The organism is Paraburkholderia phytofirmans PsJN (genome assembly GCF_000020125.1).
In the GTDB taxonomy this organism is placed as follows: domain Bacteria; phylum Pseudomonadota; class Gammaproteobacteria; order Burkholderiales; family Burkholderiaceae; genus Paraburkholderia; species Paraburkholderia phytofirmans.
Genome location: NC_010681.1, coordinates 627,630 through 683,997 on the forward strand (window position 1 = coordinate 627,630; position 56,368 = coordinate 683,997).

At 63.0% G+C, this 56,368-nt stretch carries 55 protein-coding genes and 1 tRNA gene (2 of these 56 only partly in view); 24 read left to right on the plus strand and 32 right to left on the minus strand.

From position 1 onward, the window contains the following. Positions 1-614, minus strand: partial view of a DNA-binding protein YbiB gene (gene ybiB / locus BPHYT_RS02795; protein ID WP_012431638.1) — the 5' portion only. 358 nt of this gene lie to the left of the window's left edge; the window shows 614 of its 972 coding nt (coding positions 1-614); it begins with the start codon at positions 612-614; its stop codon lies off the left edge, out of view. A gap of 228 nt (positions 615-842) precedes the next feature. Here ybiB and BPHYT_RS02800 point away from each other — a divergent pair, with 228 nt between their 5' ends. Then, a complete protein-coding gene (locus BPHYT_RS02800) occupies positions 843-1,541 on the plus strand; it encodes a fumarylacetoacetate hydrolase family protein (protein ID WP_012431639.1) in 699 nt (232 codons plus the stop codon). A gap of 25 nt (positions 1,542-1,566) precedes the next feature. Further along, positions 1,567-2,211, plus strand: coding sequence for a maleylacetoacetate isomerase (gene maiA, locus BPHYT_RS02805; RefSeq protein WP_012431640.1), 645 nt, complete (start codon positions 1,567-1,569; stop codon positions 2,209-2,211). A gap of 98 nt (positions 2,212-2,309) precedes the next feature. Here maiA and ftsY read toward each other — a convergent pair whose 3' ends face one another. Next, positions 2,310-3,470, minus strand: a complete 1,161-nt coding sequence (gene ftsY, locus BPHYT_RS02810; protein ID WP_012431641.1) for a signal recognition particle-docking protein FtsY — start codon at positions 3,468-3,470, stop codon at positions 2,310-2,312. A 240-nt stretch (positions 3,471-3,710) separates the two neighbouring features. Between ftsY and rsmD the strand changes: the two genes are divergently transcribed. From rsmD to BPHYT_RS02825, 3 genes are all read left to right on the plus strand, one after another. After that, entirely contained in the window at positions 3,711-4,325 is a 615-nt protein-coding gene (rsmD, locus tag BPHYT_RS02815) for a 16S rRNA (guanine(966)-N(2))-methyltransferase RsmD (RefSeq protein ID WP_012431642.1), read from the plus strand. Positions 4,326-4,437: 112 nt separating this feature from the next. Continuing rightward, positions 4,438-4,953, plus strand: a complete 516-nt coding sequence (gene coaD, locus BPHYT_RS02820; RefSeq protein WP_012431643.1) for a pantetheine-phosphate adenylyltransferase — start codon at positions 4,438-4,440, stop codon at positions 4,951-4,953. A 63-nt stretch (positions 4,954-5,016) separates the two neighbouring features. Further along, entirely contained in the window at positions 5,017-5,274 is a 258-nt protein-coding gene (locus BPHYT_RS02825; protein ID WP_012431644.1) for a YfhL family 4Fe-4S dicluster ferredoxin, read from the plus strand. A 77-nt stretch (positions 5,275-5,351) separates the two neighbouring features. Here BPHYT_RS02825 and hisC read toward each other — a convergent pair whose 3' ends face one another. From hisC to BPHYT_RS02865, 8 genes are all read right to left on the minus strand, one after another. Further along, positions 5,352-6,431, minus strand: coding sequence for a histidinol-phosphate transaminase (hisC, locus tag BPHYT_RS02830; protein WP_012431645.1), 1,080 nt, complete (start codon positions 6,429-6,431; stop codon positions 5,352-5,354). A 68-nt stretch (positions 6,432-6,499) separates the two neighbouring features. Beyond that, a complete protein-coding gene (gene pth / locus BPHYT_RS02835) occupies positions 6,500-7,102 on the minus strand; it encodes an aminoacyl-tRNA hydrolase (protein WP_012431646.1) in 603 nt (200 codons plus the stop codon). A gap of 150 nt (positions 7,103-7,252) precedes the next feature. Next, positions 7,253-7,873 (minus strand): 50S ribosomal protein L25/general stress protein Ctc, encoded by a 621-nt coding sequence (locus BPHYT_RS02840; protein WP_012431647.1) that lies wholly within the window; start codon positions 7,871-7,873, stop codon positions 7,253-7,255. Between the two features lie 163 nt (positions 7,874-8,036). Continuing rightward, positions 8,037-8,993 carry a ribose-phosphate pyrophosphokinase gene (locus BPHYT_RS02845; RefSeq protein ID WP_012431648.1) on the minus strand — a complete coding sequence of 319 codons (957 nt, stop codon included), beginning with the start codon at positions 8,991-8,993 and terminating at the stop codon, positions 8,037-8,039. A gap of 45 nt (positions 8,994-9,038) precedes the next feature. After that, a tRNA-Gln gene (locus BPHYT_RS02850) sits at positions 9,039-9,115 on the minus strand. 49 nt (positions 9,116-9,164) lie between these two features. Then, the gene (ispE, locus tag BPHYT_RS02855; RefSeq protein WP_012431649.1) at positions 9,165-10,046 is read right to left on the minus strand and encodes a 4-(cytidine 5'-diphospho)-2-C-methyl-D-erythritol kinase; all 882 of its coding nucleotides are present in this window, start codon (positions 10,044-10,046) and stop codon (positions 9,165-9,167) included. Between the two features lie 78 nt (positions 10,047-10,124). Continuing rightward, positions 10,125-10,757 carry a lipoprotein insertase outer membrane protein LolB gene (lolB, locus tag BPHYT_RS02860; RefSeq protein ID WP_012431650.1) on the minus strand — a complete coding sequence of 211 codons (633 nt, stop codon included), beginning with the start codon at positions 10,755-10,757 and terminating at the stop codon, positions 10,125-10,127. Beyond that, positions 10,757-12,598: a tetratricopeptide repeat protein gene (locus BPHYT_RS02865; RefSeq protein WP_012431651.1), complete on the minus strand. Its 1,842-nt coding sequence runs from the start codon at positions 12,596-12,598 to the stop codon at positions 10,757-10,759. Before BPHYT_RS02865 ends, lolB begins: the two co-directional genes overlap by 1 nt. 87 nt (positions 12,599-12,685) lie before the next feature. Between BPHYT_RS02865 and mutM the strand changes: the two genes are divergently transcribed. Both mutM and mutY read left to right on the plus strand, forming a co-directional pair. Then, positions 12,686-13,516, plus strand: coding sequence for a bifunctional DNA-formamidopyrimidine glycosylase/DNA-(apurinic or apyrimidinic site) lyase (gene mutM, locus BPHYT_RS02870; protein ID WP_012431652.1), 831 nt, complete (start codon positions 12,686-12,688; stop codon positions 13,514-13,516). A 7-nt stretch (positions 13,517-13,523) separates the two neighbouring features. Beyond that, a complete protein-coding gene (mutY, locus tag BPHYT_RS02875) occupies positions 13,524-14,651 on the plus strand; it encodes an A/G-specific adenine glycosylase (protein ID WP_193372814.1) in 1,128 nt (375 codons plus the stop codon). 29 nt (positions 14,652-14,680) lie between these two features. Here mutY and BPHYT_RS02880 read toward each other — a convergent pair whose 3' ends face one another. The 11 genes from BPHYT_RS02880 to kdsD all read right to left on the minus strand — a co-directional run bounded on the left by BPHYT_RS02880 (position 14,681) and on the right by kdsD (position 24,084). After that, positions 14,681-15,316, minus strand: coding sequence for an LON peptidase substrate-binding domain-containing protein (locus BPHYT_RS02880; protein WP_012431654.1), 636 nt, complete (start codon positions 15,314-15,316; stop codon positions 14,681-14,683). Positions 15,317-15,355: 39 nt separating this feature from the next. Beyond that, positions 15,356-16,249 carry an RNase adapter RapZ gene (rapZ, locus tag BPHYT_RS02885; RefSeq protein ID WP_012431655.1) on the minus strand — a complete coding sequence of 298 codons (894 nt, stop codon included), beginning with the start codon at positions 16,247-16,249 and terminating at the stop codon, positions 15,356-15,358. Between the two features lie 97 nt (positions 16,250-16,346). Then, positions 16,347-17,315: an HPr(Ser) kinase/phosphatase gene (hprK, locus tag BPHYT_RS02890; RefSeq protein WP_012431656.1), complete on the minus strand. Its 969-nt coding sequence runs from the start codon at positions 17,313-17,315 to the stop codon at positions 16,347-16,349. A gap of 127 nt (positions 17,316-17,442) precedes the next feature. Continuing rightward, positions 17,443-17,958 carry a PTS sugar transporter subunit IIA gene (locus tag BPHYT_RS02895; protein WP_012431657.1) on the minus strand — a complete coding sequence of 172 codons (516 nt, stop codon included), beginning with the start codon at positions 17,956-17,958 and terminating at the stop codon, positions 17,443-17,445. 277 nt (positions 17,959-18,235) lie between these two features. Continuing rightward, positions 18,236-18,592: a ribosome hibernation-promoting factor, HPF/YfiA family gene (gene hpf, locus BPHYT_RS02900; RefSeq protein ID WP_012431658.1), complete on the minus strand. Its 357-nt coding sequence runs from the start codon at positions 18,590-18,592 to the stop codon at positions 18,236-18,238. Positions 18,593-18,762: 170 nt separating this feature from the next. Further along, entirely contained in the window at positions 18,763-20,274 is a 1,512-nt protein-coding gene (locus BPHYT_RS02905) for an RNA polymerase factor sigma-54 (RefSeq protein WP_012431659.1), read from the minus strand. A gap of 187 nt (positions 20,275-20,461) precedes the next feature. Beyond that, positions 20,462-21,247 (minus strand): LPS export ABC transporter ATP-binding protein, encoded by a 786-nt coding sequence (gene lptB / locus BPHYT_RS02910; protein WP_012431660.1) that lies wholly within the window; start codon positions 21,245-21,247, stop codon positions 20,462-20,464. Further along, entirely contained in the window at positions 21,244-21,915 is a 672-nt protein-coding gene (gene lptA / locus BPHYT_RS02915) for a lipopolysaccharide transport periplasmic protein LptA (RefSeq protein WP_012431661.1), read from the minus strand. Before lptA ends, lptB begins: the two co-directional genes overlap by 4 nt. 20 nt (positions 21,916-21,935) lie before the next feature. Next, positions 21,936-22,544, minus strand: a complete 609-nt coding sequence (gene lptC / locus BPHYT_RS02920) for an LPS export ABC transporter periplasmic protein LptC (protein WP_012431662.1) — start codon at positions 22,542-22,544, stop codon at positions 21,936-21,938. Beyond that, on the minus strand, positions 22,541-23,101 hold the full coding sequence (locus tag BPHYT_RS02925) for a KdsC family phosphatase (RefSeq protein WP_012431663.1): 561 nt from the start codon (positions 23,099-23,101) through the stop codon (positions 22,541-22,543). Before BPHYT_RS02925 ends, lptC begins: the two co-directional genes overlap by 4 nt. Continuing rightward, positions 23,101-24,084: an arabinose 5-phosphate isomerase KdsD gene (gene kdsD / locus BPHYT_RS02930; RefSeq protein WP_012431664.1), complete on the minus strand. Its 984-nt coding sequence runs from the start codon at positions 24,082-24,084 to the stop codon at positions 23,101-23,103. The genes BPHYT_RS02925 and kdsD overlap by 1 nt, the downstream gene beginning before the upstream one ends. Before the next feature lie 161 nt (positions 24,085-24,245). On the opposite strand from kdsD, the gene BPHYT_RS02935 reads away from it, so the two are divergent. The 5 genes from BPHYT_RS02935 to purU all read left to right on the plus strand — a co-directional run bounded on the left by BPHYT_RS02935 (position 24,246) and on the right by purU (position 29,457). After that, positions 24,246-26,249 carry a monovalent cation:proton antiporter family protein gene (locus BPHYT_RS02935; RefSeq protein ID WP_012431665.1) on the plus strand — a complete coding sequence of 668 codons (2,004 nt, stop codon included), beginning with the start codon at positions 24,246-24,248 and terminating at the stop codon, positions 26,247-26,249. A 91-nt stretch (positions 26,250-26,340) separates the two neighbouring features. Then, on the plus strand, positions 26,341-26,907 hold the full coding sequence (locus tag BPHYT_RS02940) for an adenine phosphoribosyltransferase (RefSeq protein ID WP_012431666.1): 567 nt from the start codon (positions 26,341-26,343) through the stop codon (positions 26,905-26,907). 58 nt (positions 26,908-26,965) lie between these two features. Continuing rightward, positions 26,966-27,580: a LysE family translocator gene (locus BPHYT_RS02945; RefSeq protein WP_012431667.1), complete on the plus strand. Its 615-nt coding sequence runs from the start codon at positions 26,966-26,968 to the stop codon at positions 27,578-27,580. A 43-nt stretch (positions 27,581-27,623) separates the two neighbouring features. Then, the gene (locus BPHYT_RS02950; RefSeq protein WP_012431668.1) at positions 27,624-28,487 is read left to right on the plus strand and encodes an NUDIX hydrolase; all 864 of its coding nucleotides are present in this window, start codon (positions 27,624-27,626) and stop codon (positions 28,485-28,487) included. A gap of 100 nt (positions 28,488-28,587) precedes the next feature. After that, the gene (gene purU, locus BPHYT_RS02955) at positions 28,588-29,457 is read left to right on the plus strand and encodes a formyltetrahydrofolate deformylase (RefSeq protein WP_012431669.1); all 870 of its coding nucleotides are present in this window, start codon (positions 28,588-28,590) and stop codon (positions 29,455-29,457) included. Positions 29,458-29,534: 77 nt separating this feature from the next. Here purU and BPHYT_RS02960 read toward each other — a convergent pair whose 3' ends face one another. The 3 genes from BPHYT_RS02960 to uvrA all read right to left on the minus strand — a co-directional run bounded on the left by BPHYT_RS02960 (position 29,535) and on the right by uvrA (position 34,942). Next, a complete protein-coding gene (locus BPHYT_RS02960; RefSeq protein ID WP_012431670.1) occupies positions 29,535-30,761 on the minus strand; it encodes a PepSY-associated TM helix domain-containing protein in 1,227 nt (408 codons plus the stop codon). A 184-nt stretch (positions 30,762-30,945) separates the two neighbouring features. After that, entirely contained in the window at positions 30,946-32,031 is a 1,086-nt protein-coding gene (locus tag BPHYT_RS02965) for an AI-2E family transporter (protein WP_012431671.1), read from the minus strand. Between the two features lie 37 nt (positions 32,032-32,068). Beyond that, entirely contained in the window at positions 32,069-34,942 is a 2,874-nt protein-coding gene (uvrA, locus tag BPHYT_RS02970; protein ID WP_012431672.1) for an excinuclease ABC subunit UvrA, read from the minus strand. A 356-nt stretch (positions 34,943-35,298) separates the two neighbouring features. On the opposite strand from uvrA, the gene BPHYT_RS02975 reads away from it, so the two are divergent. The 9 genes from BPHYT_RS02975 (at position 35,299) to BPHYT_RS03015 (ending at position 44,970) form a co-directional block, all read left to right on the plus strand. Next, positions 35,299-36,486 (plus strand): MFS transporter, encoded by a 1,188-nt coding sequence (locus BPHYT_RS02975; protein WP_012431673.1) that lies wholly within the window; start codon positions 35,299-35,301, stop codon positions 36,484-36,486. A 135-nt stretch (positions 36,487-36,621) separates the two neighbouring features. Next, positions 36,622-37,161, plus strand: coding sequence for a single-stranded DNA-binding protein (locus tag BPHYT_RS02980; protein ID WP_012431674.1), 540 nt, complete (start codon positions 36,622-36,624; stop codon positions 37,159-37,161). A 296-nt stretch (positions 37,162-37,457) separates the two neighbouring features. Continuing rightward, positions 37,458-37,958: a MaoC family dehydratase gene (locus BPHYT_RS02985; RefSeq protein ID WP_012431675.1), complete on the plus strand. Its 501-nt coding sequence runs from the start codon at positions 37,458-37,460 to the stop codon at positions 37,956-37,958. A gap of 181 nt (positions 37,959-38,139) precedes the next feature. Beyond that, positions 38,140-39,546, plus strand: a complete 1,407-nt coding sequence (locus BPHYT_RS02990; RefSeq protein ID WP_049869127.1) for an MFS transporter — start codon at positions 38,140-38,142, stop codon at positions 39,544-39,546. 5 nt (positions 39,547-39,551) lie between these two features. Continuing rightward, positions 39,552-40,964: an MmgE/PrpD family protein gene (locus tag BPHYT_RS02995; RefSeq protein ID WP_012431677.1), complete on the plus strand. Its 1,413-nt coding sequence runs from the start codon at positions 39,552-39,554 to the stop codon at positions 40,962-40,964. A gap of 10 nt (positions 40,965-40,974) precedes the next feature. After that, positions 40,975-42,138, plus strand: a complete 1,164-nt coding sequence (locus BPHYT_RS03000; protein ID WP_012431678.1) for an acyl-CoA dehydrogenase family protein — start codon at positions 40,975-40,977, stop codon at positions 42,136-42,138. Next, on the plus strand, positions 42,135-43,325 hold the full coding sequence (locus tag BPHYT_RS03005; protein ID WP_012431679.1) for a CaiB/BaiF CoA transferase family protein: 1,191 nt from the start codon (positions 42,135-42,137) through the stop codon (positions 43,323-43,325). The genes BPHYT_RS03000 and BPHYT_RS03005 overlap by 4 nt, the downstream gene beginning before the upstream one ends. A 45-nt stretch (positions 43,326-43,370) precedes the next feature. Next, the gene (locus tag BPHYT_RS03010; protein ID WP_012431680.1) at positions 43,371-44,123 is read left to right on the plus strand and encodes a GntR family transcriptional regulator; all 753 of its coding nucleotides are present in this window, start codon (positions 43,371-43,373) and stop codon (positions 44,121-44,123) included. Positions 44,124-44,157: 34 nt separating this feature from the next. Further along, positions 44,158-44,970, plus strand: a complete 813-nt coding sequence (locus BPHYT_RS03015) for an HpcH/HpaI aldolase/citrate lyase family protein (protein WP_012431681.1) — start codon at positions 44,158-44,160, stop codon at positions 44,968-44,970. A 14-nt stretch (positions 44,971-44,984) separates the two neighbouring features. On the opposite strand, the gene BPHYT_RS03020 is transcribed toward BPHYT_RS03015, so the two are convergent. Beyond that, positions 44,985-45,785 (minus strand): bestrophin-like domain, encoded by an 801-nt coding sequence (locus BPHYT_RS03020; RefSeq protein ID WP_012431682.1) that lies wholly within the window; start codon positions 45,783-45,785, stop codon positions 44,985-44,987. A 299-nt stretch (positions 45,786-46,084) separates the two neighbouring features. Here BPHYT_RS03020 and BPHYT_RS03025 point away from each other — a divergent pair, with 299 nt between their 5' ends. Beyond that, on the plus strand, positions 46,085-47,734 hold the full coding sequence (locus tag BPHYT_RS03025; protein ID WP_012431683.1) for a methyl-accepting chemotaxis protein: 1,650 nt from the start codon (positions 46,085-46,087) through the stop codon (positions 47,732-47,734). A 71-nt stretch (positions 47,735-47,805) separates the two neighbouring features. Here BPHYT_RS03025 and BPHYT_RS03030 read toward each other — a convergent pair whose 3' ends face one another. From BPHYT_RS03030 to BPHYT_RS03055, 7 genes are all read right to left on the minus strand, one after another. Then, a complete protein-coding gene (locus BPHYT_RS03030; RefSeq protein WP_012431684.1) occupies positions 47,806-48,615 on the minus strand; it encodes a c-type cytochrome in 810 nt (269 codons plus the stop codon). Then, entirely contained in the window at positions 48,612-50,237 is a 1,626-nt protein-coding gene (locus BPHYT_RS03035) for a b(o/a)3-type cytochrome-c oxidase subunit 1 (protein WP_012431685.1), read from the minus strand. Before BPHYT_RS03035 ends, BPHYT_RS03030 begins: the two co-directional genes overlap by 4 nt. Beyond that, entirely contained in the window at positions 50,224-50,796 is a 573-nt protein-coding gene (locus BPHYT_RS03040; RefSeq protein ID WP_012431686.1) for a cupredoxin domain-containing protein, read from the minus strand. Before BPHYT_RS03040 ends, BPHYT_RS03035 begins: the two co-directional genes overlap by 14 nt. A 2-nt stretch (positions 50,797-50,798) precedes the next feature. Further along, positions 50,799-50,972 (minus strand): hypothetical protein, encoded by a 174-nt coding sequence (locus BPHYT_RS38565; RefSeq protein WP_012431687.1) that lies wholly within the window; start codon positions 50,970-50,972, stop codon positions 50,799-50,801. Between the two features lie 24 nt (positions 50,973-50,996). Further along, on the minus strand, positions 50,997-52,382 hold the full coding sequence (locus BPHYT_RS03045) for a c-type cytochrome (RefSeq protein ID WP_012431688.1): 1,386 nt from the start codon (positions 52,380-52,382) through the stop codon (positions 50,997-50,999). Next, the gene (locus BPHYT_RS03050) at positions 52,379-53,092 is read right to left on the minus strand and encodes a c-type cytochrome (RefSeq protein WP_012431689.1); all 714 of its coding nucleotides are present in this window, start codon (positions 53,090-53,092) and stop codon (positions 52,379-52,381) included. The genes BPHYT_RS03045 and BPHYT_RS03050 overlap by 4 nt, the downstream gene beginning before the upstream one ends. Positions 53,093-53,580: 488 nt before the next feature. Beyond that, positions 53,581-54,468 (minus strand): LysR family transcriptional regulator, encoded by an 888-nt coding sequence (locus BPHYT_RS03055; protein ID WP_012431690.1) that lies wholly within the window; start codon positions 54,466-54,468, stop codon positions 53,581-53,583. 95 nt (positions 54,469-54,563) lie between these two features. Between BPHYT_RS03055 and BPHYT_RS03060 the strand changes: the two genes are divergently transcribed. Both BPHYT_RS03060 and BPHYT_RS03065 read left to right on the plus strand, forming a co-directional pair. Then, positions 54,564-55,883, plus strand: coding sequence for an MFS transporter (locus tag BPHYT_RS03060; RefSeq protein WP_012431691.1), 1,320 nt, complete (start codon positions 54,564-54,566; stop codon positions 55,881-55,883). A 369-nt stretch (positions 55,884-56,252) separates the two neighbouring features. Further along, positions 56,253-56,368: the beginning of a response regulator transcription factor gene (locus BPHYT_RS03065; protein ID WP_083772060.1), read on the plus strand. 538 nt of this gene lie beyond the right edge of the window; only the first 116 of its 654 coding nucleotides appear in the window; the start codon lies at positions 56,253-56,255; its stop codon lies beyond the right edge, outside the window.

The following is a 56,368-nucleotide window of genomic DNA, read 5'->3' on the forward strand; positions in this document are numbered from 1 at the left end:
CCCGCGGGCGCGAACGGCTGCAGAATTTTCACCAGCGTGTGCGTCGAGTTGCGCACGCCCATGCGCCGGCGCAGCGCAAGCAGGCGTGCGAGCTTCGGCGCGAGCACGTCGATTGGCGCGAACGCAAGGCGGTGCTCGGCGAGACCGTCTTCGATATCGGCGTGCGATCGCGCGTGCGGAATCTGCAGATGCGTGAAGATTTCCGCGCTTGTCACGCGGCCTGGATCTTCGGTGACGCCGTGCACCAGCACCGGCACGCCTTCGCGCGCCAGCAGCAGGGCGAGCAGCGGCACCAGGTTTGGCTGTTTGCGAGCGCCGTTGTAGCTCGGTATGGACACCGGCCGGAACGTGCCGTGCGGCAAATGAACCGGCTCGAAGGACGCATGCGCGCCGGCCAGCATCGCCGCGAGCTCGTCGGCGGTTTCGCCCTTCACGCGGTACGCGAGCAGCACCGCGCCGAGTTCGAGTTCGGCCACGCGGCCGTCGAGCATGGCGGTGTAGAGCGTGCGCGTATCGTCGGCGGTCAGCGCGCGGGCGCCGTTCGGGCCGCGGCCGATTTCCTTGATGAAGCGGGCGCAGGGGAAGGGGTTGGCGGTGTCGGCGGAGTCGGTCATCGGGCGCAGTGGGACGTGTCGGCGTGCCGCTTCAAAGCGGTTGGCCAAGCTATTCAAGGGACGCTGTTGAGTGTGAGTATCGCATCTATGGCGATCCCGCGAGACCCCGCGCCCGCGGCGGCGGCCTTGCCGGTCCATGCCGAACTGATGCGCGTGGCCCTTTGTCGCGCGTTACACTCGACGTTTTATCGCCGCGCTGGCGGCACACATCAAATAACGGAGAACGGGATGAGTTACGTATTTGCACCCGCACCGGTGGTCGCGGTGCCGGTTGTGGGGTCCAGCGAGCAGTTCGCGGTGCGTCGCATCTACTGTGTTGGCCGTAACTACGAGGCGCACGCGCGCGAGATGGGCCACGATCCCGACCGCGAACCGCCGTTCTTCTTCGCCAAGCCGGCCGATGCCGTGCTGTGCGTCGCGCCCGGCGCCACTGGCGAGTTTCCGTATCCGTCGCTGTCGAAAAACGTCCACTTCGAGATGGAAATGGTGGCGGCGATCGGCAAGGGCGGCAAGAATATTCCGGTCGAGAGCGCGCTCGACCACGTGTACGGTTACGCGCTCGGTCTCGACATGACGCGCCGCGATCTGCAGGCCGAAGCGAAAAAGCTGGGCCGTCCCTGGGATACCGCGAAGGGCTTCGACCACTCGGCGCCGCTCGGCCCGATTCATCCGGCGGCGACGGTCGGCCATGTCGACAAGGGCGCGATCTGGCTGTCGGTGAACGGCGAGGAAAAGCAAAGCTCGGACGTGTCGCAACTGATCTGGTCGGTGGCCGAGACGATCGCTTATCTGTCGACGCTGTTCGAACTGCAACCCGGCGACCTGATCTTCACCGGCACGCCGGAAGGCGTCGGCGCAGTGGTGTCGGGCGATCTGATGAAGGGTGGCGTGGATGGGCTCGGCGAGCTCTGCGTGCGCGTCGTCTGACGGCCGGTTGGGGGAGACAGAGAACATGAAGCTCTACAGCTATTTTCGTAGCTCGGCGTCTTATCGCGTGCGCATTGCGCTGAACGTGAAAAATCTGCCGTACGACTACGTGCCGGTGCATCTTGTGCGCGACGGCGGCGAGCAGTTGAAGCCCGAATACCGCAAGGTGAACGCCGACGGGATCGTGCCGACCTTCGTCGACGGCAATGACGTGATGCCGCAGTCGCTCGCGATCATCGAGTATCTGGAAGAGGTGCATCCCGAGCCGGCGCTTTTGCCGAAGGCGCCGGCCGATCGCGCGTATGTGCGGGCGCTGGCGTTGCAGGTGGCGTGCGAGATTCATCCGCTGAACAACCTGCGCGTGCTGAAGTATCTGAAGCACACACTGGGCGTCGACGATTATGCCAAGGACGCCTGGTACCGCCACTGGGTGGAAGCCGGATTCGCGACGTTCGAAACGCATCTGGCGGGCGATCCACGCACCGGCAAGCTGTGTTTCGGCGATACGCCGACCATTGCAGACACCTGTCTGATTCCGCAGGTGTTCAACGCGCAGCGCTTCAAGGTCGATACGACTAAGTTTCCGACCATTCAGCGCATCTACGACCATGCGATGCAACTCGACGCGTTTGCGCGCGCGGCGCCGGGCGCGCAGCCGGACGCTGAGTAATTCGTGATCGTCGGGTAGCCGGGATGACAAAAGGGCACTCCAAGGAGTGCCCTTTTTGCTGCCTAAGCCCGCGGCTTAAGCCGCGAACGCCGTGGCGCTCAGCCGCCCAGCAACGCGTCGGAGAACTCTTCCGCGCTGAACGGCTGCAAATCTTCGACTTTCTCGCCGACGCCGATGAAATACACCGGAATCGGACGCTGCCGCGCGATCGCGGCGAGAATGCCGCCCTTCGCCGTGCCGTCCAGTTTGGTGACGATCAGGCCGGTGAGGCCGAGCGCGTCGTCGAACGCCTTGACCTGCGCGAGCGCGTTCTGGCCGGTGTTGGCGTCGATCACCAGCAGCACCTCATGCGGCGCGCCGTCTTGCGCCTTGCCGATCACGCGCTTCACCTTGCGTAGTTCTTCCATGAGATGCAACTGGGTCGGCAGGCGGCCGGCCGTGTCCGCCATCATCACGTCGATCTTGCGCGCACGCGCGGCGCCGACGGCGTCGAAGATTACCGCTGCCGGGTCGCCGCTTTCCTGCGAGACCACGGTCACGTTGTTGCGCTGACCCCAGATGGCCAGTTGCTCGCGCGCCGCGGCGCGAAACGTGTCGCCCGCGGCCAGCAGCACGGATTGATCGAAACTCTGCAGATGCTTGGCGAGCTTGCCGATGCTGGTGGTTTTGCCCGCGCCGTTGACGCCGGCAATCATCATCACGAGCGGCTGCGCGCGGCCGAGCATGAGCGATTTTTCCAGCGGCTTGAGCAGGTCGACCAGCAACGTGCGCAGCGCGGTTTTGACCTGCTGCGGATCGACGAGGCGTTCGGCGCGCACTTTTTCGCGCAGCGCTTCGAGCAGGAATTCAGTGGCGTCGACGCCCGCGTCCGACATCAGCAGCGCGGTTTCGAGCTCTTCGTACAAGTCTTCGTCAATCTTCGTGCCGACGAAAATGCCGGTCAGGTTCGAACTCGTCTTCGACAAGCCGGTCTTCAGACGGGTCAGCCACGAACGTTTTGCGCCCGCGTCCGGCAACGGCGGCGGGACGACTTCGACGGTTTCCTCAAGCGCAAATGCTTCAGGCTCGGGTTCGGGATCGATTGCCGACGGAGCGGCCACGGGCGGCGTGTCGACGCGAACCGGAGCCGCGGCCGGCACGACGGGCGCAGGCGCCTGCACGGCGGCTGTGGGCGTCGAACCTTCCGGCGTGGTTTGCGACTCTTCTGGCGCGTTATCGGACTCTTTCGAACCCTTGAATCGTTTGAAAAAGCTGAACATGATCTGGCGTGGTGAGAGCGCGCGCCGATGCGCGCAGCCGGCACAAGACCGGTGGGAGCGGCAGGCAGCGTTGCGATGCGGGATGCAAGGCGCTGGAAGCCGCACATTTTATCAGGCGCGCCGCCGGCCGTCGTATCGGCCGAACGGCCAGGCTGGACGCGGGGCGTCGCTGTGGTAACGTTGGCGCTCCGGCCCGCAATTTCGTCGTCGCGGGCGCTTCAATAACGTAATCGAAACTGCATGCCCCGTTCCGCACCTTCACGCGCCCATGGCGCTTCGTCCAAAGGCGGCAAGCCGCACGCCATCCGTATCATCGGCGGCGACTGGAAGCGCACGCCTTTGCCCGTGCTCGATCTCGACGGCTTGCGCCCCACGCCCGATCGCGTGCGCGAGACGCTGTTCAACTGGCTCGGCCAGGACCTGGATGGCCAGCGCTGCCTCGATCTGTTCGCCGGCAGCGGCGCGCTGGGCTTCGAGGCGGCGTCGCGCGGCGCGGCACGGGTGTTGATGGTGGAGCGCAATGCGCGCGCCGCCGGCCAGTTGCGCGCGAACCAGGAACGCTTGTCGGCGCGCACGATCGAAATCGCTGAAGCAGACGGTTTGCGTCTTGCCGCGAGTCTCGCGCCCGGTTCGTTCGACGTCGTATTTCTCGATCCGCCGTTCGGCGACGATCTGCTCGGCAAAGCGCTGACGCTGGCGGCACCGCTCGTCGCCGCTGACGGATTTCTGTATGTAGAAGCGGGCGATGCGCTCGAGCTTGCTGGAAACGAGGCGCTCGCCGGTTGGGAAATCGTGCGGCAAGGTAAAGCGGGCGCTGTCCACTTTCATTTGCTGCAGCGCGAAAATAAGGAATAATGCGCGTTCCAAAACAAGCGCCGGGCGGTTTGCCGTCACGTGTGCGGTCGGTGCCAAATGCGTCGCGTGGACGCTTTGACGTGCCCCTTTGTCTGAAGAGAGGAGAAGTCTCATGGTAGTCGCCGTGTACCCGGGCACGTTCGACCCGCTGACGCGCGGTCACGAAGACCTCGTTCGGCGCGCGTCGAGCATTTTCGACACGCTGGTGGTCGGCGTTGCCGATAGCCGCAACAAGAAGCCTTTTTTCACGCTCGAAGAGCGTCTCGACATCGCTCACGAAGTGCTCGGGCACTACCCGAACGTTCAGGTGATGAGCTTCAAGGGGCTATTGAAGGATTTCGTGCGCACCAATAACGCGCGCGTGATCGTGCGCGGCCTGCGAGCCGTGTCGGACTTCGAATATGAGTTCCAGATGGCCGGCATGAATCGCTATTTGCTGCCTGACGTCGAAACCATGTTCATGACGCCGTCCGATCAGTACCAGTTCATCTCGGGCACGATCGTGCGTGAAATTGCGCAACTCGGCGGCGATGTCAGCAAGTTCGTGTTCCCGTCGGTCGAGAAATGGTTGACGGAAAAGGTCGCCGCGATGGATCCGGCGAGCGGCGCGTCGGCGGGACAACCGTAACCGGCGTAAACTGTCGGTTCGACGGATAAAAGCCGGCTGCGGCCGGCGTGAAGTGAGAGAAGTATGGCCTTGATGATTACCGACGAGTGCATCAATTGCGACGTATGCGAGCCCGAGTGCCCGAACGACGCAATCTCGATGGGCCCGGAAATCTATGTAATCGACCCGAAGAAATGTACCGAGTGCGTTGGGCATTTCGACGAGCCGCAGTGTATTCAGGTGTGCCCGGTCGAGTGTATTCCGCGCGACCCCGACCATCTGGAGACGCCTGATGGCTTGATGGCCAAGTACCACGCGCTGCAGGCCGCGAAGGGCGCTTGAGGTACGAAGTCTAAAAAAACGGCGAGGCTTTTATGCCTCGCCGTTTTTTTGGGGGGCAGTGACGCTTTTACGCGGTCCTATCCCACGTACGCGCTGAAGATCTCGCGCAACGCGTCCAGCAGAACGTCGCATTCGGCGTCGGTGCCGACCGAGATTCGCAGATGCTGGTCGATGCGCGGCGCCTTGAAATGGCGCACGAAAATCTCCTTTTCCCTCAGTCGCAGTACGAGCGTTGCGGCGTCGTAGCCCTCATGGCGAGCGAACAGCAGATTCGCCGCCGACGGCACCACCTCGAAGCCCAACGCCGTCAGCCCCGCGGCCAATCGCTCGCGGCTTGCCATGACTTTGGCGCAGGTGTCGCGAAACCACGCGTCGTCTTCGTACGCCGCCGCGGCGGCGACTTGCGCGAGACGGTCCAGCGGATACGAGTTGAAGCTGTCCTTCACGCGGTTCAGCGCGCCGATCAACTCCCGGTTGCCGAACGCAAAGCCGACGCGCATTCCTGCCAGCGAACGCGACTTCGACACGGTCTGAACGACCAGCAGATTCGGATAGCGGTCGATCAGACAGATGGCCGATTCGGCGCCGAAATCCACGTAGGCTTCGTCGATCACCACGACGGAATCGGGATTGCTCGCCACCAGACGCTCGATATCGGCGAGCGGCAGCGGACGGCCGGTCGGCGCATTCGGATTCGGGAACAGGATGCCGCCATTCGGCGACTTATAGTCGTCGACGTTGATCGCAAAGCTGTCGTCGAGCGGAACGGTCCGGTAGTCGACCTCGAAAAGTCGCGCGTACGTCGGATAGAAGCTGTACGTGATGTCCGGAAACAGCAGAGGTTTGTCGTGCTTGAGCAAGGCCTGAAACGTGAGTGCCAGCACTTCGTCCGAGCCGTTGCCGGCAAACACCTGTTCCGCGCGAATGCCGTGGTACGCGGCAACCGTTTCGCGGAGCTTTTGCGCCGTCGGATCGGGGTAGCGCCGCAGCGAATCGGCCGCGTCGCCGAGTTCCTGCCGGATCGCCTCGAGCACTCGCGGCGACGGCGGATACGGATTCTCGTTGGTATTCAGCTTGACCGGATGCGCGACCACGGGCTGCTCGCCCGGCACATACGGCGTTAGACGGTGAACGATATCACTCCAATAGCGGCTCAAGCGATTCTCCTCCCAACAAGATTGTTGCTGCCGATGGCGTTACGGCAACCCGGTTCCAGCTGGACAGTCTACGGATTGCGATGCAGTTGCATCATCGCGCGTTCCAGCTCGCCCTTGATGATTTGCGGCATGACGGCGAGCCCGCGCTCGATCGAAGCATCGATCACGTCCTGTTCTTCCCGGCGCGGCGGCTTCAGCACGTAGTTGGCGACGTCGGGCTTGGCGCCGGCGCGCGCGCTCTCTGGAATCAGGTCCCGCGGATGGCCGATGCCGATCCGCAGCCGCCAGTACTGCTGCGACGACAGATGCGCGGTGATGTCCTTCAACCCATTGTGTCCGCCGCTGCCACCGCCGAGCTTGAGTTTGATGCTGCCGGGCGGCAGGTCGAGCTCGTCGTGCGCGACCAGAATTTCGTCGGGGAGAATCTTGAAGAACTGCGCAACTGCCACGACCGATTGGCCCGAACGGTTCATATACGTCTGCGGTTCCAGCAGATGCACTTCTTCGCCGTGCAGCCGCGCTTTGGCATAGAAGCCATGGAAACGCCGCTCGTCGCGCAACGTCGTGCCTGCTTCGCGCGCCAGTTGATCGACCAGCCAGAAGCCGGCGTTGTGGCGCGTCGCGGTGTATTCGGCGCCCGGATTGCCGAGGCCGACGATCAGCTTGATCATGTTTGCGTAGGTCCGTCTGGCCTGGAAGCTGAACGCAGCCGGGCCGAAAAAAACCAAAAAAAAACCCGCCGGGGCGAACCTCGGCGGGTCACATCGACCGTTTCATTGAAACGGATCGAGAGGATTTCTTGCTCTTTGCCTGAGGCGCCCTTAAGCAGCCGGCGTTTCGCCTTCGCCTGCAGCAGCAGCGTCGCCTTCAGCGATTGCGCCAGCCGGGATCGTTGCAGCAGCGACCACCGGGTTTTCTGCTTCGACGTGAGCAACCAGCGACACACCTGCCGGCAGCTTGATGTCTTTAGCATGGACCGAGTGACCTGCTTCGATCGTCGCCAGATCGACTTCGAGGAATTCCGGCAGTGCCGACGGCAGGCACTCGATTTCGATTTCGTTGATGACGTGCGAGATCACCGCGCTCGACAGCTTCACTGCCGGGTTCGATTCCTGGTTCATGAAGTGCAGCGGCACCTTGGTGTGCAGCTTCTTCTTCGCGTCGACACGTTGGAAGTCCACGTGCAGCACGAGCTGACGGAACGGGTGGTATTGCACGTCGCGCAGCAGAACCTGTTGCGACTTGCCTGCCACTTCCAGATCGAGAATCGACGAGTGGAAAACTTCTTTCTTCAGCGCGTGCCACAGCGCGTTGTGGTCCAGTTCGACCAATTGCGTTTCAGCACCAGCGCCATATACGATGCCCGGGGTCTTGCCCGAGTTACGCAGGCGGCGGCTCGCACCCGTACCTTGCAAAGAACGCTCGAAAGCGACTACTTTCATTTTGAATCTCCAATGCACTGCCCGCGACCAGGCAGTAAAAACGGGGCCTCCAAGCCAGATGGCTGAGGCCCCAGAGCTGCGGCACGAACCTTCGTTCGTTCATGCCGATTGTGCAAAAGCGCAGTGTGCCGCGTAAAGCGGCGCGCTGCGCCTTCGCAAATACTTAACTTTCAGCGAACAGCGACATCACCGAATCGCCGCGGCGAATCCGCGAGAACGTTTCGGCAAGCAGGCCGGCGCTGGTCAGCGAACGGATCTTCGCGCACGAGCGGGCTTCGTCACCGAGCGGGATCGTATCCGTGACAACGAGTGCGTCGAGTGCGGAAGCGGCGATACGCTCGCCTGCGCCACCCGACAGAACCGGGTGCGTGGCGTACGCAAACACCTGCTTCGCGCCACGTTCCTTCAAAACTTGTGCTGCCTTGCAGAGCGTGCCGGCGGTGTCGACCATGTCGTCCATGATCACGCAGGTACGGCCTTCGACTTCACCGATGATGTTCATCACTTCGGCAACGTTCGCCTTCGGGCGGCGTTTGTCGATGATCGCGAGATCGCAATTCAGTTGCTTGGCCAAAGCCCGGGCACGCACCACGCCGCCGACGTCCGGCGAAACGACCAGCAGGTTCTCGTAGTTCTGCTTGCGCAGATCGCCGAGCAGCACGGGCGTAGCGTAGATGTTGTCGACCGGAATGTCGAAGAAGCCTTGAATCTGGTCGGCGTGCAGATCCATCGTAATGATCCGCTCGACGCCGGCGATTTCCAGCATGTTCGCCACGATCTTCGCCGAGATGGCGACGCGCGCGGAACGCGGGCGACGATCTTGACGGGCATAACCGAAGTAGGGGATGGCTGCGGTGATCCGGCCGGCGGATGCGCGCTTGAGCGCATCGACCATGATCATCAGTTCCATCAGATTGTCGTTCGCCGGTGCGCATGTGGACTGCAGGACGAAGACATCCTTGCCACGCACGTTTTCCTGAATCTCGACTTGGATTTCACCGTCCGAGAAACGGCTAACCATTGCTTTGCCGAGGGGAATACCGAGGATTTTGACGACTTCCTGTGCAAGCGCGGGATTTGCGTTGCCAGTAAAAACCATCAGGCCGTCATGGCTGCTCATCGTGCACCTACTTCAGGCTGGGGGCGAGGGAAATGCGAGAATTTTTGGCAGGGGAGGAAGGAGTCGAACCTTCGAATGCCGGAATCAAAATCCGGTGCCTTAACCAACTTGGCGACTCCCCTACACTAACTTTGAGCTTCACCGAACGAGGAGCGTTCGACGATGCAAAACTTATGACGCGAAAGTAAAGAGTGGATGCTGATCGAGACTTGCAGTCACTGCGCTGTTCCATTCGGCTGGCAGTTTGGCTTGCGCCGCTTCTGCTTCAGCTTTACTGCGGAACGCGGCAAAAACACTTGCACCTGATCCAGACATCCGCGCTGGCGCGACGTTTTCAAACCATCGCAACACTTGCGCTACTTCCGCGTATTTTCCTACGACAACCTGCTGCATGTCATTGCGGCCGAAACTTTCTGGCCATTCAGTGTTGCAGCTAAGTTCTGCAGGAAAGTCCGTAATTGTGAGGGGTTTTGAATCTCTTGTCAACGCTTTTTCAGAAAAAATCGCTGCAGTCGGAACATGAACCCTCGGCGTCACTACTAAGAAATGGCGCGGCGGCAATTGTACAACGTCTAAAGCTTCTCCGACACCCTGGGCGAACGCATTTTTTCCGAAAACAAAAAACGGCACATCGGCGCCAAGTTTCAATGCCAGCGCCTGCAATTCGAGGCGCGGCAGATTGAGCTTCCACAAACGATTCAGGGCGAGCAGCGTCGTCGCAGCATCAGAGCTGCCGCCGCCAAGGCCGGCGCCCATCGGCAGCCGCTTGTCGATTTCGATATCGACGCCTTCAGGCGAGCCCGTATGCGCTTTGAGCAGTGTCGCGGCGCGCACGGTCAGGTCGTGTTCCGGCGGCACGTCGGCGATTTCGGTGCTGCGCGTGATGAGTCCGTCGTCACGTCGCGTGAAGTGCAGCGTGTCGCCCCAGTCGAGCAACTGGAAGACCGTTTGCAGCGTGTGATAGCCATCAGGCCGGCGGCCGGTGATGTGCAGGAAGAGGTTGAGTTTCGCTGGAGCGAGGCAATCGCGCAGCGAATCGGTCGTTTCAATCATGAGTCGAGGCTGCATGCGCCAGATGGCGCCGAAGAAGCGGCAAGGTCGCGCGCGAAAAAGTGAGTGAGGTGGCGCGGGTTACTGATCCAGCACGAGCTTGATGTCGAGCGGCGGTTCCGAACGACTCAGGTTGACTCGCTTCACGCCGATTGCCGGCGCGTCGGCATAAGCCAGATAGTCGATTGTCCAGCCGTCCTGTGTGATTTGTTTCAGCCGCGACGGTTGCTCGGGATCCTTCTCGGTCCTGGCGCGCGAAGTGGGCGCCGGCGACGGTTGAAGCCAATAGCGCAGCCCTTCGACCGGCAACGCGAAGCCGAGCGCATTCTGCATCAGCGTGGAGACGTTATCCGCGGTGAGCGGCTGGCGGTTCGGCAGCTCCAGCGTTGCCGAAGCCGGCGACGACGTCACCACCGCCAGCGTCTGGCCGAGCGGGTTGCGCAACTGCAGGGTCACGGTGTCGCCGGTTTCCTGCCAGGTGAAGTTGCCGTAAGCGTTGCGCTGCTGGCCGTTCTGATCGTTGTACTGAACCGCGAAACGGCCCTGGTAAGCACGGCTAGTCTGCGCGGTGACGGAGGTCGCGGCATTCGACGTGGACGGCCCTTGCGGTTTGACCGACGCACAACCGGCCAAGGCGACCACCGCTGCCGCAGTGAAAGCGAGCGCCGCGCCGCGCGGTGCCCGGGGAAAATAAATCAGACGGGAAAGACGCATCAAAGATCGTTCACCTGAAGACGTTGGAGCGTTTTGACAAGCGTGTCGTTGTCCGGTTCGAGCTTGCGCGCATCGCGGAAAGCGGCGCGTGCCTGATCCTGATTGCCCGTTTTCCACAATACTTCGCCTAGATGTGCGCCGATTTCAGCGTTCGGCTGCATGTCGTACGCCTTGCGCAGCAGCCTGATGGCGTCCGAGGTATCGCCCATCCGGTATTTGACCCAGCCGACGCTGTCCATGATGAACGCGTCGTTCGGCGCCAACGAGGATGCCTTTTCGACCAGCTTGTCCGCTTCGGCGAGGCGCTGATTGCGATCGGCCAGCGAGTAGCCGAGTGCGTTGTACGCTTGCGGGTTGTCGGGCTGCGTCTGGATCAGCTTGCGCAACTGCGCTTCCATGACGTCGTAATGGCCGGTTTTTTCAGCGGACATTGCGTAGTCATAGGTCAGATCGGGGTCGTCGGGAAACTGCGCCGTGGCTTGCTGCAGACGTGTTTCCGCCTCCGGGTAGCGCTTCGCGTCGAACAGGATCGCCGCGTCAGTGCGCATGAGCAGCGCCTGGTCGCGCGGGTCCGGCGCCGGCAGGTTAGCCAGCAGCTTACGTGCGTCGTCGACCTTGCCCTGCTTGGCGAGCAGTTGCGCGCGCGTGATCTGCGCCGGCACATACTGCTGGCTCGACGGCGAGATCTTGTTCAGCCAGTCGCTCGCGGCCGCTTCGTTCTTCTGTTCGAGAGACAGTTGTGCAAGGTAGATATACGCCTGGCCCGGATCCGCGCCCGGCGTTTTTTCGGCTTGCTGCGCGTACTGGGTCAGGTAGGCTTGCGCTTCGTTGAAATTCTTTTGCTGGATCTTGATCAGCGCGAGCGCCATGAGCGGCGTCAACTCGTTCGCGTTGTTCTTGTGCATGATCTCGAACTGCTTCTGCGCGTCGTCCAGACGGTCGCTCGCGAGATACATCTGCGCGAGCGCGAGACGCGCGTCATGCGATTTCGGATTCTGCTGCACATACTTTTCGAGCGAAGCGATGCCTTCCTTGCGCTCTTCCGGGCCCATTTGCGACAGCGTCAGCGCTGCCGGCAAATAGTCGGGCTTGAGCGCGAGCGCCTGTTCGAGCGATTTGCGCGCGCCCGGCGCGTCGTCCGATACGAGCTGCTGGCGTGCAATGGCCAGTTGCGCTTCGGGCCGGTTCATGTCGTTCTTGAGCAGATCCTGCAGCACGTGCAGGCCGCCGATCCGGTTCGGGCCGCGCGAGAGCAGCAACTGCAGCGCCAGAATTGCGCTGCCGCGATTGTCGGCGGGCACACGCGCGAGTTCGCGCGCGAGGATCGGAGAAGCGTCGTCTGGTTTGCCGGACAACACCAGCAGCGATGCGTCGAGTTGCGCGGCGCGTTCCGAGTTCGGCGCATACTGCTGCCACAATTGCGCGGCGGCCAAAGCGTCCGAGGGGCTCTGCGCGGCCAGCGCGATCTCGGTGGCGCGCTGCGCCATGCGCGGATCGTGCGTGTCGCGCGCGAGCGCGAGGTAGGTCTGATAGGCGGGCGCCGGCTGGTCGCGCTGCAGCGCGACTTCGGCGGCGAGCACCTGGAATACGATCTGGCTCGTCAGCGGCACGCCGGGCAGGGACTTCTGGTCTTCCGCCGAGGCCGGGCCGAGCGGGTCCGGCAAGGTGACCGAGGTGTCGTCCGAGTCCGGCGAGGGGTCCTGCGCGTGGGCGGGCACGGCAGCCAGCGCCCACACCGCGAGCGCCGCCGCACCGAGCATCCGGCGAGCGGACACGGCGTGCGGTACGCGGAATGCGCTAGCCGGGCGCTTGAAAAACAGCTTCACGAAGGACAAGTTCATGGAAATCCGTTCAATGTTTCGGACGATTGTAACGCGCTCGCTACAATACGCGCACAACCACTCACGCAAGTTGCAGACCAGTTAGACATGCCAGAGTTGCCAGAAGTTGAGGTTACCCGACGGGGAATCGAACCGTATGTGTCCGGGCGCAAGGTTGAGCGCGTGGATGTGCGTACGCCCGCATTGCGCTGGCCGATTCCGGCCGACCTTGCGAAAACCTTGCGCGGCCACGTGGTGCGCAAGGTCGAGCGGCGCGGCAAGTATCTGCTGTTCGAAATCGACGCGGGCTGGTTCATCGTGCATCTTGGCATGACTGGGACGCTGCGGGTGCTGCGCCACGTGCCGCATCCGCCGGCCGCGGCGAAACACGATCACATCGACTGGATCTTCGACGAGTTCATTTTGCGCTATCGCGACCCGCGGCGCTTCGGCGCGGTGCTGTGGCATCCGCGCGAAGCCGGCGACGTGCTCGAGCATCCGCTGCTCGCGAGTCTCGGCGTCGAACCGTTTTCGCCCGCGTTTTCCGGCGCGCTAATGCACCGGCTCACGCGCGGGCGCAAAGTCTCGGTGAAGCAGGCGCTGCTGGCGGGTGAAATCGTGGTGGGCGTGGGCAATATCTACGCATCGGAGAGCCTGTTTCGCGCCGGCATCCGGCCGACCACCGCGGCGGGGCGCGTCTCGCTCGTGCGTTACGAGCTGTTGGCGGACGCCGTGCGCGTGACGCTCGCCGCCGCGATCGAGAAGGGAGGCAGCACGTTGCGCGACTTCGTCGGCAGCAACGGCGAAAGCGGTTACTTCCAGCTCGACTATTTCGTCTATGATCGCGCGGGACTGCCATGCCGCGTGTGTGGAACGCCGATCAAACAGATCGTGCAAGGGCAGCGTTCAACGTATTTCTGTCCCACCTGCCAGCGCTAAATCGTCGATGCCTTCTCGCTTAACTCCGCGTTCCACTTCGCCCGCCGCGCCGCAAGCGCCTGCTTTTCCAGTCATGTCCGATTTTTCCACGCGACTGATCGCGTGGCAGCGTCAACATGGCCGGCATGATTTGCCGTGGCAAAACACACGCGATCCGTATCGCATCTGGCTGTCGGAAATCATGCTGCAGCAGACGCAGGTGTCGACGGTGATTCCGTACTACGCGAAATTTCTCGCGCGTTTTCCGACCGTTGCCGCGCTCGCCGCCGCGCCGTCCGACGACGTGATGGCGTTGTGGGCCGGCCTTGGCTATTACACGCGAGCTCGCAATCTGCATCGCTGTGCGCAAGTCGTGATCGAGCAGCATGGTGGCGCGTTTCCGGCATCGGTTGAGGAACTGGCGGAATTGCCGGGCATCGGCCGCTCGACGGCGGCGGCGATCGCGTCCTTCGCGTTCGGCGCGCGCGCGACGATTCTCGACGGCAACGTGAAGCGCGTGCTGGCGCGCGTGTTCGGCGTCGAAGGTTTCCCCGGCGAAAAGAAAGTCGAGAACGCGATGTGGACGCTGGCGGAATCGCTGCTTCCGTCGAACGCATCGGATGCCGATGTCAGCGCGTACACGCAAGGCCTGATGGATCTCGGCGCGACGCTGTGCGTGCGCGGCAAGCCGGACTGTCTGCGCTGCCCGTTCGCCGCCGACTGCGTCGCTAACGTGACCGGACGCCAGCGCGTACTGCCCACGGCGCGTCCGAAAAAGACCGTGCCGACGCGCCACACATGGATGCTGGTGCTGCGCGACGGCAACGCGGTGATGTTGGAGAAGCGTCCGCCGTCGGGCATTTGGGGCGGCTTGTGGAGCCTGCCCGAAGCCGCCGACGAAGCCGCGCTCGCCGAGCGTGCGCGCGCGTTCGGCGGCGACGGTGCGGTCTCGCCGCTCGCGCCGCTCACGCATGTATTCACGCATTTCAAACTGGATATCGAGCCGCGGCTCGCGGAACTGGATCGCGGAGTCGGTGCTCTGGCCGCATTGGGCGACGCCGACACCGCGTGGGTCGCGCTCAGCGATCTCGATTCGTTCGGAGTGCCCGCGCCGGTGCGCAAACTGCTGGACGGGTTGCAGGGCTCGCTGATCTGATCAATCCGCTCACAGCGCGGCGTTCGCCTTCAGAGCAGTTGATGCTGCTGCATGTAGTGATGAACCACATCGATTCGCGCGCCGGCGTCCTGCAATTCCATCAGTTTCTGGCGAGCGCGCAGCGCGATCGGCAGCACTTCGGCAAGACGATTCGACACCCATGACGGATCTTCGAGCCTGAACGGTTCCGCGAACGGCAGGCTGTCCGGATCGCGCTCGCGAATCGTCGCAATGATCCGCTCAAGCACCTCCGCGCAGGCGCCGAATTTGGCCAATTGCTCGTTGCCTTCGAGCGGCATGTCCTCGCCGAGCGGCTCCGCCATGCCGACCAGCAAACCGCTCGATTCGACGCGATGCGACAGCAGACGAAAACGCCGCGTGCCGCGCGCGCGAATCAGCAGCATGCCGAAGGCTTCGACATCGCACTCGTCGATTTCAGCGAGACAGCCGATTGCTTCGGGCACCGAAGGCTCTTCCGCACGCGCTACTTCCGCGCCGCTTTTCAGCAGGCACACGCCGAACGGCGTTTTTTCGCGCAGACAGTCGCGCGCCATGTCGAGATAGCGCGCTTCGAAAATCTTCAGCGGCAGCAGTCCGTCGGGAAACAGCACCGTATGCAGCGGAAACAGCGGCACATCGGCAAGCACAGTAGAAGTAGAAGACATGGCGCAACGCTTCGAGTTGAGGCCGCGCGATGCGGCCGGTTAAGCCACTAGCTTCGATGATTCGCCGGCTTCGACCGGCGCATCGCGGTGCCGCACAATGACATTCGCCGACGATGCGAGACGCGCGGCGAGCGTCTCGGCAATGAACACCGAGCGGTGCTGGCCACCCGTGCAACCGATCGCGACGGTTAGATAACTGCGATTGTCGTCGCGGAAATGCGGAAGCCATTTAACGAGAAATTTCTCGATGTCGTGGATCATTTCATGCACGACCGGCAGCGCATCGAGAAAATCGATCACCGGTTTGTCGAGGCCTGTGAGCGGCCTTAATTCATGATCGTAGTACGGGTTCGGCAGGGTGCGCACGTCGAACACGAAATCCGCGTCGAGCGGCACGCCGCGCTTGAAACCGAACGACTCGAACATCAGCACGAGTCCCGAATCCTTCTGCTCGATGAAGCGTTTGACCCACGCGCGCAGCACGTTCGCGCGCAGATTACTGGTGTCGATCTGATGGCCGAATTCGGCCAGGCCCGCCACGAGTTCACGTTCGCGTTCGATCGCTTCGGCGAGCGAGGTGAGCAGGCCGACGTCGGCGTCGTGCGAAGTGGAACCGGACAGCGGATGGCGCCGGCGCGTTTCGGAGAAGCGTTGAATCAGCGACTGCGTGCTTGCGTTGAGGAACAGCACACGTACGTCGTGGGCACGCGAGAGGTCACGGATCATGGCGGGCATTTCGTCGAGCGAAGCGCTCGAGCGCGCGTCGATCGCGACCGCGAGGCGGTCTTGCCCGTCCTCGGCGAGATAGGAAGCCAGTTGCGGCAGGAAGCGCGGCGGCAAGTTGTCGACGCAGTAATAGCCTGCGTCTTCAAGCGCGTTCAGGGCAACTGATTTGCCGGAGCCGGATATACCGGTGATCAGGATTATGCGCATGGGGTCGTGAAAACCGTACAGTTCATCATAGCATCTGGTCCCCTCGCGCGTACCCGCGGCCTGCCGTGGGCTGCGGATACGGCATGGTCTTGCGGACTCAGATCAGTTTGCCGGGAAACTGGCTGTCGGGGTCTTGCATAGCGAGGCGCTGACGATCCATGAAGTCGCGCAGCGTGTCGATGCCACGCAGTTGCAGGATCGTGTTGCGCACGGCGGCCTCGACCAGCACGGCGAGATTTCGGCCGGCCGCCACCTGAATCGTGACCTTGCTGATCGGCAGGCCGAGCACGTCGACGGTCTGGCTTTCCAGCGGCAGGCGCTGGAATTCGCCATCGGGACGGCGGACCAGTTGCACGATCAACTTGAGCTTCATTTTGCGGCGCACTGCGGTTTCACCGAAAATCGTCTTGATGTCGAGCAGGCCGAGGCCGCGCACTTCCAGCAGATTTTGCAGCAGCGGCGGGCAGCGACCTTCGACGAAGTCGGGACCGAGGCGCACGAAATCGACCGCGTCGTCGGCAACGAGGCCGTGGCCGCGGCTGATCAGTTCCAGCCCGAGTTCGCTCTTGCCGAGGCCCGAGTCGCCGGTGAGCAGCACGCCCATGCCGAGGATGTCGAGAAACACGCCGTGCAGCGTGGCGCGCGGCGCGAGAATGCGCGACATGTAGAGGCGCAGGCTGTCGATCACCGCGGCGGCGGACATCGGCGTGGTGAATAGCGGCGTGGACGAACGCGTGCAGCGCAGGACCAGTTCCGGCGGCGCGGCGACGCCGCCCGCCACCACCAGAAACGGTGGTTCCAACGCGATCAGCTCGGCCATGTGGCGCGAGCGGTCTTCGTCGGTTTGGCGCTTGTAGTAATCAATTTCGGCGTCGCCGAGCACCTGGATCCGGTTCGGGTGGATCAGGTTCAAGTGGCCGACGAGGTCGGCGCTCGACGTGGCATTGGCGACCGATTCCGAAGAAAAGCCGCGCTCCCAGCCTTCATGCCCCGTCAGCCAGCTGAGCTTCAGCATGGCGGCGTTATCGTCGAAAATGCTTTGGGCGTTGATGCTGGACGTATCCATGAGTCAGTGACTCCAGTGTGGTCCGCTTGCCGGACAAGGCAACGGCCGCGCTAGCGCGGGCCGCTTACCTTGTCAGACGGTATCCGCACGTGGGCGGATCACCGGCGTGCGGATAACCGCCGATGCATCAAGGTTGCCACTGAGTGAGCAGGCGATGCAATGATTCGCGGTCTTCTTCCGTATGCAGGCGCTCGCGGGCTTCGCGATCGGACAGCAACTGCGCGATTTCCGAAAGGATTTCGAGGTGCTGTTGAGTGGCCTGTTCGGGCACGAGCAGGAAGATGAGCAGCGAGACCGGCTGACCGTCGGGCGACTCGAAGGGGATGGGTTCGGCAAGACGGACGAACGCGGCGAGCGGCTGCTTCAAGCCTTTGATCCGGCCATGCGGAATCGCCACGCCTTCACCAAGGCCAGTCGATCCGAGGCGCTCGCGCGCGAACAGATTGTCAGTGACCGTGCTACGGGCGATGCCGTTCTGGTTCTCGAAGATCAGGCCCGCTTGCTCGAACACACGTTTCTTGCTGGTGACCGACAGTCCGACGACGACGTTCTCGAGGGGAAGAAATTTGGCTAAACGATTCATGTTGACAGGCGAAAACGTGGCCTGGGTTCTCCTCGCTGGGGCATTTGAGTGGCGTTCCATTCGTTTGATGCTCACGGCGACACGCGTTGGAGTCCGAAAGCGCAGGACTCCGGCACACGGATTTCCGCTTGAGCTTACCTGACCCCGATGGTAACCGGAACATTATAGAACAGGGTAGCCACGGATGGTGCGGCGCGCCATCAATGCGTATTGAGTTCTTTTGAAGCGTGGGTCGATGCTGCGGCGCCGCGCGAGAAGGGCGTTCGGAAACAAAAAACCGCCCGGTTCCGGGCGGTTTCGCTGGTTAAGGGAAATGAAGGATGCCTTCTGGTTTCCCTTATTGCGGCGGCACGTCTAGCTGCGGCGCCGGTTGATACTTGATCGCCTCATGCGCATGGCCTTGCAGACGATCCTTATGGCGAATGACTTGCCGGTCAAGCTTGTCGATCATCAGATCGATCGCAGCGTACAGGTCGCTGTCACAGCTCTCGACAAAGATGTCCTTGCCCTTGAGATGCAGGTTGATTTCAACCTTTTGACGCTTGTCCTTTTCCTTGTGGTTGTCGACCGAGAGGACCACACTGCCGTCGATGACCTGATCGAAATGTCTTAGCACCCTATCCAGTTTGGTGATCACGTATTCGCGCAACGCAGGCGTTACTTCGAGGTGGTGTCCACTGATCTGCAGATTCATAGTGCTTCTCCAAGCTAATGGCCGCTTGGTCCGCACGATGACGTAGGTCCGGTCGATCTGTCGGCTTGCCTGAGTCGTCCCCCGGTGACTGACTTCTGGCAGGTCGCATCGGCCGGCCTGTCCGCCAACTGCGGAGCGGCCGGTAAATGCCCGCCACGGAAGGCGACGGGCTACAGAGACTTGCGCAGGTTGACTGCCGGAATCTTGAGCGCTTCACGGTATTTCGCAACGGTACGCCGTGCGACCACGAAGCCCTGTTCTGCCAGCAGTTCGGCTATGCGACTGTCCGAAAGAGGAGATTTCGGGTTTTCCGCTCCTATCAGTTGCTTGATAAGCGCGCGAATCGCCGTTGAAGACGCCGCGCCGCCCGTGTCAGTCGAAACGTGTGATCCGAAGAAGTACTTAAATTCAAGCGTCCCGAATGGGGTCAGCATGTATTTACCGGTTGTCACACGCGAGACAGTTGACTCGTGTAGGCCCAGCGTATCAGCAATTTCCCGCAAAACCAAGGGGCGCATGGCAATTTCGCCGTGGACAAAAAAGCTCTTCTGACGTTCCACAATTGCCTGCGCCACGCGCAGAATCGTCTCGAAACGCTGCTGGATATTTTTGATCAGCCAGCGCGCTTCCTGCAGTTGCTGGCGCAACGAACCGCTGCCCGGATCGCCCCGGTTATTGCGCAGAATGTTCGCGTAGAGATGGTTAATACGCAGCTTCGGCACCACTTCCGGATTCAGCTCGGCCTGCCAGCCCTGTGCTGTTTTGCGCACCATGATGTCCGGTACGACATAGTCCGCTTCGGCCTTGCCATAGGCGGCGCCGGGGAACGGTTCGAGCGAGCGGATCAGTATGTGCGCGTCGCGCAGATCGTCGTCGTTGGCCTTCAGATGCTTGCGCAGACGCGTGAAATCGCGTGCCGCGAGCAGTTCCAGATGATGGGCGACGATGTCTAGCGCGAGCGTGCGTGTAGGCGAGGCATCGAGTCGCAGCAATTGCAGCTTGAGACATTCCGACGCGGAGCGCGCACCCACTCCGGCCGGATCGAAGCTATGCAGCAGCGCGAGCGCGGCGTTCATTTCGTCGAGGTCGACTTCGAGCTCTTCGGGCAGATCGGCCAGCACTTCTTCGAGCGTGGCGGCCAGGTAGCCGTCGTCGTCGAGCGATTCGATCAGGAAGGTGATCAGCGCACGGTCGCGCTGGCCCGCCTGGGTGACGCGCAATTGCGCCATCAGGTGATCGCGCAGCGAGGTGCTCGATTCATGGATTTGCAGCGGCGGCAGGTCGTCGTCGTCCGAGGCGTTGCCGGAGCGGCCGTAGTCGTCGAGATTCCATTGCGACGCGTCGCCATTGCCGTCGCCCGCGAGGCCGTTGTATTCGTCCACGCCCTGCGGCTCGCCGTTCTCGGCGCGCTCGCTGCTGGACGAGGACGACGTATTGCCGCCCATCTGGTCGGGCGGCGCGGAAGAGTTGGGCGCCTGCGCGATCAGCGAACCGTCGGCCGCGACGCGCAACGGGCTCGCGATCCAGTCGTCCTCGTTCTCGAGGAGCGGATTCTGCGAGATCGCCATTGCGACTTCTTGCTGCAATTCGAGCGTAGACAGCTGTAGCAGCCGGATGGACTGCTGCAGTTGCGGCGTCAGCGCAAGATGCTGCGATAGGCGGAGTTGGAGGCTGGCTTTCATGGCAAGTTGAGATTCATTGTAGAGAGTTTGCCACGACCGCGATACCTTGCGACATTCGCAATTACGCGTGCGCCTGTTTTAGGCGGCGACGGGCGCAAAACGGCCCGGGTCAAAAATGCGGATGTGCGGTTGCCGCATGGAGGGGTCCGCGGGTGCGCGTTGGCACCGCCGGTAATCCCTCATGCGCTTACATGCGGAAGTGCTCGCCCAGATAGACGCGCCGCACGCTTTCGTTTTCGATGATGTCGCTCGGCGCGCCGGCGGCCAGCACGCTGCCGTCGCTGATGATGTACGCGTGATCGCAGATGCCGAGCGTTTCACGCACGTTGTGGTCGGTGATCAGCACGCCGATATTGCGCTGCTTCAGAAATTTGACGATCTTCTGAATTTCCAGCACGGCGATCGGGTCGACGCCCGCGAACGGTTCGTCGAGCAGAATAAAGCTCGGATTGGTAGCCAGCGCCCGCGCAATTTCAACCCGGCGACGCTCGCCGCCCGACAGCGACAGCGCCGGATTCTCGCGCAAGTGCGCAATCTGCAACTCGTCGAGCAAGGCTTCCGTGCGGTTGGTGATGGCGTCTTTGCTGAGCCGCTTGCCGTTCTCTTCGTGCTGCAATTCCAGCACCGCGCGAATGTTTTCTTCGACGCTCAACTTGCGGAACACCGAAGCTTCCTGCGGCAGATACGACAGCCCCAGCGAAGCGCGCTTATGAATCGGCAGCAGGCTGATCGACTTGCCGTCCAGATCGATCTCGCCTGCGTCGAGCGGCACGAGGCCGACGATCATATAGAACGAAGTGGTCTTACCCGCGCCGTTGGGGCCGAGCAGGCCGACCACTTCGCCGCTTTTCACGTCGAGCGACACGTCTTTGACGACCGTGCGCGAGCCGTAACGCTTCTTCAGGTTGCGCACCACCAGCGAACTGCTGGTGCCGGCCGGCTTGCGATTGGGGAGGGACGCTGACGTGCTCACTGGTTCGGGGCTCCCTGGATCGTCGTGGAAGGCGCGAGCGTGGCCGACGCGCCGTTCAGCGGCGCGGCGCCGCCGTTACGCGGCGAGAGCATGGCGCGCACGCGGCCGGTCGGGTTGCCCGGGCCGGCGACGTCCTTGCCCGCCTTCGCGGTATAGAAATCGTTCTGGCCGTCATACGTAATGACGCTGCCGTGCACCTGGTCCACGACCGTGGAAAGGCCTTGCAGGCGTTTTACCGTAGCGTTGGTGGTGAGCGTGGTCAGATCCTGCTTGCCGTCGTAGTCGATCCGGACGGCCGTGCCTTCGATATATTCGTCGAGGCCTTCGCGCTTCTGGCGGAAATACGACAGATTGCCGCCGCTCGAGGTGCCGGTGGCGTATTGATAGCCCTGCGGGTCTTGCGTCACTTCCACACGGTCGGCCTTGATCACGATCGTGCCTTTGGTGGCGACCACATGGCCGGTGAAGATGTTGACCTGCTTCAGGTCGTCGTAAGTCATGTTGTCCGCTTCGATGTTCAGAGGCTTGTCCTTGTCGGCACGGTCGGCATGCGCGAGCGGCGCGAAGCCGGCGAGCGGCAACGCGACGACGAGCGCAGCGAGTCCGGCGCGCCACGCGGACAGGGTGCGCGAGCGGCCGGTATCAAAACGGGGGAACGATTCGTTCATGCAGTCACGCCTGGAATGGATTACCCGGGTTGCTTGGGCGAGCTGCCGCCTGCTTCGGACGGGGCGATGTTGCCTTTCACGTTGCCGAACAGCTGCATCACCCGGGTGACGTTGTTGTAGTTCATGCCGCTGGCAGTCATCACCGACATGCCGCGCTGAAGTTTAACCGGCTTTTCAGTCTCGATCACATCGTCGTTGACCAGCACCCTAAAATGCTGCGAATCCGCTTGCATCTGCGGATCCCCGTAGCCGGGCGCCCGCACGATGCGCGCGTTGTCGTACAGATCGACGATCGATGCGTCGCCGTTCACCTTGCCGGTGTCGCCGGTTGCGGTGACGATCGGCTTGCCCGGCTGGAACGCGCGCATGGCCGGTTTGACCAGGTCGCTCAGCTCGTCGTCTTCGTAATGGATCAGCGACTGGGCGGTCAGCCGGTATTGCGTGGAGCCCGACTGATCGAGTTCGGAAACCGAGAAGTTGTCGGCGAAGTAGTCCGGCGTGTGCTCTTTGGGGCGCACCACGCCTTCGTTCTGCCGGGGCAGCGTGGCTTGCAGCAGCCACCACGTGATACCGGCGAGCGCAGCCATGGCGACCAGCGGAATCAGCGACGTCAGGCGAAACTGGTTCATCCGACGAGGCCCCGCTGTTCGCCGCTACAGGCGGCCGCGAGCAGCGCTTCGTATTTGTGCTGCGCGCGCAGCAGCGTATCGACGACTTCACGCGCCGCGCCGTGACCGCCGCGTGCCTCGCTGACCCAGTGGGCGCGCGCGATCACTTCAGGATGCGAGTTGGCCGGCGCGGCCGCGAAGCCGACCTTCAGCATCACGGCGAGATCGACCCAGTCGTCGCCCATGTAGCCGCATTCTTCGGCCGTCAGGCCGGTTTGCTGCAACAGGTCCGCGAACGCTTTAGGTTTGTCCTGCACGCCTTGATAAACGTGCGTGACGTTCATTTCCTTCGCCCGTACCGCGACGATGCCTGACTTGCGCCCAGTGATGATCGCCGTCTCGATGCCGGCTTCGCGCAGCAGCTTCATGCCGTGGCCGTCCATCGAGTTGAAGCCCTTCATCGTGTCGCCTTCCGCCGTGAACAGCAGACCGCCGTCGGTCAGTACGCCGTCGACGTCGAAAATCATCAGCTTGACGCGGCTTGCGCGTTCGGTCGCGGTGGGCGGAGCAATGGCCATCAGATCACCTTCTTCGAGAACAGGTCGTGCATGTTGAGTGCGCCGATCAGCTTGCCTGCTTCGTCGACGACCAGCATCTGATTGATCCGGTGGCGCTCCATCAGTTCCACGGCTTCGACCGCAAGTTGATCCGGACCGATGGTGCGCGGGCCGGCGGTCATGACCGAGGCGATCGACAGCTCGCGGAAATCGCCGTCGCGTTCGAGCACGCGGCGCAAGTCGCCGTCGGTGAAGATGCCGGCGACGCGGTCCTCGTGATCGACGATCGCGGTCATGCCCATGCGCTTGGCGGTCAATTGAAACAGCGCGTCGCGCACGGTGGCGTCGGGCGTGACCTTCGGCACCTGGTCGCCGGTGCGCATCACGTCGCGCACATAAGTGAGCAGGCGCCGGCCGAGCGCGCCGCCCGGATGCGAGCGCGCGAAGTCGTCGCGGCCGAAGCCGCGCGCGTCGAGCACCGCGACCGCGAGCGCGTCGCCGAGCGCGAGCGCGGCGGTGGTGCTGGCGGTAGGCGCAAGATTCATCGGGCAGGCTTCTTTCGACACACCGGAATTCAGGTGCACGTCGGCCAGTTGTGCGAGACTCGATGACGGACGGCCCGTCATGGCAATCAGCTTCGCGCCGAGCCGCTTGATGAGCGGCAGGATCGCCACGAGTTCTTCGGTTTCACCGGAATTGGACAGCGCGAGGAACACGTCGTCGGCGGTGACCATGCCGAGGTCGCCGTGGCTGGCTTCAGCGGGATGCACGAAGAACGCCGGCGTGCCGGTGCTGGCGAGCGTGGCCGCGAGCTTGCGGGCCACGTGGCCGGATTTGCCGATGCCGGAAACGACAACGCGCCCGCGGCAACCCAGGATGAAGTCGACCGCCCCGACGAAACCGTCGTCGAGTTGATCGCGAAGCGCGCGCACGGCGTCCGCTTCGATGTCGAGCACGTCGCGAGCGAGCGCGAGTGCCCGGTCGCCATTGATTTTCGCTATCATTCGCGAAGTATAGCAAAGGCGCCTGTTCGCCGCGCCGGGCCTGCTGTGCCGAGCCGCTGTCCTTATCGCTGCCTTTAACGGCCCCTCAACCTTGTCGCACGGCGCTTTGCGTGCGCGGTTCCGCTGACGAACGAGGACGCTTTACCGATGCGTTTTTGCCGATGATTTCCCCCCTCGAAATGACGCTGTTCCTGCTGCTGGCATCGGTGGCGGGCGTGGTGGTGTTTCGCTTTCTGAATCTTCCGCCGATGCTCGGCTATCTGACGGTGGGCATCGTCGTCGGTCCGCATGCGTTCGGTCTGATTCCCGACTCGGCGGGCGCGCAGAACCTCGCTGAGTTCGGCGTGGTGTTCCTGATGTTTTCCATCGGACTGGAGTTCTCGCTCGCCAAGCTGCGCTCCATGCGCCGGCTCGTGTTCGGCCTCGGCCTGCTGCAGGTGATCGGCACGATCGCCGTGGCAGTCTCGCTCGGCTTTGTGCTGGAGCGCTGGGTGCACATCAGGTGGCAAGCGAGCGTGGCGCTGGGCGGCGCGCTCGCCATGTCGTCGACGGCGATCGTCAGCAAGATGCTGGCGGAGCGATTGGAGATCGAGACCGAGCATGGCCGCAATATCTTCGGCGTGCTGCTGTTTCAGGATCTGGCGGTGGTGCCGCTCCTCATCATCATCGCGGCGCTGGGCGGCAACTCAGAAGATCTCGTCAGCTCGCTCGGCGTGGCGGCCATCAAGATCGTCGTGGCGTTGTCGCTGCTATTGATCGTCGGCCAGCGTTTCATGACGCGCTGGTTCAACGTGGTGGCGCGGCGCCGTTCGCAGGAACTGTTCATTCTCAATCTGTTGCTGGTGACGCTGGGTTGCGCGTTCATCACGGACAAGTTCGGTTTGTCGCTCGCGCTCGGCGCGTTCATCGCCGGCATGCTGATCGCCGAGACGCCGTACCGGCATCAGGTGGAAGAGGACATCAAGCCGTTTCGCGACGTGCTGCTCGGGCTCTTCTTCATCACCACCGGCATGCTGCTCAATCCGCGCGTGATCTGGGAGCATCCGCTGATCGTGCTCGGCTTTCTGGTCGGCCCGATTCTGCTGAAGGCGATCATGGTCACCGGCCTCTCGCGCCTGTTCGGCGCGTCGCCGGGCGTCGCGATGCGCACCGGTATCGGCCTCGCGCAAGCGGGCGAGTTCGGCTTCGTGCTGCTGAATCTGATTCTCGACAAACATCTCGTCGACGCCACTATGCTGCAGGCGATCCTCGCGGCTATGCTGCTGTCGATGCTGGCCGCGCCGTTCATGATCCAGAACGCGGACCGGATCGTGCTGCGGCTGTCGTCGACTGAATGGATGATGCAATCGTTGCAAATGACGCGCATCGCCACGCAGAGCCTCAAACAGAGCGGCCACGTAATCATTTGCGGCTACGGCCGGGCCGGGCAGAATCTGGCGCGCATGCTGGAACATGAAGGTTTGTCCTACGTCGCGCTCGACCTGGATCCCGATCGTGTCGCGGCGGCTGCGGCTGCGGGTGAATCGGTCGTGTTCGGCGATGCCGGGCGGCGCGAATCGCTGCTTGCAGCCGGTATCCATCGTGCGGCGACGATTGCGATCACTTATGCGAATACGCCGTCGGCATTGCGCGTGCTGCACAACATCCACGAACTGGAGCCGACGCTGCCGGTGATCGTTCGTACCGTGGATGACGCCGATCTGGAAAAGCTGCTGGCCGCGGGCGCGACCGAGGTGATTCCGGAAATCGTCGAAGGCAGTCTGATGCTCGCCTCGCACACACTGGTGGTGATGGGCGTGCCGATGCGGCGCGTGGTGCGTCGCGTGGAAGAGATGCGCGATGAACGCTACGCGCTGCTGCGCGGCTATTTCCACGGCGCCGACGACGTGGACGACGACGACGGCCACGAACAGGTACGGCTACAATCTGTGCCGGTCGACGAAAACGCGGACGCGGTGGGCCGAACGCTCGCGGATCTCGGGCTGTTCGAGATCGGCGTGGAAGTGACGGCGATTCGCCGGCACGGCATTCGCGGCGTCGAGCCGGACCCGTCCACCAAGCTGCGCGCGAGCGACATCGTGGTGCTGCGCGGTCTGCCCGAACAGTTGGCGGAGGCCGAGGAGCGGCTCTCGAAGCACCGGCGCGCGGGCGCCGCCGCGGCCTGAAATTTGCGCTCCATGCCTCACCAGGTGAGCCTGCCGGGCCACCGCCCGTTTAGTTTTTCATCGGACCTGTCGAGGTCCATCCGGAGACATCATGTCCAACGCGCTCGCGAGCGCGCCGCTCGATGCGGCCGATTACATAAAAAGCCACATTCGCACGGTGCCCGACTGGCCGCAGCCGGGCGTGCAGTTTCGCGATATCACGCCGCTTCTGCAGGAGCCGAAGTCGCTGCGCGTGCTGATCGATCTGTTCGTGCAGCGTTATATCGACGCGAAACTCGACTACATCGCCGGGCTGGATGCGCGCGGTTTCATCATCGGGCCGATTCTCGCGTATGAACTGAACCTCGGCTTCATTCCGATCCGCAAAGCGGGCAAGCTGCCCTACAAGCGCGTTGCGCAATCGTATGAGCTCGAATACGGCACCGCGACTGTCGAGATTCATGAGGACGCCTGCAAGCCCGGCGACCGCATCGTGATCATCGACGATCTGATCGCTACCGGCGGCACGATGATGGCCGGCAAGATTCTGCTCGAGCGCCTCGGCGCAGTCGTGGTGGAAGGCGCCGCGATCATCGACCTGCCGGAACTCGGGGGCTCGAAGCTGCTGCGCGAGGGCGGCCTCGCGCTCTATACGGTCACTGGCTTCGACGGTCACTGATCACTCACAGCCAATACGCCGCCGCAAACTTCTTTCTGTTCACAAGAAGGTAAGAACGATGCCTAACTTCCTGCTGTTTCTCGCCACGTCGATCGCCATCACCATGGCGCCGGGCCCGGACAATCTGCAAGTGCTCGCGCGCGGTATCTCGCAGGGTCGCGCGGCGGGACTGGTCGCGGCGCTCGGCTTTGCGGCCGGCATCACGTTTCACACGACGCTCGCCGCGCTCGGGGTGGCCGCGTTGCTGCGCTCGTCGCCGGTCGCCTTCGAAGTCATCAAACTGGCCGGCGCCGCGTATCTGATCTGGATCGGCATCAAGGCGCTGCGCAGCCAGGGTCTCGCAACCGCGCACGAACGCGCGCCGCAGCCGTTGATGGCGGTGTTTCGCCAGAGCGTGCTCGGCAATCTGCTGAATCCGAAGGTGACCTTGTTCTTCGTGGTGTTCTTGCCGCAGTTCGTGCAGCCGCACGGCACGCAGAGCGTCACGTTGCAGATGCTCGAACTCGGCGTGCTGTTCATGCTGCAAACGGTGGCGGTGTTTTCACTCTTCGGCGTGTGCGCGGGAATGATCGGCGGGTGGCTGAAACGCCGTCCGCGTGTCGGTGTGTGGCTGGATCGCCTGGCCGGCGCCACGTTCATCGCAATCGGGATTCGCGTCGCGTTGCGCGATTGATTGGATTCGCCGACTTCCGCCGACAGTCAGTCTGGAGCTTCAAATGACTTTGCCTTGCATCACCGCCGCGCGCCGCTTCGACGCGCAGGCGCATGTGCCGTTCTGGATCGACGCCGAACAGGTCGGCTGGATCCGCACGGGCGATGTGCCCTTGCTCGCGCGCTGGCCCGATGTGTTCGACATCGACAACGCCCGCGTGACGCTGGCGCCTGCATTCAATACCGTGGATTTGCGCAGCGCCGCGCTCGGTTCCGTGATCGGCGCGCTTGCCGCCGAAGACCGCATTCCCGGCTGGCGCAACGAGACCTACGCGATCCGCAATGCGTTCGATGCGCCGCCGCTCGCGTATATCGAACGCGCGGCGTCGCGCTTCTTCGGCACGATGACCTATGCGGTGCATCTGAACGGCGTCGTAGAATACGCGGATCGCGGGGCGCCCCGTGGCGCGCCGCAATTGTGGATCGCGCGCCGCAGCGACACCAAGGCGACCGACCCGGGCATGCTCGACAATGTCGTGGCGGGCGGGATCGGCTGGGGCTTCGGCATCGAGGAAACGATCGTCAAGGAATGCTGGGAAGAAGCCGGCATTCCCGAGGAGATCGCCGCGCGCGCCGTGGCGGGCCGCATCGCGCATGTGCTGCAATCGTTGCCGGAAGGCACGCAGGCCGAACAGATTTTCATCTACGACCTCGCGCTGCCGGCTGATTTCGCGCCGCGCAATCAGGACGGCGAAGTGGGTGAACACCGGCTCGCGCGCATCGACGAAGCGGCGCGCTGGATCGAGGAGGGCGCCATGACCGTCGATGCGAGCCTGGCCACGCTGGATTGCCTGCTGCGCCGCCGCTGGATCGATGAAGACGCGTGCGCCGGCATCGAGGCGTTGTTCGTTCCGCCGCTGGTCGCCTGAGCGCGGCATCGGTGCACGCGCAACGACCATGCCGAAACATGCTGCATCGAGCCGGACACACCGAACAAACCACGCATTGAAGAAGGGAGTCACCCAGGTCATGTCGACCGATCACAGCTTTATCCTCAAACTGTCGTGTGCCGACCGGCCCGGCATCGTCCACGCCGTGTCGGGCTTTTTGTTCGAGCGCGGCAGCAATATTCTCGACTCCGCACAGTTCGGCGACAGCCGCACCGGCGAGTTCTTCATGCGCGTGCATTTTCAGCAGGTGGGCGGCGATCCGGGTCTGGAGGCGCTGCGCACGTCGTTCGCGACGCTCGCCGAGCAGTTCGGTATGCGCTGGGAGATGCATGACGCGTCGGTGAAGCCGCGCGTGGTGATCATGGTGTCGAAGATCGGCCATTGCTTGAACGATCTGCTGTTCCGCTACCGCACCGGGCAGTTGGGTATCGAGATTCCGGCGATCATCTCGAACCACAAGGAGTTCTATCAGCTCGCCGCCAGCTACGACATTCCGTTCCATCACTTCCCGCTGCTGGGCGCCACGCCCGACGCGAAGGCCGCGCAGGAAGCGCGCGTGCTCGAAGTGATCGACGAGCATCAAGCCGACCTGGTGGTGCTCGCGCGCTACATGCAGATTCTGTCGCCGAAGCTGTGCGAAGCGCTGGCGGGCCGTGCGATAAACATTCATCACTCGTTCCTGCCGAGCTTCAAGGGTGCGAAGCCGTATTACCAGGCGTTCGACCGCGGCGTGAAACTGATCGGCGCGACCGCCCATTACGTGACGACGGATCTCGACGAAGGTCCGATCATCGAACAGGAAGTGGAGCGGGTTGACCACAGCATGACGCCGGAGCAGCTGACGGCGATCGGCCGCGACGTCGAGTGCGTGACGCTGGCGCGTGCAGTGAAGTGGCACGTGGAGCATCGCGTCGTGTTGAACGGCAGCAAGACGGTGGTGTTTCGTTAAGAGCCGTTGCTAGCAGGCATGCGCGGTAGAAGGCGGCGGCCGGATGACTCCGGCGCCGCCTTTTTGTTTGCCCGCTATCAGGAGCGCGCTGCGGACCGGCCCGCGTCACGCGCGAGATTGGCGTTTTGTGCCGAACGGCGGCGAGCGTTCAGCTTCTTCAGCCAGATCAGCAGTCCCGTCGCGCTCAGCGCGGCGACCGCGATGCCGACCGCGCTAATCAGAATCCGTCCGCCGAGACCCAGAATGCGTCCCGAATGCAAAGGGAATTGCACCTGCACGAAGATATCGCCCGCCGTGCCCTTGCCGGGAATCTGCGCGCCGAGCAGCTTGCCGGTGGCCGCGTCCCAATACATCCACGGATTGCCGAGGCCCAGATCGCCGTGATCGTTGCCGGTCGCATAGAAACCGACGCCGTACGCATGCATGAATTCCGCGTAGTAGATGCCGCCCGGCGCGACGCTGAGTTTCTGCGCGCGGCCGGCCTGTTCGGCCAGCTGCACGATGCGTTCGCGGCTCAACACGGTGTCACCCGGTTGCGGGGCGCGCAAGATTTCTGGGTTGTTAATCGGATCCGGCGTGAGCTTCGAGAACAGCGACACGATTGGGCGCACCACGGGCGCCGAGAGGTTCATCGAGACTGATGTCAGCGCAACGATCATCAGCAGGCCCCAGATCCATACGCCGCCTGAGCGGTGCAAATCGAAAGTGAACGTATAGCCGCCGCGCCCAAGGCGGAACGCGAACGACTTGCGCCACGCCTTGACGCTCGGAAACGACAGCAACAGCGCGATCACGCTGTCGAACAGCCAGATGATGCCGACGATCCCCATCACCCACGTGCCGATGTCGACGCCGCCCGTAAATGGCAGTTGCAGCGTGTAGTGCAGCTTGTAGATGAACGGGATCAGGTTGAGCCGCGCGAGCGAGACGACGCCCCATTCGCGGCGTCCCTGGATTTCGCCAGTGGCGGGGTCGACGGCAATCTGATTGAAGTCGAGCGGGTAGGGCTTCTGCGTGGCCGGGTCGGTTCGCGGCAGCACCATCATTTGCAACGTATGGCCGGGCTCGGCGGCCAGCGGCAGATACGTCACCTGAAGACGCGGATCGGCGGCTTCCACCCGGCGCGCGAGTTCAAGGCCCGACAGCGCCGGACCGGCGGTGCGGGCTTTGAAGAAAGATGGGTTCAACGCCGCATCCAGCTCATGGTCCCACGCGATGATCGCGCCAGTCAGGCCGGCGACGAACAGAAACAGCGCTGTGGCGACACCGAACCAGCGGTGCAGTCGGACGAGCTGGCGCCTCATGGGCGAGCCGTCGCGACGGAGCGGGACTTCGAAAGGGGTGTCACGACACGATTTTGCGAATGGGAATTGTTCGCATCTTACGGGAGTGTTGCCTTCGGCTGCAAGTTCTCCGTAAACATGCCGCCCGTGAAAAACGGCGCCGAAGCGCCGTTGTTTCTGTTCTGATGACCCGCTTGCCGCCGCCTCAAACCAATCGCAAGTAAATCAGTTCCCGCTTGATATACGCATAGAAAATCGGCGCCGCAATCACGCCGGGAAGACCGAATGCGGCTTCCATGATGAGCATGGCGATCAGCAATTCCCAAGCGCGCGCCTCGATCTGCCCGCCCACGATGCGCGCGTTCAGGAAGTACTCGAGCTTGTGAATCAGGATCAGGAACACGAGCGACATGACCGCCGCCGGAAAGCTCACCGAGAGCGCCACCGCGACGATGATCGTGTTCGAGATCAGATTGCCGATCACCGGCAGCAAGCCGACGATGAAGGTGACCAGCACCAGCGTCTTCGACAATGGCAGTGTGTCGTGGAAGATCGGCAGAATCACCAGCAGGAAGATGCCGGTGAAGACCGCGTTGATCGCCGAAATCTTCACCTGAGCGAACACGATGCGGCGGAACGCATCGGCGAAACGTGTCACGCGTGTGACGAACGCCGTGGATAGCGGCAGCCGCTGCATATGTTTCTGCGCGCCGACCGCGATGATCGCGCCGATGATCATGCCGATCAAGATATGCGTGAACGCGCGCGCCGCCGTCTTGCCGCTTTGCTGCAGCATGTTGGCGTGCGTCTGCATCAGCTCCGCCGCTTTGGTCTTCATCTGTTCGGTATCGACCGGCAGATAGTTGGCGACGAACTGCGGAATCCGGCCGCGCGCCTGGTCGATCAGCTGCATGGCCTGGTCGAGCAGCTTCTGCACGCTCGGCACGTCGTTCTCGAAATGCTCGATGATACCGAGCGTGAGCCCAGTCAGCGCGCCCACGATCACCGTGGCCAGGATCACCACGGCGAGCCAGCGGGCCCGCTTGCTCGACATGTGACGCTCGATGCGCGGCGCGATCGTGTGCACCAGTTGGAACACCAGCAGCCCGGCGAGCAACGCGCCGAGCAGCCGAAGTTCGATCACTGCCCACATGCCGAACAGCGTCACGATATAACTGCCGATTTCGACCGCCGACAGCTTCGGCAGGCTCATGTCGCTCGTTAGCCTGACCGGGCGTGGGCGTAGGTCCTGCACTTGCCCGTCGTCGCGCGCCTGATTCCGCTTGGCCATGGCTTATTCCGTCTCCAACCGAGTTGTGCCGCGTTACTTACTTTTTACTGGCCGCGCGTTTCAGCAGAGGCGCCAGGTACTTGCCGGTAAAACTTGCCTTCGACTTGGCCACCTGCTCCGGCGTGCCCTGAGCGATGATCTGCCCGCCGCCGGCCCCGCCTTCCGGACCGAGATCGATGACCCAGTCCGCAGTCTTTATTACATCGAGATTATGCTCGATGATCACGACGGTATTACCCTGGTCGCGTAATCGATGAATCACTTCGAGCAACAACGCGATGTCATGAAAGTGCAAACCGGTGGTCGGCTCGTCGAGTATGTATAGCGTGCGACCCGTGTCACGCTTGCTCAGTTCCAAAGATAGTTTGACGCGCTGTGCCTCGCCGCCCGACAGCGTGGTGGCCGACTGGCCCAGCCGGATATAGCCCAGACCCACGTCCAGCAAGGTTTTCAGCTTGCGAGCGACGACCGGCACTGGCTTGAAGAACTCATAGGCGTTCTCCACCGTCATGTCGAGCACTTCGCTGATGTTCTTGCCTTTGTACTGCACGTCCAGTGTTTCGCGGTTGTAGCGCTTGCCATGACAGACGTCGCACGGCACGTACACGTCCGGCAAAAAGTGCATCTCGACCTTCAGCACGCCGTCGCCCTGGCAGGATTCGCAGCGGCCGCCCTTTACGTTGAACGAAAAGCGGCCGGCTTCGTAGCCGCGTTCTTTGGCCGCGGGCACGCCCGCGAACAGTTCGCGGATCGGCGTGAAGAGACCTGTGTAGGTGGCCGGGTTCGAGCGCGGCGTGCGGCCGATCGGCGACTGGTCGACGTTGATGACCTTGTCGAAGTGCTCGAGGCCCTCGATCGATTCGTACGGCGCCGGCTCCGTGGCCGAGCCGTACAGGTGATGCGCGACCGCGTGGTACAGCGTGTCGTTGATGAGCGTGGACTTGCCCGAACCGGACACGCCGGTCACGCAGGTCAGCAAGCCGACCGGCAGATCCAGCGACACGTGCTGCAGATTGTTGCCGTACGCCTCGACGATGCGCAGACGCTTTTCGTCGGGCGCCTTGCGTTCGTCCGGGAACTCGATGTTGCGCGCGCCGGACATGTACTGCCCGGTCATCGACGCGGCGTTCGCCTGCACCTGTTTGGGCGTGCCCTCGGCGATCACCATGCCGCCGTGTTCGCCCGCACCCGGGCCCATGTCGACCACGTAGTCGGCCATGCGGATCATGTCCTCGTCGTGTTCGACGACGATCACCGAGTTGCCGAGGTCGCGCAGATGCTTGAGCGTGGCGATGAGCCGGTCGTTATCGCGCTGATGCAGTCCGATGGACGGCTCGTCCAGCACGTACATCACGCCGGTCAGCCCTGAGCCGATTTGCGACGCGAGGCGAATGCGCTGCGCCTCGCCGCCGGACAGCGTTTCCGCGCTGCGCTCCAGCGACAGGTAATCCAACCCGACGTTGTTCAGGAACATCAGACGCGCGACGATCTCCTTGACCACCTTGTCGGCGATCTCGCGCTTCGATCCTTCCAGGCGCAGCGTCTGGAAATAGCCGAGCGCGTCGCGCAACGGCCAGCCGCTGATCTCGAAGATGCCGCGCGCATCGCCGTCTGAGCCGATCCGCACGAAGCGCGCTTCGCGCCGCAGACGCGTGCCGGCGCAGGCCGGGCAGGGCTGGTTGTTCTGATACTTGGCGAGTTCTTCGCGTACCGCGACCGAATCGGTCTCGCGGTAACGCCGCTCCAGATTCGGGATGATCCCTTCGAATACATGCTCGCGCACCGAAGTGCGGCCACGTTCGTTGATGTACGAGAACGGGATCTCCTGCTTGCCCGAACCGAACAGCAGGATCTTGCGGACTTTCTCCGGCAAGTCTTCGACGGCCGTGTCGATGTCGAATTCGTAGAACGCCGCGAGACTCTGCAGCATCTGGAAGTAAAACTGGTTGCGCCGGTCCCAGCCCTTCACCGCGCCCGCCGCGAGCGACAGCGACGGATGCGCGACCACCCGCTTCGGATCGAAGAAGGTGATCTGGCCGAGCCCGTCGCATTCCGGGCACGCGCCCATCGGATTGTTGAACGAGAAGAGGCGCGGCTCCAGTTCCTGCAGCGAGTACGAGCAGATCGGGCAAGCGAACTTCGAACTGAACAGATGCTCCTTGTCCGTGTCCATTTCGAGCGCGATCGCGCGGCCGTCGGCGAGACGCAGTGCCGTTTCGAACGATTCGGCCAGACGCTGCTTCATGTCGGGACGCACTTTCAGGCGGTCCACGACCACGTCGATGGTGTGCTTGTCGTTCTTCTTCAGCTTCGGCAGCGAATCGACTTCATAGATCTTCGCGACGCCTTCATTGGCGGTGCCGCCGCCCGAGCGCACGCGGAAGCGGATAAAGCCTTGCGCCTGCATCTCCTCGAACAGTTCGACGTGCTCGCCTTTGCGATTCGCCACGACGGGCGCGAGAATCATGAGCTTCGTTTCTTCCGGCAACGCGAGCGCGGCGTCGACCATCTGCGAGACGCTTTGCGCTTCCAGCGGAATTTCGTGGTCCGGACAGTAAGGCGTGCCGACCCGTGCGAACAGGAGCCGCAGATAGTCGTGAATCTCGGTGACGGTGCCGACCGTGGAGCGCGGATTGTGCGAGGTCGCCTTCTGTTCGATCGAGATCGCCGGCGACAGGCCTTCAATCAGATCGACGTCCGGTTTCTCCATCAATTGCAGAAATTGGCGCGCGTAGGCGGAGAGACTTTCGACGTAGCGCCGTTGCCCTTCCGCATAAAGCGTGTCGAACGCCAGCGACGATTTGCCCGAGCCTGAAAGGCCCGTGATGACAACGAGCTTGTGACGGGGTAGATCGAGGTTGACGTTCTTCAGGTTGTGGGTGCGAGCCCCACGAATACGGATTTGTTCCACGGATTTATTCCATGAACTGGCGGAAAGAGGAAGAGGCTAAACCTGCTACTATAACGACTTTTCAAGACCGCCGTTACGGCTTCCTGACAGCCTGAAGAGGCGTTGAGGCGTGCTGTAAGGCAAGCGGTCCAGCGCCGCGGGAAGAGGTCTAACTGGGGCCGTTTTCCGCAAGTACAAGGCAACTGCAAGACAACCGCGAGGCACCGCGAGGCGCCAGCGGGAATGCAGAAAGGCCGTCGGCTCGAGCGCCGCGCCGCTGCCCGCCCGCCGTCTTGCGGCAAGCCGCGCGGTCGTGGCCTCTCAGCCGCTGTGCCCGTCCGCGGTGTGCCGCCCAGCTCAATCAACGAACGCTCCCGATGTCCAATCCGTCCGCCATTTCCTCACGCATGAGCGCGCCTGAACTGCGCGCGACCGTGTCGCTTGCCGCCATCTTCGCGCTGCGCATGCTCGGTCTCTTCATGATCATGCCGGTGTTCTCGATCTACGCGAAGACCATCCCCGGCGGCGACAACGTGCTGCTGGTGGGGATCGCGCTCGGCGCGTACGGCGTGACGCAGTCCATGCTGTACATCTTCTACGGCTGGGTCTCCGACAAGGTTGGCCGCAAACCGGTCATTGCGACCGGTTTGCTGATTTTCGCGCTCGGCAGCTTCGTCGCGGCGGGCGCGCACGACATGACGTGGATTATCGTCGGGCGGGTGATTCAGGGCATGGGCGCGGTGTCGTCGGCGGTGATCGCGTTTATCGCCGACCTGACCTCCGAGGAACATCGCACCAAGGCCATGGCGATGGTGGGCGGCAGCATTGGCGTGTCGTTCGCGGTGGCGATCGTCGGCGCGCCGATCGTGTTCCAGTGGGTCGGCATGAGCGGGCTGTTCACGCTCGTCGGCATCTTCTCGATTCTGGCGATCGGCGTGGTGCTGTGGATCGTGCCCGATGCGCCGAAGCCGGTGCACGTGCGCGCGCCGTTCGCCGAAGTGCTGCACAACGTCGAGCTGCTGCGTTTGAACTTCGGCGTGCTAGTGCTGCACGCCACGCAAACTGCATTATTCCTCGTCGTGCCGCGCATTCTCGAAGCGGGCGGCTTGCCCGTTGCGTCTCACTGGAAAGTGTATTTGCCGGTCATGGGCCTTTCGTTCGTGATGATGGTGCCCGCGATCATTGCCGCCGAGAAGCGCGGAAAAATGAAAATCGTGCTGCTTTCTGCGATTGCTCTTATCCTGATCGGACAGTTGTTATTGGGCGTCGCTCCGCATACGATTCTGAGTGTGGCGGCGATCCTTTTTGTGTACTTTTTGGGCTTCAATATTCTCGAGGCTTCGCAGCCTTCGCTGGTGTCGAAACTGGCGCCGGGAACCCGCAAGGGCGCGGCGGCCGGTGTGTACAACACCACGCAATCGATCGGTCTTGCGCTGGGTGGCGTGGTCGGCGGTTGGCTGCTGAAAGTGGATGGGCAGAGCGCAGTCTTCTTCACCTGTTCGGGGCTCGTCTTGTGCTGGCTTATAATCGCCGCAAAGATGAAACAGCCGCCGCGCAAAGCGTAAACCGGCGCATCCCGAACTTACCCAGAACTCACCCGGCGGCGGGCAGAGGCGCAGTTCCGGTCTCGGGCCTGCCGGCCCTGAAACGCGAACCGTGTATTGCCGCGCCGCCCGTAACGGAATCAACAGGAGAAACTCATGGCATCCGTGAACAAGGTCATTCTCGTCGGCAATCTCGGAGCCGATCCGGAAGTCCGTTATCTTCCGAGCGGCGACGCAGTGGCGAACATCCGCCTTGCAACGACGGATCGGTACAAGGACAAGGCGTCCGGCGAAATGAAGGAAGCGACCGAATGGCACCGCGTGTCGTTCTTCGGCCGCCTCGCGGAAATCGTCTCCGAATATCTGAAGAAGGGCTCGTCGGTGTACCTGGAAGGGCGCATCCGTACCCGTAAGTGGCAGGCGCAAGACGGCACCGACCGTTACTCGACGGAAATCGTCGCGGAACAGATGCAAATGCTCGGTGGCCGCGGCGGTTCGATGGGCGGCGGTGGCGACGAAGGCGGTTATAGCCGTGGTGAGCCGTCGGAGCGCAGCGGCGGCGGCGGCGGTGGCGGCCGCGCGGTGTCGGGCGGCGGTGCGCGTGGCGGCAGCGGTGGTGGCGGTGGCGGCGCGAGCCGTCCGAGCGCGCCGGCTGGCGGCGGGTTTGATGAGATGGACGACGATATTCCGTTCTGATTCATCCGCACTCGCACCGAACTGATGCAAAAAACCCCGCTTAACCAGCGGGGTTTTTTTATTTGCGCCACGCTCAGTCAACACAGACGTAAACCCGTCGCTTCCGCCCCTGACCACCCGTCAGGGATAAACCTGGTCACAAGCACCGGCATGCCTTAGCGGCGTATTTACGCCGGTTGTGCGCCGTTTGCTCGGATACTGCCTTGACATTCAACCCTCCAAAGACAATACTCGAATCACACTTTGTACGGACAAAGTAACAAAGACAAGCAAACTGGTCGAAACAGGAGACAGGCATGGAGTCCGACGTCGCAGTCAAAAATCGCATTCGCGCCAGCTACGGCCGCTACCTCGAAGATTTTCAGGTGGGCGATATCTACGAGCACCGGCCCGGGCGCACGATTACCGAAGCCGACAACATCCACTTCTCGCTGCTGACGATGAATTTCCATCCAATGCATTGCGATGCCGCCTACGCTGCCAAAAGCGAGTTCGGCCGCCTGCTCGTCAATAGCGGTCTGACGGTTGCCGTGGTGCTGGGTCTGTCGGTGAACGACGTCAGCGGCAAGGCGATCGCCAACCTGGGCTGGAAAGAGATTCGTCTGACCGGCCCGGTATTTTGCGGCGACACGATCTACGCGGAATCCGAAGTGCTCGAAAAGCGCGAATCGAAGTCGCGTCCGGGGCAGGGGATCGTCACCGTGCAAACACGCGCTTTCAAGCAGGACGGCACGCCGATCATGGACTTCGTACGTAGCGCGCTGGTGCCGGCACGCGGGCACGGCGTCGGCGATTGAGCGACGCGTTGCCCGGCGAGAACCGCCGCATGTTCGGGGCGAACGCCCGTACAGCCTGAGCACGACAAGCAACACAAACAGCGCCCAGCTGCCACCAAGAGCAGCCTGCGCGCAGATTCCGGCGGCGTCCCAATCAGGCGTCGCGATGCGGCGAGCGCATAGGCAAATGTTGCGCAGCCGCATGCACACCAAGGAGACAAAGGTGGCTATCGGTATCGTCAACTCGGGCGCGCGACTCGATCGCCTGCCCATCGCGTCATTTCACTGGAAAATTCTCGGACTCATCAGCGCGGGCGCCTTTCTCGACGCCTTCGACATCTATCTCGCGGCCGGCGCGCTCGGCGCGATGGTGAAAGCGGGCTTCTCGGATCTGAAACTGAACGCGCTTTTCATCTCGGTGACCTTTCTCGGCATGCTGATCGGCGCGGGCTTTGCCGGTTATCTCGGCGACCGCTTCGGCCGCCGTTCGTCGTATCAGACGAACCTGCTGATCTTTGGCGTTGCGTCGATTGCCGCGTGTTTCGTGCCGAACATGATGTGGCTGATCGTATTGCGGCTGATCATGGGCGTCGGCCTCGGCGCCGAACTGGTGGTCGCTGCCGGCACCTTGTGCGAATTCATCCCGCCCGCCTCTCGCGGACGCTGGACCGCGTTGCTCGCGCTCATCATCAATTCGGGCTTGCTGGTGTCGACGGCGGTGGGCTACGTCGTGATTCCGCTTCTGGGCTGGCGCTATATGTTCGCGATCGCCGGCGTCGGCGCGATCATCGTGTGGGTGCTGCGGCACCGTATGCCGGAGTCGCCGCGCTGGCTCGAATCGGTCGGACGAAGCGAAGAAGCCGAGGCCACCGTCTCCGCCATCGAAAGCGAGGTGCAGCGTCAGAAAGGCCCGTTGCCGCCAGTCGAGCGCACCGAAAGTCTCGAAGTACCGAAAGCGCCGTTCTCCGCGTTGTTCTCGCACGCCATGCTCGGCCGCACGCTGGTCGCGATTCTCACCGCGGTCGCCGTGAATATTTCGGTGTACGGCTTTGTCGCCTGGCTGCCGACCTTCTTCGTCAAGGAAGGCCTGACCATCGTGCAATCGCTCGGCTTCACGACGCTGATGGCGTTCGGCGCGCCGGGCGGCGCACTGGTCGGCTTCTTCTGCGCGGACCGCATCGGCCGGGCACGTGGTCTTGTGATCTTCGCGATCGCCACGATCGTGGTCGGCTTCATCTATCCGAACATGCATGCGGGCTGGGCAATCAGCAGCGTCGGCTTCGTGTTGATCACCTGCATCTACACCGTCACGACGTTGGGCTTGTTCGCCTACATCCCCGAACTCTTTCCGACTGAGCTGCGCTTGCGCGGCACCGGCACGGCCGGCGTATGTGGCCGCGCTGCCTCCATGAGCACGCCGTATCTGGCGGTGCTGCTCTACAGCTCGTTCGGCGTGTCCGGCGTGCTGGCCATGGTGAGCAGCGTCCTCGCGTTGCTGGTGTTCGGGATTCTGCTGCTGCGTGTGGAAACCAACCAGCATGCGCTTGAACGGATCTCGCCGAGCCTCGACACCGACTCTGATTCGCTACCCGCTACCCAGCAAGGTTAAAGCCCATGACTTCACTCGATACCTCCGGCACCCTGTCCGACCAGTACGCACGCTTCGGCCTGGGCCTGCAATTGAGCGACGTACCGCGCGCGGTGCAGACGCGCGCGAAGCATCTGATTCTCGACGCTGTCGGCATTGCATTCGCGTCGCGTGGTTACCCCTATGCGGATGTCTCGCTCGCTGCCTTCGCCGAGCTTGGCAGCGGCGCTTCACCGGTAATCGGCTACGGCCGGCGGCTCGCCTTGCGCGATTCGGCGACGATGAACGGCGTGCTGATTCACGGTCTCGACTTCGACGACACGCATTCACGTGGCGTCATTCACTCGACCACCAGCGCATTGCCTTGCGTGCTCGCGCTCGCCGACCGCGACGGTCTGAGCGGCGCGGACTTGCTGGCCGCGTACATCGTTGCCATGGAAGTGTCGACGCGCGTCGCATCGGCGGCGAAGGGCGGGTTTCACGACGCCGGATTTCATCCGACGGGTCTAGTCGGCGCGTTCGGCTGCGCGGTCGCGGCATCGCGTCTGCTGCAACTCGACGAGGCACGCGTGGCGCACGCACAAGGCATCGTTCTGTCGATGGCGGCCGGCAGCCTCGAATTCCTCGAAGACGGCGCGTGGACCAAGCGCGCTCATCCGGGTTTCGCGGCTGCCTCGGCGATCACCGCCGCGACGCTCGCGAAGCACGGTTTCACCGGCCCGCGTTTGGCCTACGAAGGACGCTTCGGTCTCTACGCCAGCCACCTCGGCAAGCCGCTCGACACAGCAGGCCGTGAACTCGCCACCGAAGGCCTCGGCAGCACGTGGCAAATCGACGAAGTCGCGATCAAACCGCTACCGGCATGCCACTTCACGCATGCAGTCGCCGACGCGGCGATCGCACTCAATCGCGAACATCGCTTCTCGGCGAATTCGTTCGACTCGATCAAACGCGTGGTCGCCAAAGTACCGCGCGGCACGGTCGAAATCGTGTGCGAACCGGTCGACGCAAAGCGCAAACCGGTCACGGCCTACGACGCGCAATTCAGCGTGCCGTACATCGTCGCGACGGCATTGCTCAAAGGCCGCTTCACGCTCGACGAACTCGAACCCGCCGCGCTCGCCGATCCCGCAGTGCTGGCGCTCGCCGCAAAAGTCGATTACGAAATCGACCCTGACACGACCTTCCCGCGTCACTACACCGGCGAAGTCGTGGTGGAACGCAGCGACGGTTCGCGCGTCGCGCATCGCGAGGCGATCAATCGCGGCTGCGCGGACCGGCCCGTGAGCAACGACGACATCGTCGCCAAGTTCTACGCGAACGCGCAGCGCAGCGTCTCGCGCAGCGCCGCCGAACAGATCGCCCAAGCCGTATTGCAACTCGACGAGCAGCCGGCCCGCTCGCTCGCCGACACGCTTGCCGGACACACCGCATCCTAAGGACGTCATCATGACTGCAACAGAACTCGACACGCTGGAAAACGATCAACTGATTCTCGATATGCTGGACCGCTTTCTCGAAACCGAGGTGCGTCCCTACGTTCACAAGTTCGATCACGACGATATCTACCCGGCGGAGATCGTCGAGAAGATGAAGGAGATGGGGCTGTTCGGCTGCATCATCGATCCCGAGTATGGCGGGCTGGGTCTGTCGACGCGGACCTACGCGCAGATCATCGCGCGTATCTCGCGGGTGTGGATGTCGGTGAGCGGCATCATCAACTCGCATCTGATTCTCGCAATGCTGGTGCAACGCAACGGCACGCCCGAACAGAAGAGTAAATATCTGCCGAAGTTCGCCACCGGCGAATGGCGCGGCGGCATCGGCCTCACCGAGCCGGATTGCGGCACCGATCTGCAGGCGATCCGCACGACGGCCAAACGTGTCGGCGACGAATACATCGTAAACGGCAACAAGACGTGGATCACCAACAGCAAGCACGGCAACACGCTGGCGCTGCTGGTGAAGACGGATACGACGGCGCAGCCGCGTCATCTTGGGATGAGTTTGTTGCTGGTGCAGAAAGGGCCCGGCTTCGAGGTCAGCCGGCAACTCGAAAAGCTCGGCTATAAAGGCATCGATACGTGCGAGTTGTCGTTCCACGATTATCACGTGTCCACCGATGCCTTGATTGGCGGCGTGGAAGGAAGGGGCCTGCAACAGATACTCGGCGGCCTCGAACTCGGCCGTATCAATGTCGCGGCGCGCGGCGTCGGTGTCGCGCAAGCCGCGCTCGATGAATCGGTGAGCTATTCGCAGCAGCGCAAAACCTTCGGCAAGCCGATCTGCGAACACCAGGCAATTCAGTTGAAGCTCGGCGAAATGGCGACGCGTGTCGAAGCAGGACGTCTGCTCGTGGACGCCGCCGCGAAGAAGTACGACCGCGGCGAGCGCTGCGACATGGAAGCGGGCATGGCGAAATACTTCGCCACCGAGGCCGCGCTGGAAAACAGCGTCGAGGCCATGCGCATTCACGGCGCGTATGGTTATTCGAAGGAGTACAACGTCGAGCGCCTGTATCGCGACGCGCCGCTTCTTACGATCGGTGAAGGCACCAACGAGATGCAACGCATCATCATCGCCAAGCAGTTGATCGAACGGAGCCCGATATGAGTCTGCCTCTTTCAGGTGTGCGCGTGCTCGCCATCGAACAATACGGCGCCGGTCCTTTCGCCACTCAACATCTCGCGGACCTCGGCGCGGAGATCATCAAGATCGAGCATCCGAGCAATGGCGGCGACGTCGGCCGCGCGGTCGGCCCGTACTTCTTCGGCGAAGGCGATAGCCACTTCTTCGAAGCGTTCAATCGCAACAAATGCAGTCTCACACTCGACCTGAAGAAGCCCGAAGCGCGCGCAGTGCTGCTGGACCTCGTCGCGAAGAGCGACGCCGTGTTCAACAATCTGCGCGGCGATCTGCCGGCGAAACTCGGGCTCACTTACGCGCACCTTTGCGAGGCGAATCCGAAGATCGTGTGCGGGCATCTGTCCGCTTATGGACGAACGGGCAGCCGCGCGGCATGGCCGGGCTACGACTATCTGATGCAAGCCGAGGCCGGCTATCTGTCGGTCACCGGCGAGCCTGACAGTCCGCCGGCGCGCTTCGGCCTGTCGATCATCGACCTGATGACCGGCACGACCGCGGCGATGGCGCTGCTCGCCGGCCTCGTCGACGCGAAGACGTCGGGCAAAGGGCGTGACATCGACGTGAGTCTCTTCGACGTCGCGTTGCATAACCTCGCCTATGTCGCGACGTGGTATCTGAACGGCGGAGTGGTGACGGGGCGCGAGAACCGCTCGTCGCATCCGTCTCTCACGCCGAGCCAGTTGTACAAGACGCAGGACGGCTGGATCTTCCTGATGTGCAACAAGGAGAAGTTCTGGGGCGTGCTCGCCGAAGTGATCGACAAACCGTCGTGGGTGACCGATCCGCGCTTTTGCAACTTCCAGGCGCGTCTCGCGAATCGCGAGCTGGTGCAGACCGAGCTCGACGCAGCGCTCTCGACCGCCACCACGGCGCAATGGCTCGAACGCTTCGGCGGACGCGTGCCCGCTGCGCCGGTGTTCGACGTCAAGGAGGCGCTCGAGAATCCCTTCGTCGCCGAACGTGAATGCGTGGTGGACGCGGAGCATCCGCGCTTCGGCAAGGTGCGCGGCGTGGCCGCGCCGGTGCGGATCGACGAGCCGCTGCCGACGCGCGCCGCGCCGGATCTCGGGCAGGACACGCAGCGTCTGCTCGACGAACTGGGCTACGGCGCGGAAAGGATCGCTTTGCTGAGGGAGGCGGGTGTGGTGCAATAAGGCCGGGCGGGCAACCGTCCGCTCTTTCACTTTTTGCACATCCAGATGGCCACGACAGTCCTTGGGCAGCAGCCGCGCTACATGCAACTGGCACAGACGCTTCTGAACGAGATTCAGGGCGGGCAGTTTCCCATCGGCACGCTGCTGCCGACCGAGTTCGAGCTGTGCGAGCAGTTCGGCGCCAGTCGCTTCACGGTGCGGCAGGCGATCAAGCAGCTCGAGCAGCGCGGTCTGGTGGACCGGCGGCCCGGCATCGGCACCCGCGTGAAAGCCACGCAAAGCGAGACCGCGTACCGTCAGGTGATGGAGCGCCTGAGCGATCTGCACCGTTATACGACCGATACGGAGTTGGAGATCGCGTCGACGCAGACTGTCGAGATCGACGATCCGGACCTGATCGAGCGGCTCGGCGCAAAGCCGGGCGAAACCTGGCTGCTGGCCGAGGGCATTCGCCTGTCGCCGGAGAGTGTCGAACCGATTTGCCACACCGAGGTGTATATCCACCCCGCGTTTCGCTCGTTGACGGGCCTGAGCGGCCGGACGCACGTGCCGATCTACACGATGATCGAAAAGCAGTTCGGCGAGCAGATCGCCGAGGTGCAGCAGGAAATCCGCGCGGTCGCGCTGCCGGCGAAGCTGGCGCAACGTTTGAACGCGAAGCCGCGTTCGCCCGCGCTGTGGTTGTGCCGCCGCTATCTGAACCGGCGCGCGCAAGTGGTCGAGTTGACGATCAGCGTGCACCCGGCGGATCGCTACAGTTATTCCGAAACATTTCAACGCGACTGGCACGCGAATTAGCAATCTTGCGCCGCGTGCCGTTCAGGAGAACAACATGGACGCACGCAGCTATCTTTTCGTGCCGGGCGATCGCCCCGAGCGCTTCACCAAGGCGCTCGACACAAACGCGGACGCAGTGGTGATCGATCTCGAAGACGCGGTCGCGCCCGCGGCGAAACAAGCTGCGCGCGAGGGCCTGCAACGCTGGCTATCGGCGGCGGACGTTAGGCGGCTGATCGTCCGCGTGAATGCGGTGGGCACGCCGTGGCATCTCGATGACGTGGACATGGTGAGCGCGTCCGGCCTTTCCACGATGATGCTGCCGAAGTCGGACAGCGCATGGCAACTCGCCGAGGTCGCCGCGCGGCTGCCATCGCAGATGCGAATCGTGGCGCTGATCGAAACCGTGGCGGGCGTAGTGGCGATGCGGGAGATTGCCGGTGCGCCGTCGGTCATGCGGCTCGCTTTCGGCACGGTGGATTTTTGCGGCGACGCCGGGATCGAAGGGCTCGGCGTCGAACTGGATTATGTGCGCTCGCAGATGGTGATCGAATCGCGCTATGCGGGTCTGCCCGCGCCGATCGACGGTGTGACACTGGAACTCGACGATCTCGCGCGTCTGACGGAGCATGTCGCCACCGCAAGGCGCTTCGGCTTCGGCGGCAAGCTGTGCATTCACCCACGACAGGTGGACCCGGTCAACGGCGGCTTTGCACCTAGCGAGAACGAGCGACGCTGGGCGTCGCGCGTTCTGGCGGCTTGCCGCGAGCACCCGGAAGGCGCGTTCGCGGTGGACGGCAAACTGGTCGACCGGCCGGTGATCGAACGGGCGCGGCGGATTGCGGAGTTCGATGCGCTCCTGCCCTGACGTACGCGCGGCCGTCACCGCCTCAAATGATCCAGCGCATCTCTCATCGGTGAACTGGAGATAACGATCGGCCCTGTAAACGGCGTATCCAGATCCACAATCACATAGATGGCCGAAGCAATCGACACCGCGCCCAGCGAAATCGTGACCAGCGCCAGCGCATTGCGCGGCGCGATCAAGCCGAAACTCAGAAAGATCACGCCCAGCCAGAACGTCAATGTCGTGAGGAACGGTCGGGAAATGGAGCTGTGCGCTTCCTCGATGAGCTTCCATCGGGCATCCACGACGCGGCGGTATTGCTTCAGTGCATCGTCGAGCGCGCGCTGTTGTAGCGCGTCGCGCGTCCGCAACGTTCGCAACTCCTGGCCCACGGCAGTCAGCGTGTCGCCGAGCCGCACGCTCTCCAGTTTCTGCGAGTTGTCCGGCGATCCTATGTCTTTCGGATAGTCGCCAGTAGGCGGTGTTTCGGCAGGCCACGTCGATGCGATCGCCGCCGCGGTGTACTGGCGCAACAACTGCCGGGCCGGCCCGGTATCCGTGCCGTATTCGCGCAGGGTGGTGTCGAACTCGATCAGATCGGCGGCGTAGGTGCGCAAATCATTCGACGAGGTGTCGAAGCTGGATTTCGCGGACGCGGTCATCAAGCCCAGCACCAGCGCGGCGAACGTCACCAGCATGCCGATCACCAGCTGGATCAGCTGCACTGTCTCGTGCGCCTTGTGCTCCTCGGGCAGAAGGGGGCGCACCCACACACCGATTCCGGTCACGGCGAGCAGCAGAACGAAAACCACCAGCGCCGAGTCTATTTCCGACATCGCCATGCTCCGTAGACACATTCCCGCCACTTTCCATCAAGCGCCGCTCGCCGAGAACCCGGGTAGTCCCGCAACGTCCAGCGCGAATCGTCCTTCATATGCGCCTGTATGTTGATGTATCGCAAGCCCATACGCCATCCACCATAAAGTTTTTTGTGATTGAGCCGTAGTCCTTATATGTGGCGTTCGCTTAAATTTAGACAAGAGTTGCGGACCTGGCCTACTCGGCTTGGGCGCAGCACGCGTGGCCGAGGCATCTACTGAACATTCGGTCAGGCAGCCCAACGGAGACAAGCCCGATGTTGAAAAATCTGTCGATTCGCACCTGCCTCACCCTGATGATCGTGTTCTTCGGCGTCGTGCTGCTGTTCGGCGCCGCCGCCGGCTTGCTGTCGCTGCGCTCGAGCAATGCCTCGCTGCGGCAGATGTACACCGTCGATACGCCGGCCGTCGCCGACCTGGAAGGCAGCGCCGGGCAGTTGCTGCGCCTGCGTCTCGCACTGGCGACGTACGCATCGCTCGTCGACCTGAACGATCAGGACGGCGCGAATGCCGTGCTCAAGCGTTTTGATCAGTACCAGAAAGCTTCCAACGACCGTCTTGCCCACTATGTGAGCCGTGCGAGCACGGACGCCGATGAACAGCGCCTGATCAAGGATATGCAGGACAAGCGTGACACCTTCCTGCGCGAAGGCGTCGAGCCGGCTCTCGCCGCGCTCAAGGCGGGCGACAAGACGGCGTTCCAGCAAGTGCAGGCACACAAGCTGCCGTCGCTCTACAGCGCGTACGAAAAGGCGATGCTCACGCTCGAACAGTTGCAACTCGATCACGGCGCGCAGCGCTACCAGGACGCGCAGGATCTGTTCTATGCGATCTGTATCGCGGTGGCGATCGGCATGGTCGCGTCGCTGCTGGGTTCGTGGATCGGCCGCGCGGTGCTGGTGCGTGCCATTGTCCGCCCGGTCGATGCCACCATCGCGCAGTTTCAGCGCATCGCCAACGGCGACCTGACCGGCCAGATCGTCGTGTCCAGTAACAACGAAATGGGCCGTCTCGCGGCCGCGCTGCGCAAGATGCAGGAATCGCTGATCGCGACGGTGAACTCGGTGCGTCAAGGCACGGAATCTATCGACACCGGAGTGAGCGAGATTGCCGCGGGCAACACCGATCTGTCGCAACGTACCGAGGAACAGGCCGCGTCGCTCGAAGAAACGGCGGCGAGCATCGAACAGCTCACCTCGACGGTCAAGCAGACGGCGGACAACGCGAAGCAGGCGAGTTCGCTTGCGCAGGGCGCATCCACGCTGGCCGCGCAAGGCGGTGATCTGACGGAGCAGGTGGTGGGCACGATGCATGGCATCGTCGACGATTCGCGGCGGATTGCCGACATTGTCGGTGTGATCGAAGGGATCGCGTTTCAGACCAATATTCTGGCGCTGAACGCGGCCGTTGAGGCTGCGCGCGCCGGCGAGCAGGGACGCGGCTTCGCGGTGGTGGCGAGCGAGGTGCGCTCGCTCGCGCAGCGTAGCGCGGCGGCAGCGAAGGAAATCAAAGGCTTGATCGACGAATCGACGGCTCGCGTGCAGGCCGGCTCGCAACTCGTTCAGCGCTCCGGCTCGACGATGACCGAGATCGTCAACGCGATTGCGCGCGTGAGTTCGATTATGGGCGAGATCGCCGCGGCCGCGCTCGAGCAGAGTACCGGCATCGATCAGGTCAATCTCGCGGTCGCGCAGATGGACGAGGTGACGCAGCAGAATGCCGCGCTGGTGGAACAGGCTGCGGCTGCCGCGAGTTCGCTGGAAGAGCAGGCGCGGCGATTGACGTCGGCTGTATCGGTGTTTCGGACCGGGGGCGGTGCGGCGTCTGGGGCTTCGTTTGCCGGGCGGCGCGACGGTTCGGCTGCTACGCCGAAGACGGCCGCTGCAGGCGAGTTCGCGACGGTTTAGTATCAGCGGTTGTTTTGCGCGACGGCGTGCTGAGCCGTCGCGAGAAACCATGTCGCACAGACAAGCGGCTGCTACTGCATAGCCGCATAGTATTTCGCGACGCTATCAATTTCGGCAGGCGTCATTTGCCGTGCCACATTGCGCATCTGCTCATTGATGTCGTTATGCCGCGCGCCGGAAGCAAACGCGCGCATCTGCGCGGCGAGATAGATCGACGATTGTCCGCCCAGCCACGGCGCCGCGCCCTTGCGGTCGAGCTGTCCGTGACATGCGGCGCAAGGCGCGATATTGCGCTGCGGATCGCCCTGCATGGCAAGCTTCACCGCGTTCGCATCCGGTTCGACGCCAGTCGGCAGCGTTTGCGCCGCAGGCGCTCTCGGCAGCGACGCGTAGTAAGCCGCCAGATCGTGCAGATCCTGATCGCTGCGTGCGGCGATGATCGGCTGCATGATCGCGTTCTGGCGCACGCCGTTCTGGTAGTCGCGCAACTCTTTGTAGACCACGTCGGCATATTGACCGGCCAATGCCGGCGCGGTCACCTGCGATGTGCCGAGTACACCATGGCACATCGAGCAATTTTGTGTCGCGATCGTCGCGCCGCGACCGATCGAATTCGCGTCAGCCCGCGCGCGCCGCAACGGTGGCAAGACCACGACGTCGCTCGGCGCCGGGCCGGCGAGATTGGCGCCGCCATACCAGCTCGACGGCGCCCCCGCCGCGCTGCAGATGGTCGCCCAGAGGCTGCGGTCGCCGAACGCGTTACTCGCCGAAGGCAGCCAGATAAAGCCGATTAGTATCCCGACGACGGCAATCGCAATCGTGCCGCCCACGCTCACTGTGAACCATGGGTTGCGCAAGCTGAAGACGCGTTCCTGATTCATCGCTGCGCTCCGACGACGACTGCCGGCACGGAGGTCTGCGGCAATCTGAGCAACTGCACGATCGGCACACTGTAGTTGACGACCGTGAGTCCGATCATGAGCGCCACCCACAAGCCGAAGCTATTGAGCGCCGCCGGCACACGGTCCACCGGTTGCGCCGCGCTCGCAAAGCGGAAGCTTTGCTGCTGAACGAGCGGCCCGAACTGCGACTTCACGAGAATGTAGATAAACAGCACGCCGGACGCCACGAGGATCAATCCGCCCACCGCCGACATGCCGACCCAGAGCGCCTGAGACTGCAAGCCGAGCGCGTTGTAATCGTAATAGGCCATGCGGCGCGGCGCACCGAGCAGGCCGACGTAGTGCCACGGCAGCGTCACCACCATCATGCCGATGAACCACAGCCACAGTTGCGTGCGCACCAGTTTCACCGACGCGATCGCGCGGCCGGTCAGTTGCGGCCACAGTTCATAGGCAATCGCGAAGTACATGATGACGATCGCACCGCCGAAGATCAGATGGAAGTGTCCGGTCACCCACTGCGTGTTGTGCACGGTCGAGTTCAACTGGTAGCTCATGTTGATCAGCCCGCCCGCGCCGCCGAGACCCAGCATCACGAACGAAAACGCGATCACGAGCATCATCGGGTTTTGCCAGGGCAGGGCGGTCAGCCAGCCGAACGCGCCCTTGCCGCCGCGCAGTCTGCCGGCGATTTCGACCGACGCGCAGATCGTGAACACCGTCAGCAGCGTCGGCACCGACACCATGCCGGTGAACACGGCGTGCAGGAACTTGAAGCCGGAGCCCACCTGCGGATCGGCGAACAGATGGTGGATGCCGATCGGCATCGCGAAGACGAGGAACAGGATGAACGACACACGCGCCATCGAATCGCTGTACAGCCGTCCGCCGATCGCGCGCGGCACCAGCGTGTAGTAGGCGATATAAGCGGGAATCAGCCAGAAGTAGACGATCGCGTGCAGCGTCCACGAGAACAGGATGCGTGAGAGGCCGGCGTCGATCGTGTTCGTGAGGCCGAATGCGACCGGCAGGATCTGGAACAGGATCTCCAGCGCCGCGCCCACGGCGGTCCACGCCCACAGATACGCGCCGGCCACGTTGGCGAACATCGCGAGCGGCACGGGTTTGCCGGGGTTGGCGCGCTTCCAGACGCGCAGGTTCACATGCATCAGCGCGACCCAGATCCACGAACCGACCACCACCAGTACCACGCCGAGGTAATAGAACGGGCTGCCGATCATCGGCGGATAGAAGGTGTAGAGCACCGAGGCCTGGCCAAGCGCCACCGGCACCATCGCCATCACCGCGCCGACGGCCAGCATGATGAACGCGGCCCACGCCCATTTGAGACCGACGAGGCGTTGCGCGAGAGCCAGCTCGACGATCGCGTAGCCGAAGCCCATCGACACCAGTGTCGGCATCACGTAGGCCATCACCGAACCGTGCGCGGTCACCGAGCGATAGTAAAGCTCGGGGTCGCCGACCCACGGCAGGAACGGGCTGCGCACCAGCATTTGCCAGGCGCCGAGCAGCAGCGCGATCAGAAACGCAATGAAGGCGAGCCAGAAATGCGCGAGAACGAGTCGCTTAGCGTGAAACACAGCTCAGCCTCCGGGATTGTCGGGCCTGCTCGAAGAAGGCGGCTTTGTCGATGACTTTCACGTGTGCCCACATGGTTTGGTGGCCGAACCCGCAGAACTCGTGGCACGGCATGGTGTGATCGGCGGGCACGTCGAAACGCGTGTTGAGCGTGGCGACATAGCCGGGCACGACCATCGTGTTGATGTTCGTGTCGGTGACGAGCAGGCCGTGCACGACGTCGGCGCTGGTGGTGCGGATCGTGATCGGCGTGTCGGCGGGCACCAGCAGGCATTGCGGCGTGAACGAATACTGCTGCGCGATGAAGCGCACGACCACCGAGCCGTCCGGCTCGACCGCGCTGCCGAGATTGTCTTCGACGAATTCGCCGGACAGTTGCAGGCGCGACGGATCGATCGTTTCGACGCGCGAAGGCGGCATCATTGCCCAATGCAGCCCGGAGAACACGATGACGGCCAGCATCAGCACGATCAATGCGACGGCGAAGATGGCCCAGCGCCGTTCGGCGCGCAGGGCGACCGCGTGGCCGCCGCCCGGTTGATGATTGGAATCGGTCGACATGATCAGTGAACGACCCCGCGCGGCAGAAACACGACGAAGTAGAAGCCGAACCAGATCGCCATCACGATCAGCGTGGCGACACCGGCCATGGCGATCGCGCCATGCGGGCCGGCCGCGACGACGCGTTCCACTTCGTCATCGGTCGGCGGCGCGCTGTGGGTATCGTTCGCTTCCATCTAAAGTTTCTCCAGTGCAACGCTTCAATGCAGCGGCGCGTTGCGCAACTCGTTGACCTCGCGCGACGTCACGGGCTGGCCGTGATTGCCCCACGCAGTGCGGATATAGGTGACCACGGCGGCGGCGTCGGTGTCGTTCAGTTCCTGACCGAACGGCGGCATGCCGTACGGTTCCGGATTACGCCGCGTGCCCGGCGGGAATCCGCCGTTCAGCACAATGCGGATCGGATTGACCGCGGAGTCCATTTCGATCGACTGGTTGCCCGCGAGCGGCGGGTAATGCTGCAACTTGCCTTCGCCCTTCGCGCCGTGGCAGAGCGCGCATTTGTCGGCGTAGATTTTTTCGCCGAGCGCGAACACGTTGGTATTAGTGGGCGCCGACGGCCCGGACTTGCGGCCGCTCTTGTCCGGCAAGGTCTTCAGATAAACGGCCATCGCCTTGACGTCTTCTTCTGTCATGTACTGAAGGCTGTGGTACGTGACTTCGGCCATTGGGCCGTACACGGCGCCGCGATCGGAAATGCCCGCTTGCAGCAGATCGACGATGTCCTTGATGCTCCAGTCGCCGAGGCCGCCGTCCTTGTCCGAGGTCAGCGACGGCGCGTACCAGTTCTGCACCGGAATCAGACCGCCCGCGAACTGCTCGCTTTGCGACGATCCGCCGAGCATATTGATCTTGGTGTGGCACATGGTGCAGTGCCCGAGTCCTTCGACCAGATACGCGCCGCGGTTCCATTCGACCGATTTCGTCGGGTCGGGCTGGAACTCGCCCTCGCGGAAATACAGCGTGCGCCAGCCGTACAGCAGCTTGCGCTGGTTGAACGGGAAGCGCAGCGTGTGCTTGCGATTCGGCTCGCGGACCGGCGCGACCGTCTTCAGATACGCGAAGATCGCGTCCGAGTCTTCGCGCGTGACCTTGGTGTATTGCGCGATCGGCATGGCCGGGTAGATCAACGTGCCCTCCGGCGTGCGGCCGGTGCGCATCATTTTGAAGAAGGCGTCCTGACTCCAGGTGCCGATGCCGTACTGCGCGTCCGGCGTGATGTTCGGCGAGTACAGCGTGCCGAACGGCGTTTCCATTGCGAGGCCGCCGGCGAACAGTTTGCCGCGCGGCGCCGTGTGGCAGGCGACGCAGTCGCCGGCGCGCGCCAGATACTCGCCGCGTTTGACGATATCGGGCCGCGTGTCGGCGCCCGGCGTGGATGCTGTATTGGTCTCGGCGGCGCGTGCTTCGGCGATCAGCACAGGCATCGGCCATGCACGCAGAAGCGCGGCGCTGCCGGCCACGAGCAGGCCGCCAACCAGCAGACCCGATACGAGCGACGCCGGTCCGCAACGGCGCTTCATCAAGGTGACCAAAGCGGCACGCAACGTGCGACGAGCGCCCGGAGAGCGAAAGATCGGCTTCATTGCGGTTGGCTCCCGCAGGCGAGAGGCAGCCGTTCCGCGGATGGCGGCGCGGGCCGCGGATCGGCAGGACGCGGCTGGCGCGCAAGCCAGCTCGATACCGCGGTGATGTCTTTGTCGGTCAGCTTGACGGCGATCGAATGCATGCAGTCCGGCGCGAGCGCGTGCCGCGTGCCCGAGCGCCAGGTGCCCATCTGTCCGGCGATATAACTCGCGTGCAGACCGAGCAGGCCGGGTATGCCGGGTTGCGTGCCGGTCATGCGCGCGCCATGGCACGCAATGCATGCGGGTATCTTGCGAGCCGGATCGCCCTGCGTGACGAGGCGCTGTCCGGCGGCGAGCACGGCAGGCGCGACGTTGCTTTGATCGGCGTTGGGGTAGGGCGGCTGCAGATCGGCGAAATACTGGCTGATCTTGCGCAGATAGTCGTCGGGCAGGAAGGCGAGCAGATAGCCCATGGGCGGATAGGTGCGGCCGCCGTCACGGAACGCGGTCAACTGATTGAACAGATAGTCGGCCGGTTTGCCGGCAATGCGCGGAAAGTAATCATTGTTCAGGCCTTGGCCCTGCACGCCATGACACGAGGTGCAGGCGCGCACGCGTTCGTCCATAGCCGAGGGCATGGCGCCGGACGCGTCGGCGGCGAGCGCCACGCCGCTCCATATCAGATAGAGCGCAAACAGAACCGACGATCCGATAGTTCGACGATGCACGCCAGGCCTCGATTGGGGAACGTTCTATGTTCTCGATTATCTTTCACGCATTCGCGTGTGGATTCGCTTGTGAAACCGACGGATGACGTATGTCAACTTTTGTCGATATTTTTCTTGTATAGCGACTGCAAGAACAGCAAATCGAAACGGACTTGTTGTGGACGGCGAGTGGTGATTCGCTACGGCGATGCGATTGCTTTATATAAACAACGATCTGCCTGAATGCGCCGGTGGGTGGCGGCTTTCGGGCTGCGGAAATTAACGCCTGAAACGTTCAGCAGCGTGTATGAGGTTGCAGGAATTCAGTCGACGCGTCAATAGCAATCCAAAGCTCATTCGACGGGACACCTGATCATCATAGGCGTCGCTCGAGGGGCTTTCAACATTTGCAATGTGAATCGTCGCCGCCAGACGTCATCGCGCGAATGTGATTGTTTGATGATGAGCCGCGGGCTTCGGCGAAACGGCGTGAGCCCGTCATCGAGGCGTCAACTGAAAAGTGCCATCAAGGCGGTGCGAGCATTGCTGACGAGTTCGGTTTCGCCGATTCGCCCAGGCAGCAGATGAAACTCGACGGCGGGCAAAGCGGGCAAGCCCACGCTCGCCGGACAGGCCACGACGCCGCCGCCAATCGACGATTCGTTCAGACAGGATATGCCGAGCCCGGCCTTCAGCGCGAGTTGCAAACCGGCCACGCCTGATGCGGAGTGCGACACCACGTACGGCACCTTGTGCTCGTCCAGCAGCTTCACGACAAAGCGCTGCAACTGGCAGCTCGACGGCAGCAACACGAGCGAATAGGGCGTGGCCGGTCGCGGGCCCGAATCGGCCGCGCTGACCCACAACAGTTTCTCGCGCCGCACAACCGTGCTTTGCGCGCCGGTGCGGCGGCTCGCGGCGCGCGCGTTGTCGGTGACGAGCCGCAGCGAGAGCCCGATGTCGAACGACGCATCGTCGCCCGCGTTGCTGTCGATTACCGCGCTCGGCAGCACCGTGACGTGCAGCTTCAGGCGCGGGTGCTGCTCCGCGAACGTTTTGAGAATGCGCGCGATGTCGTGCGGACGGTAGTAGTCCGTGATGGCGATGCGCAATTCGCCGTCGAGCGAACGGCCTTGCAGGTCTTCGAACGCGGCCTCGCTCATTGCGATGATGCGCCGCGCGTGGTCGAGCAGCCGGCTGCCGGCCGGCGTGGCGCTCACGCCCTGCTTGCTGCGCACGAACAGCGGCTGGCCGGCACGCTCCTCGAGTTTTTTCAACTGTTCGCTGACCGAGGACTGCGACAGGAACACCCGCTCCGCGCCCGCCGAAACGCTGCCCGATTCGGCGACGGCGACAAAGGTCCGCAACTGCGTCAGGTCAAATCCACGCTGGGTCATGATTCGGCATATCCGATGGAAGTCATCTGAAATTCCGGCTTTTCCGATGGAAGCCTCAGCCGTAGGATACCCCCAGATTCTTTGCGGAGGGTGTCATGGGAAGCGAAACAATTGTGGGCCTGGGTTCGTCCGGCGGGCGAACGGCGAGTCATCGATGGAAAGTGCTGGGCGTCGGATTCGCCGCAAACGCGAGTTTTTCGGCCGCGTTCTCGGGAATTCCGACGACGGCGGTTTTCTTGCGCTCGGGATATCACCTGGGCAATGACGGGCTGGGCCTCGTGCTCGGCATGCTCGGCCTCGGCATCGCGGTCAGCGAATTGCCGTGGGGCTTGCTGACCGACCGGTGGGGCGACCGGCGCGTTCTGCTGCTCGGACTGCTTTCGACCGCGGCCGCGCTAGCCGGCCTGGCGCTGTTCGTCGTGCCGTCCGCTGCGCATGTGCCGAGCGTGACGATGCTCGCGCTCGGCCTGTTGCTGGTCGGACTGCTCGGCGGCAGCGTCAACGGTTCGAGCGGCCGCGCGGTGATGGCATGGTTTCGCGAGGGTGAGCGCGGCCTCGCTATGAGTATCCGCCAGACGGCGGTGCCCGCGGGCGGCGGCTTGGGCGCATTGCTGCTGCCGGTGCTCGCGTCGCGCTTCGGGTTCGCGAGCGCCTATAGCGTGCTGGCGCTTGCCTGTGCGATCACGGCGGCGTTCGCGTGGCGCTGGTTGCACGAACCTTCTCATGCCGATGCGGACGGCGCGCGGGAAGTTCGCGACACGGCAGCGGCGAGCGGCATGCCGGCCAGGGTCTCGCCGTTGCGCGACATCGGCATCTGGCGCGTGGCGCTCGGCGCCGGCGCGCTGTGCGTGCCGCAACTCGCTGTGGTGACGTTCGGCACGGTGTTTCTCCACGATTTCAGCCGCGCCGGCGTGCTGGCGATCAGCGTAACGATGGCCGCGGTGCAAACGGGCGCTGCGATCGCGCGGGTCTGGAGCGGCGGTTGGACCGACCGGCGCGGCAACCGGCGCGCCTATATGCGCGCCTGTAGTCTGCTGACCGCCGTGCTGTTCGCCTCGCTCGCGCTGCTGACGGGCGTAGCCGGCATGCATCACATGGCGATGACGGCGGTATTCGCGGCGATGGTCGTGCTGGGCGGTGTGAGCGCGTCGGCATGGCACGGCGTGGCCTTCACGGAACTCGCCACGCTGGCAGGGACAAGCCGTGCGGGCACCGCGCTCGCGATCGGCAACACCTGTGTGTTTCTCACGCTGTTCCTGACGCCGCTGGCGATTCCGCCGCTGTTGTCGATCGGTTCGTGGCCGATGGTATGGGCTGTGACCAGCGTCTGCGCATTGGTGGCGTTGCCGGTGTTCCCGCGCGCGGCGCGCGAAGCCAAAGTGAGTACGGCGCGCGCTTGCGACGCAACTCGATGAACCGCAGCGCCTGTCGTCGGCAATACCGAGGGCGGGCGCGGCAGTCTCTCAAGTCGTTGGGCGAGACGGCGCGGCGGATTTCCGCGGCGAATGATCGAGTCGCCAGGTTTTCACGGAAATCTTGCCAGTTAAAAAATAGAAATATTCATTGTGGATATTTAGGTTTCGCTTTTTTCGGATAGATCCGCAATGGACTATTAGTTTCTCCGCAGGATTCAGAGCGCTCCGATTTTCTTAGGGTTATAGCGGTGATTTTATGGCCGCCTTGGCGCGCTATGCGTTCCGAGGGGCCGTTAAAGCAGGCGCAGAGTCATTAAGATTTTTCTGCGTATGCGCAGTCACTCCTACAACAAACGAGAGAAAATCCTGGTGAGTATTCGAATTATCCTAGCGGACGATCATCCATTCGTAATCCTTGGCGTCCGCGCCGCGCTGGAAATGCAGGCCGGCATCACCGTCGTCGATCAGGCGACGGATCCCGTTTC

Coding starts and splice junctions, on each gene's coding strand:
- BPHYT_RS02800 (WP_012431639.1), top strand. CDS start 843: ATGAGTTACGTATTTGCACCCGCACCGGTGGTCGCGGTGCCGGTTGTG.
- maiA (WP_012431640.1), top strand. CDS start 1,567: ATGAAGCTCTACAGCTATTTTCGTAGCTCGGCGTCTTATCGCGTGCGC.
- ftsY (WP_012431641.1), bottom strand. CDS start 3,470: ATGTTCAGCTTTTTCAAACGATTCAAGGGTTCGAAAGAGTCCGATAAC.
- rsmD (WP_012431642.1), top strand. CDS start 3,711: ATGCCCCGTTCCGCACCTTCACGCGCCCATGGCGCTTCGTCCAAAGGC.
- coaD (WP_012431643.1), top strand. CDS start 4,438: ATGGTAGTCGCCGTGTACCCGGGCACGTTCGACCCGCTGACGCGCGGT.
- BPHYT_RS02825 (WP_012431644.1), top strand. CDS start 5,017: ATGGCCTTGATGATTACCGACGAGTGCATCAATTGCGACGTATGCGAG.
- pth (WP_012431646.1), bottom strand. CDS start 7,102: ATGATCAAGCTGATCGTCGGCCTCGGCAATCCGGGCGCCGAATACACC.
- BPHYT_RS02840 (WP_012431647.1), bottom strand. CDS start 7,873: ATGAAAGTAGTCGCTTTCGAGCGTTCTTTGCAAGGTACGGGTGCGAGC.
- BPHYT_RS02845 (WP_012431648.1), bottom strand. CDS start 8,993: ATGAGCAGCCATGACGGCCTGATGGTTTTTACTGGCAACGCAAATCCC.
- ispE (WP_012431649.1), bottom strand. CDS start 10,046: ATGATTGAAACGACCGATTCGCTGCGCGATTGCCTCGCTCCAGCGAAA.
- lolB (WP_012431650.1), bottom strand. CDS start 10,757: ATGCGTCTTTCCCGTCTGATTTATTTTCCCCGGGCACCGCGCGGCGCG.
- BPHYT_RS02865 (WP_012431651.1), bottom strand. CDS start 12,598: ATGAACTTGTCCTTCGTGAAGCTGTTTTTCAAGCGCCCGGCTAGCGCA.
- mutM (WP_012431652.1), top strand. CDS start 12,686: ATGCCAGAGTTGCCAGAAGTTGAGGTTACCCGACGGGGAATCGAACCG.
- mutY (WP_193372814.1), top strand. CDS start 13,524: ATGCCTTCTCGCTTAACTCCGCGTTCCACTTCGCCCGCCGCGCCGCAA.
- BPHYT_RS02880 (WP_012431654.1), bottom strand. CDS start 15,316: ATGTCTTCTACTTCTACTGTGCTTGCCGATGTGCCGCTGTTTCCGCTG.
- rapZ (WP_012431655.1), bottom strand. CDS start 16,249: ATGCGCATAATCCTGATCACCGGTATATCCGGCTCCGGCAAATCAGTT.
- hprK (WP_012431656.1), bottom strand. CDS start 17,315: ATGGATACGTCCAGCATCAACGCCCAAAGCATTTTCGACGATAACGCC.
- BPHYT_RS02895 (WP_012431657.1), bottom strand. CDS start 17,958: ATGGAACGCCACTCAAATGCCCCAGCGAGGAGAACCCAGGCCACGTTT.
- hpf (WP_012431658.1), bottom strand. CDS start 18,592: ATGAATCTGCAGATCAGTGGACACCACCTCGAAGTAACGCCTGCGTTG.
- BPHYT_RS02905 (WP_012431659.1), bottom strand. CDS start 20,274: ATGAAAGCCAGCCTCCAACTCCGCCTATCGCAGCATCTTGCGCTGACG.
- lptA (WP_012431661.1), bottom strand. CDS start 21,915: ATGAACGAATCGTTCCCCCGTTTTGATACCGGCCGCTCGCGCACCCTG.
- lptC (WP_012431662.1), bottom strand. CDS start 22,544: ATGAACCAGTTTCGCCTGACGTCGCTGATTCCGCTGGTCGCCATGGCT.
- BPHYT_RS02925 (WP_012431663.1), bottom strand. CDS start 23,101: ATGGCCATTGCTCCGCCCACCGCGACCGAACGCGCAAGCCGCGTCAAG.
- kdsD (WP_012431664.1), bottom strand. CDS start 24,084: ATGATAGCGAAAATCAATGGCGACCGGGCACTCGCGCTCGCTCGCGAC.
- BPHYT_RS02935 (WP_012431665.1), top strand. CDS start 24,246: ATGATTTCCCCCCTCGAAATGACGCTGTTCCTGCTGCTGGCATCGGTG.
- BPHYT_RS02940 (WP_012431666.1), top strand. CDS start 26,341: ATGTCCAACGCGCTCGCGAGCGCGCCGCTCGATGCGGCCGATTACATA.
- BPHYT_RS02945 (WP_012431667.1), top strand. CDS start 26,966: ATGCCTAACTTCCTGCTGTTTCTCGCCACGTCGATCGCCATCACCATG.
- BPHYT_RS02950 (WP_012431668.1), top strand. CDS start 27,624: ATGACTTTGCCTTGCATCACCGCCGCGCGCCGCTTCGACGCGCAGGCG.
- purU (WP_012431669.1), top strand. CDS start 28,588: ATGTCGACCGATCACAGCTTTATCCTCAAACTGTCGTGTGCCGACCGG.
- BPHYT_RS02960 (WP_012431670.1), bottom strand. CDS start 30,761: ATGAGGCGCCAGCTCGTCCGACTGCACCGCTGGTTCGGTGTCGCCACA.
- BPHYT_RS02965 (WP_012431671.1), bottom strand. CDS start 32,031: ATGGCCAAGCGGAATCAGGCGCGCGACGACGGGCAAGTGCAGGACCTA.
- BPHYT_RS02975 (WP_012431673.1), top strand. CDS start 35,299: ATGTCCAATCCGTCCGCCATTTCCTCACGCATGAGCGCGCCTGAACTG.
- BPHYT_RS02980 (WP_012431674.1), top strand. CDS start 36,622: ATGGCATCCGTGAACAAGGTCATTCTCGTCGGCAATCTCGGAGCCGAT.
- BPHYT_RS02985 (WP_012431675.1), top strand. CDS start 37,458: ATGGAGTCCGACGTCGCAGTCAAAAATCGCATTCGCGCCAGCTACGGC.
- BPHYT_RS02990 (WP_049869127.1), top strand. CDS start 38,140: ATGCACACCAAGGAGACAAAGGTGGCTATCGGTATCGTCAACTCGGGC.
- BPHYT_RS02995 (WP_012431677.1), top strand. CDS start 39,552: ATGACTTCACTCGATACCTCCGGCACCCTGTCCGACCAGTACGCACGC.
- BPHYT_RS03000 (WP_012431678.1), top strand. CDS start 40,975: ATGACTGCAACAGAACTCGACACGCTGGAAAACGATCAACTGATTCTC.
- BPHYT_RS03005 (WP_012431679.1), top strand. CDS start 42,135: ATGAGTCTGCCTCTTTCAGGTGTGCGCGTGCTCGCCATCGAACAATAC.
- BPHYT_RS03010 (WP_012431680.1), top strand. CDS start 43,371: ATGGCCACGACAGTCCTTGGGCAGCAGCCGCGCTACATGCAACTGGCA.
- BPHYT_RS03015 (WP_012431681.1), top strand. CDS start 44,158: ATGGACGCACGCAGCTATCTTTTCGTGCCGGGCGATCGCCCCGAGCGC.
- BPHYT_RS03020 (WP_012431682.1), bottom strand. CDS start 45,785: ATGTCGGAAATAGACTCGGCGCTGGTGGTTTTCGTTCTGCTGCTCGCC.
- BPHYT_RS03025 (WP_012431683.1), top strand. CDS start 46,085: ATGTTGAAAAATCTGTCGATTCGCACCTGCCTCACCCTGATGATCGTG.
- BPHYT_RS03030 (WP_012431684.1), bottom strand. CDS start 48,615: ATGAATCAGGAACGCGTCTTCAGCTTGCGCAACCCATGGTTCACAGTG.
- BPHYT_RS03040 (WP_012431686.1), bottom strand. CDS start 50,796: ATGTCGACCGATTCCAATCATCAACCGGGCGGCGGCCACGCGGTCGCC.
- BPHYT_RS38565 (WP_012431687.1), bottom strand. CDS start 50,972: ATGGAAGCGAACGATACCCACAGCGCGCCGCCGACCGATGACGAAGTG.
- BPHYT_RS03045 (WP_012431688.1), bottom strand. CDS start 52,382: ATGAAGCCGATCTTTCGCTCTCCGGGCGCTCGTCGCACGTTGCGTGCC.
- BPHYT_RS03055 (WP_012431690.1), bottom strand. CDS start 54,468: ATGACCCAGCGTGGATTTGACCTGACGCAGTTGCGGACCTTTGTCGCC.
- BPHYT_RS03060 (WP_012431691.1), top strand. CDS start 54,564: ATGGGAAGCGAAACAATTGTGGGCCTGGGTTCGTCCGGCGGGCGAACG.